The 52,735-nt window shown below is 63.1% G+C and carries 58 protein-coding genes (1 of these 58 only partly in view); 7 read left to right on the forward strand and 51 right to left on the reverse strand.

Annotated elements, in window-relative coordinates; genetic code table 11:
- From IWY39_RS23370 to IWY39_RS23465, 20 genes are all read right to left on the reverse strand, one after another.
- Window positions 1–205, reverse strand: partial view of an ABC-three component system protein gene (locus IWY39_RS23370; protein WP_021243504.1) — the 5' end (the start) only. 704 nt of this gene lie to the left of the window's left edge; only the first 205 of its 909 coding nucleotides appear in the window; its start codon is at window positions 203–205; its stop codon lies off the left edge, out of view.
- 155 nt (window positions 206–360) lie between these two features.
- Complete coding sequence (locus IWY39_RS23375) at window positions 361–1,191, reverse strand: type IV toxin-antitoxin system AbiEi family antitoxin domain-containing protein (RefSeq protein WP_021243505.1); 831 nt, start codon at window positions 1,189–1,191, stop codon at window positions 361–363.
- Between the two features lie 212 nt (window positions 1,192–1,403).
- Entirely contained in the window at window positions 1,404–2,366 is a 963-nt protein-coding gene (locus IWY39_RS23380; RefSeq protein WP_021243506.1) for an LPD7 domain-containing protein, read from the reverse strand.
- Window positions 2,353–4,311 (reverse strand): type IV secretory system conjugative DNA transfer family protein, encoded by a 1,959-nt coding sequence (locus IWY39_RS23385; protein ID WP_040602500.1) that lies wholly within the window; start codon window positions 4,309–4,311, stop codon window positions 2,353–2,355. Before IWY39_RS23385 ends, IWY39_RS23380 begins: the two co-directional genes overlap by 14 nt.
- Window positions 4,312–4,330: 19 nt before the next feature.
- On the reverse strand, window positions 4,331–5,335 hold the full coding sequence (virB11, locus tag IWY39_RS23390) for a P-type DNA transfer ATPase VirB11 (protein ID WP_021243508.1): 1,005 nt from the start codon (window positions 5,333–5,335) through the stop codon (window positions 4,331–4,333).
- 2 nt (window positions 5,336–5,337) lie between these two features.
- Window positions 5,338–6,567, reverse strand: a complete 1,230-nt coding sequence (virB10, locus tag IWY39_RS23395) for a type IV secretion system protein VirB10 (protein ID WP_021243509.1) — start codon at window positions 6,565–6,567, stop codon at window positions 5,338–5,340.
- Between the two features lie 5 nt (window positions 6,568–6,572).
- A complete protein-coding gene (gene virB9, locus IWY39_RS23400) occupies window positions 6,573–7,430 on the reverse strand; it encodes a P-type conjugative transfer protein VirB9 (RefSeq protein ID WP_021243510.1) in 858 nt (285 codons plus the stop codon).
- A complete protein-coding gene (locus IWY39_RS23405) occupies window positions 7,427–8,116 on the reverse strand; it encodes a virB8 family protein (RefSeq protein ID WP_196871741.1) in 690 nt (229 codons plus the stop codon). The genes virB9 and IWY39_RS23405 overlap by 4 nt, the downstream gene beginning before the upstream one ends.
- A gap of 328 nt (window positions 8,117–8,444) precedes the next feature.
- Complete coding sequence (locus IWY39_RS23410) at window positions 8,445–9,389, reverse strand: type IV secretion system protein (RefSeq protein WP_021243512.1); 945 nt, start codon at window positions 9,387–9,389, stop codon at window positions 8,445–8,447.
- Window positions 9,390–9,407: 18 nt separating this feature from the next.
- Window positions 9,408–9,635 carry an EexN family lipoprotein gene (locus tag IWY39_RS23415; RefSeq protein WP_021243513.1) on the reverse strand — a complete coding sequence of 76 codons (228 nt, stop codon included), beginning with the start codon at window positions 9,633–9,635 and terminating at the stop codon, window positions 9,408–9,410.
- Window positions 9,632–10,342, reverse strand: coding sequence for a type IV secretion system protein (locus IWY39_RS23420; RefSeq protein WP_021243514.1), 711 nt, complete (start codon window positions 10,340–10,342; stop codon window positions 9,632–9,634). Before IWY39_RS23420 ends, IWY39_RS23415 begins: the two co-directional genes overlap by 4 nt.
- Window positions 10,343–10,346: 4 nt before the next feature.
- Window positions 10,347–12,764, reverse strand: coding sequence for a VirB4 family type IV secretion/conjugal transfer ATPase (locus tag IWY39_RS23425; RefSeq protein ID WP_196871742.1), 2,418 nt, complete (start codon window positions 12,762–12,764; stop codon window positions 10,347–10,349).
- Entirely contained in the window at window positions 12,757–13,092 is a 336-nt protein-coding gene (locus IWY39_RS23430) for a type IV secretion system protein VirB3 (RefSeq protein WP_021243532.1), read from the reverse strand. Before IWY39_RS23430 ends, IWY39_RS23425 begins: the two co-directional genes overlap by 8 nt.
- 10 nt (window positions 13,093–13,102) lie before the next feature.
- Window positions 13,103–13,444 (reverse strand): TrbC/VirB2 family protein, encoded by a 342-nt coding sequence (locus IWY39_RS23435; RefSeq protein WP_021243531.1) that lies wholly within the window; start codon window positions 13,442–13,444, stop codon window positions 13,103–13,105.
- Window positions 13,441–14,124, reverse strand: coding sequence for a lytic transglycosylase domain-containing protein (locus IWY39_RS23440; RefSeq protein ID WP_021243530.1), 684 nt, complete (start codon window positions 14,122–14,124; stop codon window positions 13,441–13,443). The genes IWY39_RS23435 and IWY39_RS23440 overlap by 4 nt, the downstream gene beginning before the upstream one ends.
- On the reverse strand, window positions 14,121–14,483 hold the full coding sequence (locus IWY39_RS23445) for a hypothetical protein (RefSeq protein WP_021243529.1): 363 nt from the start codon (window positions 14,481–14,483) through the stop codon (window positions 14,121–14,123). Before IWY39_RS23445 ends, IWY39_RS23440 begins: the two co-directional genes overlap by 4 nt.
- 131 nt (window positions 14,484–14,614) lie before the next feature.
- Window positions 14,615–15,526 (reverse strand): phytanoyl-CoA dioxygenase family protein, encoded by a 912-nt coding sequence (locus tag IWY39_RS23450; protein ID WP_021243528.1) that lies wholly within the window; start codon window positions 15,524–15,526, stop codon window positions 14,615–14,617.
- 18 nt (window positions 15,527–15,544) lie between these two features.
- Window positions 15,545–16,159: an acyl-homoserine-lactone synthase gene (locus IWY39_RS23455; protein WP_031290506.1), complete on the reverse strand. Its 615-nt coding sequence runs from the start codon at window positions 16,157–16,159 to the stop codon at window positions 15,545–15,547.
- 73 nt (window positions 16,160–16,232) lie between these two features.
- Window positions 16,233–16,982, reverse strand: a complete 750-nt coding sequence (locus IWY39_RS23460) for a LuxR family transcriptional regulator (protein ID WP_031290504.1) — start codon at window positions 16,980–16,982, stop codon at window positions 16,233–16,235.
- Window positions 16,983–17,002: 20 nt separating this feature from the next.
- Window positions 17,003–17,758, reverse strand: coding sequence for a helix-turn-helix transcriptional regulator (locus tag IWY39_RS23465; protein WP_031290502.1), 756 nt, complete (start codon window positions 17,756–17,758; stop codon window positions 17,003–17,005).
- Window positions 17,759–18,022: 264 nt separating this feature from the next.
- Between IWY39_RS23465 and IWY39_RS23470 the strand changes: the two genes are divergently transcribed.
- Window positions 18,023–18,589 (forward strand): hypothetical protein, encoded by a 567-nt coding sequence (locus IWY39_RS23470; protein WP_021243524.1) that lies wholly within the window; start codon window positions 18,023–18,025, stop codon window positions 18,587–18,589.
- A gap of 189 nt (window positions 18,590–18,778) precedes the next feature.
- On the opposite strand, the gene IWY39_RS23475 is transcribed toward IWY39_RS23470, so the two are convergent.
- The 17 genes from IWY39_RS23475 to IWY39_RS23555 all read right to left on the reverse strand — a co-directional run bounded on the left by IWY39_RS23475 (window position 18,779) and on the right by IWY39_RS23555 (window position 35,019).
- Window positions 18,779–21,319, reverse strand: coding sequence for a heavy metal translocating P-type ATPase (locus IWY39_RS23475; protein WP_196871743.1), 2,541 nt, complete (start codon window positions 21,317–21,319; stop codon window positions 18,779–18,781).
- The gene (locus tag IWY39_RS23480) at window positions 21,319–21,924 is read right to left on the reverse strand and encodes a cation transporter (RefSeq protein ID WP_021243415.1); all 606 of its coding nucleotides are present in this window, start codon (window positions 21,922–21,924) and stop codon (window positions 21,319–21,321) included. The genes IWY39_RS23475 and IWY39_RS23480 overlap by 1 nt, the downstream gene beginning before the upstream one ends.
- Window positions 21,921–22,604 carry a ZIP family metal transporter gene (locus tag IWY39_RS23485; protein WP_021243416.1) on the reverse strand — a complete coding sequence of 228 codons (684 nt, stop codon included), beginning with the start codon at window positions 22,602–22,604 and terminating at the stop codon, window positions 21,921–21,923. The genes IWY39_RS23480 and IWY39_RS23485 overlap by 4 nt, the downstream gene beginning before the upstream one ends.
- A gap of 31 nt (window positions 22,605–22,635) precedes the next feature.
- Complete coding sequence (locus IWY39_RS23490; protein WP_021243417.1) at window positions 22,636–23,010, reverse strand: hypothetical protein; 375 nt, start codon at window positions 23,008–23,010, stop codon at window positions 22,636–22,638.
- A gap of 23 nt (window positions 23,011–23,033) precedes the next feature.
- The gene (locus tag IWY39_RS23495; protein ID WP_231377892.1) at window positions 23,034–23,393 is read right to left on the reverse strand and encodes a hypothetical protein; all 360 of its coding nucleotides are present in this window, start codon (window positions 23,391–23,393) and stop codon (window positions 23,034–23,036) included.
- A 122-nt stretch (window positions 23,394–23,515) separates the two neighbouring features.
- Window positions 23,516–23,971, reverse strand: coding sequence for an MgtC/SapB family protein (locus tag IWY39_RS23500; RefSeq protein WP_031290463.1), 456 nt, complete (start codon window positions 23,969–23,971; stop codon window positions 23,516–23,518).
- The gene (locus IWY39_RS23505; protein ID WP_021243420.1) at window positions 23,971–24,522 is read right to left on the reverse strand and encodes a hypothetical protein; all 552 of its coding nucleotides are present in this window, start codon (window positions 24,520–24,522) and stop codon (window positions 23,971–23,973) included. The genes IWY39_RS23500 and IWY39_RS23505 overlap by 1 nt, the downstream gene beginning before the upstream one ends.
- A 5-nt stretch (window positions 24,523–24,527) precedes the next feature.
- Complete coding sequence (locus IWY39_RS23510; protein ID WP_031290465.1) at window positions 24,528–24,770, reverse strand: TFIIB-type zinc ribbon-containing protein; 243 nt, start codon at window positions 24,768–24,770, stop codon at window positions 24,528–24,530.
- 91 nt (window positions 24,771–24,861) lie between these two features.
- Window positions 24,862–25,362: an SRPBCC family protein gene (locus tag IWY39_RS23515; protein WP_021243422.1), complete on the reverse strand. Its 501-nt coding sequence runs from the start codon at window positions 25,360–25,362 to the stop codon at window positions 24,862–24,864.
- Window positions 25,363–25,517: 155 nt separating this feature from the next.
- Window positions 25,518–25,856, reverse strand: a complete 339-nt coding sequence (locus IWY39_RS23520) for a DUF190 domain-containing protein (protein ID WP_021243423.1) — start codon at window positions 25,854–25,856, stop codon at window positions 25,518–25,520.
- Window positions 25,856–29,110 carry an efflux RND transporter permease subunit gene (locus tag IWY39_RS23525; protein WP_021243424.1) on the reverse strand — a complete coding sequence of 1,085 codons (3,255 nt, stop codon included), beginning with the start codon at window positions 29,108–29,110 and terminating at the stop codon, window positions 25,856–25,858. Before IWY39_RS23525 ends, IWY39_RS23520 begins: the two co-directional genes overlap by 1 nt.
- 3 nt (window positions 29,111–29,113) lie before the next feature.
- Complete coding sequence (locus IWY39_RS23530) at window positions 29,114–30,277, reverse strand: efflux RND transporter periplasmic adaptor subunit (protein ID WP_021243425.1); 1,164 nt, start codon at window positions 30,275–30,277, stop codon at window positions 29,114–29,116.
- Entirely contained in the window at window positions 30,277–31,635 is a 1,359-nt protein-coding gene (locus tag IWY39_RS23535; protein WP_031290466.1) for a TolC family protein, read from the reverse strand. Before IWY39_RS23535 ends, IWY39_RS23530 begins: the two co-directional genes overlap by 1 nt.
- A 65-nt stretch (window positions 31,636–31,700) precedes the next feature.
- Window positions 31,701–32,051 (reverse strand): hypothetical protein, encoded by a 351-nt coding sequence (locus IWY39_RS23540; protein ID WP_081659628.1) that lies wholly within the window; start codon window positions 32,049–32,051, stop codon window positions 31,701–31,703.
- 130 nt (window positions 32,052–32,181) lie between these two features.
- Entirely contained in the window at window positions 32,182–32,418 is a 237-nt protein-coding gene (locus tag IWY39_RS23545) for a hypothetical protein (protein ID WP_196871744.1), read from the reverse strand.
- An 81-nt stretch (window positions 32,419–32,499) separates the two neighbouring features.
- The gene (locus IWY39_RS23550; protein WP_021243430.1) at window positions 32,500–34,416 is read right to left on the reverse strand and encodes an FTR1 family protein; all 1,917 of its coding nucleotides are present in this window, start codon (window positions 34,414–34,416) and stop codon (window positions 32,500–32,502) included.
- A gap of 183 nt (window positions 34,417–34,599) precedes the next feature.
- Window positions 34,600–35,019 carry a MerR family transcriptional regulator gene (locus IWY39_RS23555; protein ID WP_021243431.1) on the reverse strand — a complete coding sequence of 140 codons (420 nt, stop codon included), beginning with the start codon at window positions 35,017–35,019 and terminating at the stop codon, window positions 34,600–34,602.
- A gap of 67 nt (window positions 35,020–35,086) precedes the next feature.
- Here IWY39_RS23555 and IWY39_RS23560 point away from each other — a divergent pair, with 67 nt between their 5' ends.
- Together IWY39_RS23560 and IWY39_RS23565 are read left to right on the forward strand one after the other, a co-directional pair.
- A complete protein-coding gene (locus IWY39_RS23560; protein WP_021243432.1) occupies window positions 35,087–37,609 on the forward strand; it encodes a heavy metal translocating P-type ATPase in 2,523 nt (840 codons plus the stop codon).
- Window positions 37,610–37,713: 104 nt separating this feature from the next.
- The gene (locus IWY39_RS23565) at window positions 37,714–38,541 is read left to right on the forward strand and encodes an undecaprenyl-diphosphate phosphatase (RefSeq protein WP_331274495.1); all 828 of its coding nucleotides are present in this window, start codon (window positions 37,714–37,716) and stop codon (window positions 38,539–38,541) included.
- 203 nt (window positions 38,542–38,744) lie between these two features.
- Here the strand turns inward: IWY39_RS23565 and IWY39_RS23570 are convergent, their stop codons facing one another.
- Window positions 38,745–39,632 carry an MBL fold metallo-hydrolase gene (locus IWY39_RS23570; protein ID WP_081659623.1) on the reverse strand — a complete coding sequence of 296 codons (888 nt, stop codon included), beginning with the start codon at window positions 39,630–39,632 and terminating at the stop codon, window positions 38,745–38,747.
- Window positions 39,633–39,699: 67 nt separating this feature from the next.
- Between IWY39_RS23570 and IWY39_RS23575 the strand changes: the two genes are divergently transcribed.
- The 4 genes from IWY39_RS23575 to IWY39_RS23590 all read left to right on the forward strand — a co-directional run bounded on the left by IWY39_RS23575 (window position 39,700) and on the right by IWY39_RS23590 (window position 41,847).
- Entirely contained in the window at window positions 39,700–40,032 is a 333-nt protein-coding gene (locus tag IWY39_RS23575; protein WP_021243435.1) for an ArsR/SmtB family transcription factor, read from the forward strand.
- On the forward strand, window positions 40,029–40,565 hold the full coding sequence (locus tag IWY39_RS23580; protein WP_021243436.1) for a rhodanese family protein: 537 nt from the start codon (window positions 40,029–40,031) through the stop codon (window positions 40,563–40,565). The genes IWY39_RS23575 and IWY39_RS23580 overlap by 4 nt, the downstream gene beginning before the upstream one ends.
- A 4-nt stretch (window positions 40,566–40,569) precedes the next feature.
- Window positions 40,570–41,328: a sulfite exporter TauE/SafE family protein gene (locus IWY39_RS23585; RefSeq protein WP_021243437.1), complete on the forward strand. Its 759-nt coding sequence runs from the start codon at window positions 40,570–40,572 to the stop codon at window positions 41,326–41,328.
- Window positions 41,329–41,490: 162 nt separating this feature from the next.
- Window positions 41,491–41,847 carry a DUF302 domain-containing protein gene (locus tag IWY39_RS23590; protein WP_081659629.1) on the forward strand — a complete coding sequence of 119 codons (357 nt, stop codon included), beginning with the start codon at window positions 41,491–41,493 and terminating at the stop codon, window positions 41,845–41,847.
- Between the two features lie 19 nt (window positions 41,848–41,866).
- Here IWY39_RS23590 and IWY39_RS23595 read toward each other — a convergent pair whose 3' ends face one another.
- From IWY39_RS23595 to IWY39_RS23655, 13 genes are all read right to left on the reverse strand, one after another.
- Window positions 41,867–42,061, reverse strand: coding sequence for an SHOCT domain-containing protein (locus IWY39_RS23595; protein ID WP_021243439.1), 195 nt, complete (start codon window positions 42,059–42,061; stop codon window positions 41,867–41,869).
- A gap of 58 nt (window positions 42,062–42,119) precedes the next feature.
- Window positions 42,120–42,563 (reverse strand): hypothetical protein, encoded by a 444-nt coding sequence (locus IWY39_RS23600; RefSeq protein ID WP_021243440.1) that lies wholly within the window; start codon window positions 42,561–42,563, stop codon window positions 42,120–42,122.
- A gap of 247 nt (window positions 42,564–42,810) precedes the next feature.
- Window positions 42,811–43,203, reverse strand: coding sequence for a copper-binding protein (locus tag IWY39_RS23605; RefSeq protein ID WP_021243441.1), 393 nt, complete (start codon window positions 43,201–43,203; stop codon window positions 42,811–42,813).
- Window positions 43,204–43,214: 11 nt separating this feature from the next.
- Window positions 43,215–46,358, reverse strand: a complete 3,144-nt coding sequence (locus IWY39_RS23610; RefSeq protein ID WP_021243442.1) for an efflux RND transporter permease subunit — start codon at window positions 46,356–46,358, stop codon at window positions 43,215–43,217.
- On the reverse strand, window positions 46,355–47,848 hold the full coding sequence (locus IWY39_RS23615; protein WP_021243443.1) for an efflux RND transporter periplasmic adaptor subunit: 1,494 nt from the start codon (window positions 47,846–47,848) through the stop codon (window positions 46,355–46,357). The genes IWY39_RS23610 and IWY39_RS23615 overlap by 4 nt, the downstream gene beginning before the upstream one ends.
- Window positions 47,845–49,074: a TolC family protein gene (locus tag IWY39_RS23620; RefSeq protein WP_017502287.1), complete on the reverse strand. Its 1,230-nt coding sequence runs from the start codon at window positions 49,072–49,074 to the stop codon at window positions 47,845–47,847. The genes IWY39_RS23615 and IWY39_RS23620 overlap by 4 nt, the downstream gene beginning before the upstream one ends.
- A gap of 135 nt (window positions 49,075–49,209) precedes the next feature.
- Window positions 49,210–49,494, reverse strand: a complete 285-nt coding sequence (locus IWY39_RS23625; RefSeq protein WP_021243444.1) for a hypothetical protein — start codon at window positions 49,492–49,494, stop codon at window positions 49,210–49,212.
- 103 nt (window positions 49,495–49,597) lie between these two features.
- Window positions 49,598–49,774 carry a hypothetical protein gene (locus IWY39_RS24245; protein WP_231377893.1) on the reverse strand — a complete coding sequence of 59 codons (177 nt, stop codon included), beginning with the start codon at window positions 49,772–49,774 and terminating at the stop codon, window positions 49,598–49,600.
- 244 nt (window positions 49,775–50,018) lie between these two features.
- On the reverse strand, window positions 50,019–50,462 hold the full coding sequence (locus IWY39_RS23635) for a DUF411 domain-containing protein (protein WP_021243446.1): 444 nt from the start codon (window positions 50,460–50,462) through the stop codon (window positions 50,019–50,021).
- Between the two features lie 46 nt (window positions 50,463–50,508).
- Window positions 50,509–50,904, reverse strand: a complete 396-nt coding sequence (locus IWY39_RS23640) for a DUF305 domain-containing protein (RefSeq protein ID WP_017502282.1) — start codon at window positions 50,902–50,904, stop codon at window positions 50,509–50,511.
- A 71-nt stretch (window positions 50,905–50,975) separates the two neighbouring features.
- Window positions 50,976–51,422 carry a DUF305 domain-containing protein gene (locus IWY39_RS23645; protein WP_017502281.1) on the reverse strand — a complete coding sequence of 149 codons (447 nt, stop codon included), beginning with the start codon at window positions 51,420–51,422 and terminating at the stop codon, window positions 50,976–50,978.
- 42 nt (window positions 51,423–51,464) lie between these two features.
- Window positions 51,465–52,190 carry a PepSY domain-containing protein gene (locus IWY39_RS23650; protein WP_031290469.1) on the reverse strand — a complete coding sequence of 242 codons (726 nt, stop codon included), beginning with the start codon at window positions 52,188–52,190 and terminating at the stop codon, window positions 51,465–51,467.
- The coding region (locus tag IWY39_RS23655; protein WP_196871745.1) for a copper resistance protein B at window positions 52,181–52,735 on the reverse strand (555 nt) is incomplete at its 5' end. The genes IWY39_RS23650 and IWY39_RS23655, both read right to left, overlap by 10 nt.

Genomic DNA, 52,735 nt, shown 5'->3' on the forward strand with positions numbered 1-52,735 from the left:
AGCATTGGAACACGGTGCCATCGCTGGCCCGGAAGCCATCGCATTTCAGGTCGCCTTTCGGACCGTAAGGACGGACGGGTTGGAAATCGCCTGGAAAGGCATGCGCCATGATACGGGCGAACAGGGTCTCGAACGCCTTGCCGCGCTCGCGCAGAAAGGCGTTCTCGAACTTGAGCCCATAGGCAAAGCGTTGCGTGTCGTCCAACTCATCCCCCGAACTTGACCACCATAACCTTTGGCAGAATCGGCAAGCAAATCTATTAATTTACGCCCATCGTCGGGCGATGAACGGCGCACTCAACTCCGGCAGGTCGGCTTCGCGCAAAACGCGCATACGGGAGAGATCGCGCTGGGGAATCATCAACGGCTCCGGATTATATCGAGTTCATCGGGCTCGACGTTGAGTCGGATGCGCCATCGGGCCAGCATCCTGCCCTCATTGGGAAACAGGGCATCAAGACGCTGATAGGTCGGCGTCAGCCGCGCGCGCAGCCGCTCCAATGCGGCTGCGTCGGCCAGTCCGTAAAATTCCAGAAGATAGCCCAGGCGGCGGATCACCGCGCCAACGCCGAGGCGAAGCGCGTATTCGATCATCAGTTCGACCCGCAGTGTATCGCGCCTCATCCAGAGGCCCTTGGCGACCTCCGTGACACCACCGACATATTGCGGATGGTAGAGACCATCGATGATGGTACGCTCGGGATCGCTGACCCTGACCTGCTCCTCGGATGTGATCCAGATCTCGGTCAGACCGAAGAAATTCTGCGGTTTGACGTCGACGAAGCGGAACTCATATCCGTGGATGTGCTGCGGGCGCAGCCGTTTGGTGCAGGAGACGATGATGGCCAACTGCGGTTGGGTGACCATGCGGTGCAGCTCGAGGGCGCTGCCGTGGGAGATGAAGTAGTCCGCATCGCCAACCAGTGTTCTTGCAATGAGGTAAGGATCGCTCACATGCTCGGTGTCACGGCCCCGCTCGAATGGCACCAGATTGTAGAGGCCAGGCTTGAGACGCGTGACGATGCCGCGCGCTTCCGTGTTTGCGACGAGGCTGCGTGCCGATGACGGGCTCAGACCTGTGATCTCGGTGACGTCCGCGAGCGAAAAGATCGGCCGACGGCGCTCGTTCAATTCGACGATCAGCTGGGCGGCACGAGGTCCAAGCGTCTTGAGATTATATCCTTCGCGCAATTTGAGCCTCTAAGTGCGATGTATGGCGCATTCGATATAACGACAATTATATTCTCTGGCAAGATTGTTGTGCCTTGCAGGACGCTGCGCGCAAACAGTATACATCCGGCAGGCTTGGGGTTAGGCCGCTCGCGGTTTATCAATCATGATAAATTCTCGGCCCACGCGAACAAACGTGGCGGTTCTTAGAGCAGTAGCCGATCGCTTCTCGGTCACCGAGACCGGCTGCGTTCTTGGGGCTTGGGCTCGCGCCCTGGACGAGGGATGGGGGGCGTGGCTGGGTCACGGCCGCGGACGACATCCTGCCTGACGATCGGGGAGGCGTCCTTGACCATTGCCGGGCGGATGTTCCGTCCCGCCGCGATATGCGCATCGAGCTGCGTGCGGGCGACGGTCATCACACGCGCAACCGCCTCGGGGTTGTCGAACAACGTCCGTCGGATCACCGCTTCCATCACGCGCATCTGACTATCGGCCGCACGATCATTCGGCGTGGTGCCACGATCGCCGCGCCGGGCATCCGACCGTTCCAAACCATTGCCATCGCTCCGCCGACTCATTCCGGATGACCCGCGGACAGCATCGAGATCACGGACTGCTGCCATGGGCGCAATCGTATTACGGCTCGTCTCTCCGCGGAGCCGGTCGAGCTCCTGGAGATCGCGATCATTGGGCTTGTAGCCACGTACCTCCAGCCCCTTCTGACTGGCCTCGATCCAGATCGATCGCCGAAATTCTTCCGATCCCGTGACGTGAATCCGATCCCAATTGCGGTGTTGGGCAATCGCCACCAGATCCTTGACGACCTCCTGGCTCTCCGTCGCCGTGACCAGACGCCGGCCCTGATCGCGAAATGCCGGATCCTTCGCTTGTGCCGTCGTGAAAAAGGCGGGTTCGCCCGACCATTTCGCCTTGTCCGCATAATAGCGCTTCCGCACGCTGTCGGGCACATCGCCCGCCTCGAGGGAATGCACCTTGGGCGCGTTTTGCGGCGTACCAACAGCGCTAGCATGATCAGGCGCTTCAGTGGGACCGTCTTTCAGTCCCCTAGGCGAGGACTTTTCAGGCGCAGCCGGCCCAGGCGCCTGCGCCTTGCGCCGTTCGGCGTCATCGATGCCAACGCTGTTGGTAATCGTCCGCGCCGCGCCCGATTGCTTGCGATCATTCTCTGCCATGGTCATGCCTCTCGGTCACAAATGCTGGAGATTGGGCGCCGGCACCCACCGGCTCGAGAACGGCCCGGGCCGTCATCGCCGTGACAAATGCAATAGCGGCCTGTTCGTCGCCGGGCGGTGGTAGATCCACCATGTTGCCGAGCACCAACATGTCATCCGTGATTTCGGCAAAGCCTGACAGTTCGTCATCGGTCAACGCGCGCGAGCTGGGTTGTGCCTGCTCCGCTACCGCAATCGCTGGACGGTCGTTCAACAGAACAGCCCGCTTCGCGCTCAGGGCCAGCGCTAACGGATCACTGCTGATCGCCTCGCCGGCCAATTTGGCGGCGGACGATACGGCATTGATCGCGATCGGACGGGACGCGACCTTGGGCGGGTCACTGATCCGGCTCGTGAAGCGCTTCGAGCGGAAATACTCGATCTTGCGGCCCCTGACGGGGGGAATGCCGCCGCGCATCAACAGAAGGTCGCCTTTGGGCATCTGCATCAGTTCCTGAGGCATCATCAGCGCGCGGCGCTGGTCTGATTCCGATATGCTGCGGTTGGCGAGCAGGCCATGAATTGTCCGGCTTTTCGATTTGACGTTCATCGTGAAAAAGCCGAGCCGCTCGGACAGTTCGTTGGCGACCTTCAGCTCCTTGGGTGTGAATACGATCTCGAGACCGCAGTTGGCGATGATCTCGTCTGTGACGTCCACGCCATAGATACCGCGCGGCTGGGATCGGCTCTGGATGACTGGCAACAGGCGAAGCCCGTAGCCTGCAACATAGGAAAAAGCCGACGCGATGACCGGTGCCTTGCCGAGGCGGGCGAACTCATCGAGCAAAATGAGCACCGGCACGCGGCCACCATTTTCAGGCAGTTCCCGCGTATTCAGGTCGATCAGCTGCTGGAGGAAGAGGTTATAGACGGGCGCGATCCGGTCTATATTGTCGGGCGACACGCCAAGATAGATCGATATCCGCTCGCGGCGGATCTGGCGCAGATCGAAATCGGTCTCCGACGTCGCGGCATCCACATAGGGATTGAGCCAGAGATTGAGCTTCGAGGTGATCGTCTGCTTGATGCCTGAAAAGGTGTTGTCGGACGCGGAGGTGAAGTCGCTTAGCGCCGAGACACAGGCCTGGCTCAGCCGTTGGCCGCGGCGCTGGGCCTCTTCGACGACCTTCGGCAGTTCGATTTTCGGATCGCCCGTCGTCAGTCGCCGATAGATTTCGCCGATCGTGAAGGGGAGGGCGGGATTGGCCGCGACAAGGGCGCCGACGCCGACAAAGGCGGCGCGCGCCGCTTCCGCCCAGAACGGATCGGCCTTTTCCGGGGCCGGAAACAACATGCCGCCGATCTTCTGGAGTTCATTGATCACATCGGTGTCGTCGAGCCGGTCGATGAAGCTCAAGGGATTGTAGCGGGCGCTTCGCCCTTCGGGATCGAGCGGATCGAACAGATAGACGGCTTGGCCATGCCGTGCGCGAAAACCAGCGGTGATGTCCCAGTTCTCGCGCTTCACGTCGAGCACCACCACCGAGTCTGGCCAACTCAGGAGATTGGGGATCACCACGCCGACGCCCTTGCCGGCGCGCGTCGGTGCCTCGAGCAAGACATGTTCGGTGCCGCCGAAAACGAGATAACGGCCGCCTTTCTGCCCGACGATGATCCCACTGTTGCTGCGCAGATGTTCGCGCCGGATCTCGCTTTCACGCGCGAACCGCGCCTCGCCATGGAGCGTGCGCCCCCGCTTCAGGATGATAAGCAGGATGACGAAAGCGATGGCGCCGGCAACCAACGCACCGCGCTCCAGCCACAGATGCAGAAGCGGATCGCCGCGGTAATACCAGAGCCATGCGGGTATCGCCGAGATCTGCATGTGCGGGCCGATCTGGTTGAGGCCGACCAGTGCGACCAGCACCGCGCACAAGGCACATGCCAAAAAGGTTGCCGCGAGCATCCCCGCGACGATCGCGACCTTAGTGAGCGGTCGCGCGTCCGACAGGCGGGTCAAAATACACCTCCTCGACTTCGAATTTTCCGGCGCGCTTGCGGGTCTGGACGACGACGTCGACGAGCATGTGCAACAGCCCACGGATATCGTCGCGGGCCAGATCGCGTCCGCCCTCGGACTCCTTCACCAGCAGGGTAAGCTGCTCGAACGCACCCATGGCCGAGCCGGCATGGACGGTCGTAATCGAACCAGGATGGCCCGAGTTCACATTGCGCAGATAGAAAAAGGCCGTCCCGTCGCGCAGCTCCTGCAGGAGGATGCGATCGGGCCGCATGCGCAGCGCACTTTCGAGCAGCTGCTTGGGGCCGACCTTCGCCAGGCCCTGTCGCTCGCTCGAATAGACCATATGCACGACATTGCGATGCTCGACGACGAGCTCGCGCGTATCCTCGATCGTGAGCAGCCGCTCGTCGGGCGGGATCAGCTGGATCAGCGCCTTGGCGAAGGTGGTTTTGCCGGAGCCGGTCGCGCCGCTCACCAGGATGTTCTTGCGGGCCGCGACGGCGGTCCTGAAGAAAGCCGGCCAGTCGCCGGCGTCGCGCTGCGCGACCAATTGGGCATCGACCTCGCCGAGGCCGCGGGCGGCCGAGCGTGTCGCGGTGAACAAACCTGTCTGGGCGAGTTGATCGATCGCGAGATTGACGCGCGAGGGCTTACGCACCGTGAAGGATGGTGCGCCAGTCGGCGTCACCGACGGAATGACGATCTGGCAGCGCTCCCCGCCCGGCAAAATAGTCGAGCAAATCGGGGTCTCGGCATTGACGTCCTGTCGCGTAAAACTTGCGGCCGCGACGGCCAGCGTCGCCAGCCAGTCGCTGTCGAGTTCGGCGACGCTATGCCAATGCCAACCGCGATGATCCTCGATACCGACTTCGCCGGGCTTGTTGATCACCAGTTCGGTGACCTCGACCGGTTCCAGCAGCGGCAGGATCGGCGCGAGATAATGGCGCAGGACGGCGGTATCGCTCATCCTCAGCGCCGCAACTCGAGATTGTAGACGTCGGCGAAGTTGAAGTCCTTGGCCACGAAGATCCCGACCTCCTCACCCTGGTTCTTCTTCAGCACCGGTCGGATGTTGATGCTGTTCTGGAGCGCGATGCTCGCCCCCTCGCTTGGGGTCCGGGTCGTGTTATTGAAGTTATTGCTGCCACCGGAGACGGATTGCCCCGCGATATAGGCGGCGTCATCGACAAGCGAGAGCAGCAACGCGCTGCCGAAGCGCGCCCAGAAGAAGGTGTCCACGGACCCGGCGATGCCGGCGCGGCCAAGGGCGTCCGACCCCGGCGAAGCCAGGTCGATGCGCACGCCCTGCGGCGTGACGGCGCGCGTCCACAACACGAACAGGCGGTTCTGCCCTTGCTGGATGCCGCCATGATATTCGCCGAGGACTTTGGTGCCCTTCTCCATCAGCACGACGCGGCCATTCTCCGAATAGACATCGCGCGGTATCAGGCACGAGGTGTAGCCTGGCTGCGCCGAATTCATCGCTGTCTGGAGGATGCAAGGTATCAGCGTGCCGGCAGTGACGAGATAGTTGCGGTTGGGCAGCATCGAGGCCCGTGCCTCGCCGACAGCCGAACTCTGTCGAAGCGCGTCGAGCGCGTTGGGTGCGCCTCGAGCGGTCGTATCGCTTGTACCGTCGGCGGCGCCGTCCGGACTGGTGGAAGTGCCACCTGGGCCACTTCCACCCGGCGACGGCTGTAGCGCATCGCGCCCTCCATAGGCGATCAATGTCGATCGCCGTGCCTGATCGGCCAGGTTCTGGCGCGTATTCTGCGGTGCGCCCGCCGGCGCTGCACCCGGTTGCATGGCAGGAACGATCTGTCCGTCAGGGCCAACGCCCTGCGCGCCAGGTGGAGGATTGATGACCGGCGCGTTGGGATCGGCGGTGATCGCGCCGAGCGGCTTGGGTTTCGCCGCGACGGCATCATACGCGATGGTCTCGCGCGCTGCCAGATCGGGACGTTTGGCCATCGACTCCGGTTTGCCCATCAGGCTGCCGGCATTATTAGCGCTTGGCCCCGAGTTGACCCACAAGATGCCGAGGACCATCGCCGTTCCCGCGAAAATCAGTGCGGTATTCCGCTTTGCCGGTGTCATCCCACCGATCGGATCGATGCCGCGCTCGCGGATGATTTCGTCTCGTTCAGGTGTTGGATCGCCCTGCGGGCGACGAGGGGCCTCGGCCGCAGTCTCGTCCATCGCGCTCACTCCTTCGGGTCTTGTATGGTGCGTTCGACATGCGGCGACGCTGTGTTGGTGCCGTGATCGACGCCGTAGGGTGTCGGCGCGAGATTATAGATGCACAGCACCTCCCGGTTCCGGCGCAGGCGCAGTTGAGCCGCCACGGCGTGGACGACGACGAACTCGTCCCGGACATCGAATGGGACCAAAGTCTCCGAACCGTCCGGGCGAACGAGATAAATCGCCGGGATTTCGTGGTTGCCGGGAAAGCGCAGGACCGTGAACTGGCCGTTGTCGGAGATCTCCGACGGCTGAAGATCGCTCGCACCCTGGACCTTGTAGTTCAGATTGCGTGGTCCATCGATGACGCCGTGGTCAAGGGCTCCCCGAACGGCGCTCGCCTGCAATGCGGCGACGCGCTGTGCTTCTTGCGTCGCGCGCATGCGGGCGGCACGATCAGCATCATCGCGCGGGTAGCGAAACCGAACCTGGAAGAATGTATCGCGGCTACCGCTGCCGATCGGTCCCCGGCGTGCTGTCAGTTCGAAGGCATAGTTGCGCAGCTCACCCCCGCGATTGGTCGTGACGATGAGGTTGGTCGGTCCCGCCCGCTCACGGGGCTTCAGGAACAGAATGTGACCGGCAACCGCCACTTCCCAGGAGACGGTGTCGCCGAGCGCGACATGTTCGATCGTCTCGTCGGCGCCGAGCACCACCTGGGTCGCCGTCCGGAATGTGCCGACGATCCGGTAGACCTGGGTCTCCTGATATTCGACGAACTTCACGCGTGGATCCGCCGGCCCACCGCGCGGAGTGTCCTCCGCGATCGCTGGTGTCGCGATAATGGCGAGAAGGCTCGCTAGCGGAAGGAGGCGGTTCATCGAACCACCTCGGGGTCCGCGCGGTAATTCTCGACCTGGAACCCCAATGGGTTGCGATAGCGGTCGCCCTCCGCCATCGGCGCGTTCGTGTACCGGAAGGTGACCGTCGCGATCCAGTCGCTGCTTTGCGTATCGGTGTCGGTCTGCACTGTTCGCGTGAAGCGGACGTTGGCGACACGATCGTTGATGAACGCAATATTCCGCACGCGGGCCTGGACGACCGCACCCTTGCCCCACACGACCTGTGGACTCGCGGCGTTGTTCGAGCTGAAAAACCGGCCCCAGCGTTGCTGCTCGCCTGGTTCGGACAGGATAGTGACAGCCCGGAAATTCTCTTCGGCCGCCGCCGGCAACCAGCTCTCCCGGGTTCGAACATATTGCGCGAGGAAAAATTTCGTGACTGCCTCGTCGTAGCGCATCGGCTTCTGGGTGACGGTGGTTTGCACGTCGACCGCGCCCGTCGTTTGGTTGACCCGAATGATGTACGGCATGACCGTTTTCAACGGGGCAAGGCCCGCGAGTGCGAAGCCCTCCGCGGTCGCGGCAAGCAGGTCCAGGCCGGCCACGACCCAAGCGATGCGTTCGGACCGTAACGATTTGCGCTGACGGTCCTGATCCCAGGATCGGGCATGGCCGAAATAGAGTTCGGCGTCCTTGGTCGGCACGCCTTTGGTCTGCTTCCGCATGATCAGCAACTTCCATAGGTGCTGGGAGCCGCTCGCGCCGATGTCTTCTCGGACAGGGGAACGGGCGGGGGCGGTGTGCCGCGATCAGCGGGTTGCTTGATCTGCGGCACGGGTGGTGGGGCAGGGGGCGCCACCACGGCGGGGATCGGCGAGCCCGGCAGAACGCTCCCGTAGATGTTCACGTCGCGCAGGTGCTTGCCATTGCAGACGGGCAGCTTCTTCGGCCCGGAGGCACCTTGGGCGAGCGCTGGGAGAAGGGCGATGACGACGGCCGATCGTCGGAGCGCACGGATTGTCGTGGATGGCCTCGTCATTGGGTGTTCCTTCCTCATGCGCGGCTCACCGCACCGCCGCGCTGAGCGGCCCGTTCGAGATTGCGACTGTTGCGAGCGATGCGGCGTTGCTGGAACGGTGCCGCCATGGACCCCCACGCAGAGCCGGCGAAAGCGCCGATGCCGGCGGACGCGCCCCCGGCAATGCCGGTCGCGATAGAGGGGGCCTGAAAGAAGAAAATCGTTCCCAAGAAAATATAAACGGCGAACAGCACCGCACCCAAGGCGGCGTCTCCAACACCTTCGGATGCGGTAATCGCGGTAGCACCAAGGTCAGTGATCAAGGCCGTGATCGCGATGATCACTGCCATCAGCACAATGAAGTTGAAGGCCTGCCCGAGCCAGCCGTGGAATAGCCTTTGAGTGGTCTCGAAGAGCGAAAGGGCGATGAAGATCGGTCCGAGCGCGATGATGATGGCCAGCGCCACCTTCGCGAAAACGGTGATGGAAAAGCCGATCGCCGCAGATAGTCCGGCAAGCGCTTTAAGACCCAGGCTCAAGACGTACAAAACGAGCTTGTATGGGTTGATATCGCTGTAGGTTGCCGCCTCGGTCTCGATCCTCGCGATAATAACGTCACACTGGCTGAAATAGTCGTCGAACACGTTGCCAACACTTGTGACGGTGTGCCCCGCCAACGCCTGCGAGATCGCATCAGGCATGCCGTGAAACAGGGGATTAGTTACCCACTCCGTGTATGCGACCGTTGTGGCCGCAACGTAGAGCAAACACAGTTTCACCATTCGGTAGACAAGCTCGCCCCAAGGCTCGCTGACGATGCCGCGCATCACCATGTAGCCGAACAGCGCGATATAGATGACCAAACCAAGCGCGAGTGGGCCGCGCATAACCTCGATGACATTGTTCAAGCGCTCGTTGAGGAACATGTCGAGCTTGCCGTCGATGTTGGTGTAGAGAGTGGTGAAGAGCCCGTCGGCCATCTCATCTTTCCATCACGGTCAATGGGCCGGCGACAGCGAGCGCAGCTTTTGATCAAGCGTCTTCACACTCTCTGCGTTTGAGCATTCCTGTGCGTCGCGATGCGTGCCATCGGCGCACGCCTTCAGGACTTCCGCGAGCTCTTGGGGGTGGGCTTTGAGGTAATCCTTTCCGCGCGCGGGGGGTTGGCACGCGACCAGAAATGCCGGGACCAAAAGCGCGAATGTCTTGAAGATGGTTGCCTTCATTGATGGAGGCTCCCAAGCTTTCTTGCTAAGATTTGCTCGCTCTCCTGCTGCGATCGAATCCGCTGCTCCGCTTGCTGCCTCATTGTGAGAGCCTGAAGTTGCACTGCGTCGTTCTGGATATGAGCATTTTCCACGCCGACACGGGCTTGGATATCCATCACGTCCTTCGCGTCTGACGCGGTGTCGAGCGACGAGCGCAGTTCCTCGAGACCCGTCGTCCGCTGGGCGGTGACGCCATACGCTGCCTCGGCAATGGCCGCGTCGCGCGCCGCCATGTCACCATTTCGGGAGATGGAATCGCGGTTCGAGCGCTCGAAAGCCGTCGCATCCGGGCGCAGCTCGGGAAGCTCGACACGGTTGCTTCTACGGATCCGATCTGCGGCGGTCCCAAGGCTACCGAGGCCTGTGGTGTCGGATGACATGAGGCGCTGAATATCCCGTGCTTCGCTCGGCAAGAGGTGGCGAACAGCATCGGTGTTCAGGGACGAGGCAATCTGATTGACGTTCGTCAGCTTGTTGACGCTGTTGTAGAGCTCGGTTGCCTGCGAAATCTGCTGTTTGCCCTGCTCGATCATCGACAGCGTGTTCTTCACCGTCGAGAGCGTCTGCAGGAAGGTACTGGAGTCATAGACCGGAATGCCTTGCGCGAACGCCGGCATGGACATTGCCAGTCCGCCGACAATCGCGAGCGCTCGAATTGCTATCATGACCTTATCCTTTCCTTCTGGTGGTGACCCGACGGCGCTCGTGAAAGACGGGCAGCCAGTCGCTGGGATCGTCGCCATGTTCGCGGCGAACCTGATCGAGGATTCCAACGGTTTCGGTGGTGCCCGAGAGGACGGCCAGTTCGTCGGACAGGCCGCCGAGATCGAGTTCCACGACTATGGAATCGTGCCCCTGCTTGACCAGAAACCGCCGGCTTTTGGGGATCAGATCGTTTCTGATGAGTTTGAACTCGGCGCGGGTGAGGCCAAGCCCATCGATATAGTCGACCTCCCGGCCGTGGGGGTTGGGCAAGAGGATCTTGGTGGCGACCTGCTCCATGATGCTATGCGAGATGTCCGAGCGCAGCGCGTCGGCCGGGCTTTGCGTGCCGAAGACCAGAAAGGCATTTTGCTTCCGGTAGGTCTTGAGGCCATCCTGCGCGAAGGCGCGGAACGCGTCGTCGCCCAGCGCCTTCCAGAACTCGTCGATGTCGATTACGAGGCGACGGCCATCGAGCAGCGCATCGACCCGGTGGAACATGTACATCATCAGCGGGGTGCGGATCTCGGGATTGTCGAGGAAATCCGTCATGTCGAAACCGATGAACCGGGCTTCGAGCGTCAACTCATCGCGGTCATTATCGAACACCCAGCCAAGCGCTCCGCCGCGCGACCATTTCTCAAGCCGCGCGCCGATACCTTCCGGATCGCGCTGCCCGAGCAACTGTCGCAGCGCGAGGATGGACCGCTCCTCCGGGGGAAGGCGTCCGATCGAGAGGATGCCCTCGTCAATCATCCGCTCCTGCGTGACGCCGAGCTGGGTGCCCGAGGGGGTCACCAGATGCCGGATCAGCCTGCCGAGGAAGACGATGTTGCCCGGGTTCTGCTCGAGCGCGCGGAGCGGCGCGAAGCCGGTCGGCACGCCGTTGCGCAGCGCCAGATACGTACCACCGGATGACCGCACATAGATCTCGGCGCCTCGGTCCTTGTCGATGAAGATCTGCTGCGCGCCCGTTTTCTCGAGTTGCGCCATCAGAAAATTCTGGACGACAGTCTTGCCGCCTCCCGACGGACCGATGATCAGCGTGTGGCCAAGATCGTTCACATGAAAATTGAAGTAGAAGGGCGACTGAGCCGCGGTCTTCATCAACGCGATGGCAGCACCCCAATGGTTGCCCTCCGCCTTGCCGGCAGGAAAGGTGTGAAAGGGGGAGAGTGCGGCGAAATTGCGTGACGTGATCGCCGCCGGCCGCGCACGCCACGCAAAGTTGCCCGGCAGCTGCGACCAGAAAGCGGCTTCCAGCGCCGGGCCTTCCCGCGCCGAGACCAGACCGGCATCGGCGAGCGCGGCCCGTGCCGTCGAAAGATTCTCGGCCAGGCGTTTCTGATTTTCACCGAAGACCGCGAGCGAGAAATGATGCTCGCCCAGGACAAAGCGATTGCTCTGCAGATCGTCGGCCGCGTCGGCCAGCTCAAGCGCCTGGCTTGCAGCGGCATCCTCGGTCGATGCCATCTGGTTCTGACGCCGCCGCAAGCGCTCGGAGGCCCGCGCCTTGCCCATGAACGCAAAGGACTGCGTGACGACGAACGCGAAATCCTGGCTGAGGAGCGCGTTCATCTGGCCGGGTCGCGTCATGGCCGGATATTCGCGGATACCGAACAGGCCGACGAAGCGGCTCGTATCATGCGCGCGCACCTCGACCGTCTCGCGGCCGAAGATAACGCGTTCCCCATAGATGGCGGAACCAAGATGGCCGCGGACCAGCGGCACCCTGCCGGCGCGGCCCATCATCACCAACTCGAGAACCTCGAGCGGTTGGGAAAACATCAGGCCATTATGCTCGTAGAGGTGCAGACGTTGGGGTCGGCAGCGTGCGAGGAGCTTCTCGATATCGCGCGCCTTGTCCTCGAAGCGTGCGAGCTCGTCTTCGTCGACTTCGGTCCCTTCCTTGCGCGCCGACGCCAGACGGCGAAGCAGCACGCCGGTGCGGTCGGCCGATCCCACGGACGGGCGCATGATCAGGGTGAGGTACAGTTCGTTGACGAACATCCGTTTGGCAGTGACCCGTGCACGATATTTTGCATCGAGATCGGCCGCAAAGGCCGAGCGGAACTCGCCTTCGGGATAGTCCGTGATCGGCCGGCGAACGATATGGGTCCAGATCGCGAGGCGGTCGTCGGCAATATTGCGCAGCGTACCGTTGAGCTTCTCATGCCAGTCGTTGAGATGGACAGGGTCGGCGGTTTCGAACGCCATTCCTTCGAGCTTGAACATCATCATGAGGTCCCGCCCGTCGAGCGCAATGACGTTCTCGTCGATATGGCGCGCATAGGGCAGGTAACGCGCCGGATCGGCCTCTTGTTTGAGGATCCGCCAGGGCGTGCGGGCTGTCGCTCCGCTCAATGAGCTGGCCCGGCTAGCCACGCGCGAAGCCCGGGCGCTTCGCGCCCTCGATCGGCAGGGGGGAGTAAGAGCTGCCGCCCCACCAGCCGCGGTTGCGGCAGCGCGCCTTGGTCGTGGTCCACAGCCACAACAGGCGAAAGGCGTTGGCGTCGTGCCGGACAATCAGTCGAGCAATGGCCAGAAACGCACCGGCCAATGCGAAAGCGTAGAGCGGGTTGCCGGTGATGATGAGGGTCAGGCACGCTGCCAGCGCGATCGGCAGTGACGCCTCGATCGGAACGCCCAACCACATCGTTGGTCGGGTCACGGCCAGGAAGAGCGTTTCTTCCCTGAGCTTTTCGTCGTCCATCGCGGCGCACTCACGCGCCGCCGGTGATGGTATCGACGATCCACTGCGCGCTGAACACGATGAAGATGCCGACGATGACCGTCACGAGCAGACCGAGGCTTGCACGGCCCGTGAAGAACATGAAGCCGACGATGACGACCGCGATCACCGCGATCGTCTTGGCAAATGTCCCGGTCAGCCAGGTCTTGATATTCTCGGCCATCGACGTGACGCCGTCGGCGGCCTGGGCATGCGCGGGGTCGCTCAGCAGCATCGAAACCAGCATCGCGGCGACGATGAGCGCCAGCGTCTGGACGAAAGCGCGGCGACGTGGCGGCAGCCAGGTGGATAAGGTCGAAGCGGAAATTGTCATTCGGTCGGTCCTTCTCTCGATGGCGGTGTCCCGTCGCCAAACACCATCGTCGAGGCGGTTTGGGCGCGCGCGGTGATGTCCCAGGACCGCGGTGCTCTCGCCGGCCCCTGCGCAATGCGAGGCTCCTGGATTGGCGTCTCGGATGCGGGTCTAGGAGGGGGTGGAGGGACCGAGCCTGCGCCAGTTGGCGCTAATCCCCTGATCGCGGGAATGATGACCGCAGAGCTCGCATAGACTCTCGCCACATAACCGTTGCCAAAGCCACGGGCCTGGCTTCCGGTATTGTACATCGAAAGAGCAACGGCGATCGCGCGATCGGACGAACCCTGGGTGCGCGCCGCGTCAAGAAAATTGCTCGACAGAACCCGCGCTGCGGCGGCGAGATTGCGACAGGGATCGAATGTGTCCTCGACCGAAAGGCCCAGCCATCGAAGATTGGCGCTGTTGATCTGCCCGAGGCCGAGGTCAATATTATATCCCTTTGCGATCAACGATCGGGCGATTCGGGCGGCCGCCGCAGGCGTCGCGGGTATTTCGGGTCGGACGCCGCGGGCGTTTACGCCGATGGCCAATGTGTCGAACTTGCTTTCGGCATGCACGACGGAAAGCAGTGTTTCCGGTGCGACCGAAGGCGCGCACTGCTGCGCGAGGGCGACGACGCTGGCCAGTTGCAGGATCATTGTGAACCCATTCCGGCTGGATCCGGGACCGGCGTCAGGCGCTCGATATTGGCCAGCGAATAGGTTTGTTGCCGACCATCTGCAAACGTCATCACGACACGGCGGCGGGTGGCTGAGTCGCGGTCGTAAACCCTGGTCCTCGCGACACCGCCACCGCTACAGCCGGGAAAAGAGCCGCCGGTCGCCAGCTTTTGCAAAAGCTTGGTCACCGGGGGGATGCACGCGCCATATTGCGTCGCACCGCCCGGATTTGAGATGCAGAGCAGAACCTGGCAACCAAGATCATTGGCTCGCGCCGGAACCGTATGGGCGGACATCACCACGAACGGCACAGCAAGGGCAATGCGCAGGCGCTGCATCTGATTTCTCCGCTTTTCAGCGCCGCTGCATTAAAAATGCGCCGACCACTCTCCGTTGAAAATCACCTCTCTTTTGAACCCGCCCCGGCATTTTCGAGCAATCCCCCCACAAGGGGGGGAGCGCGCTGGAATCAGCTTTTCCTCGATGCTGGACGTAACCGGCGCTGACCTTCCAGGAACTCCTCAAGCGCTGCCGCTTGATCTGGACGGAGGGCATCGATCGCGCCGAGATGGTCGAGGCGCTCATCCCCAAGCAGAATAGAGGGGCATCGCCCTTCGTAATTCCCAAGATTGGGTCTGTGCTGCTGATAGCCGATCAGTGCGGCCAGGCTGGGTGCGAACGTGCGCGCCACTTCAGGCGGATACACCAGCCATTGATTTTCGTACGGCTTCAGCCACCCCAGGCAGTAGCTTACGATCATGCCGCGACGCACATCGCATGACTGGTTGCCGCCAGCGCCGTGAAGCGTCGAACCGAGAAAGACAATCGCAGATCCCGGGCTGCATTCCACGGCAACCGGCTTCTCGGGAGGCTCCGGATTCAGCGCATTTACGGCGTGACTGTTCGGCCAGATCAGGGTCGTCCCATTGTCAGCCCGATAGTCGGTGAACGGCCACATCACGTTGATCAGATATTCGATTTCTCCGGTCTGGCCGCCCCACATATCCTGATCCCGGTGTGGAAATTGCGGCAGGGCACCCGGGTGCAGTTCAAGTGCCTGGGCGAGATTGAGCTGGATCGTGTCACACCACGTGCCGAGCACGGCCTGTGCCATCTCAATGATCTGCGGGTGCTGGATGAATGCCGGCGCATGTCGGGATCGTTTGAGCAGACTCCCGAACCGCTTGGTGCGGGCACCATAAAATCCGCCTTCACAGAACGGCGTTGCATCAAAGTGAGGCGCAAGATCTGCCGCCAGCAGGGCGACGTCGCTCACTGGCATCAGGTTCGGCACGACGCAAAAACCCTCCGCCAACAATGTCTCGCAGAGCGAACGATGCGGCTCAGACCCGAGCGTCGCGGATGCTATTTTCGTTGCCATATCATGATCTCCCAATTCTCAGGCGGCAGCGCGGTCGAGATCCATCAGCTGGATCGGCGTGAAGATGCCGGATTGGCGCAGCAGGCCCGGTGTGGCCGGCGAAATCTCTATCCGCATCGCAGACAGGCCGCAGCCGGCGCTGCTCGGCATACCGAGCGGGAGACATTGCCAACCAAATGCGAGGATCTGCTGAAACCATGCCCACTCAGCAACGCCGGTATATGTCGTGATGCCATTGCAAAGGGCATGTTCGACCAGAGCGGACACAAGACGATTGCGGGTCGCAAGTCGCTCGCGAGCCTTGAGCCTTCGCGCCAAACAAAAGCGCGTAATCTCGCGGACCCTCGGTCCTGCTGGCGGAATATCGTCGCACAGGTAGGGGAAAATTGTGTCGAGGATGTGCGGTCGGTCCGTCCGAAGCAGGCGGGCAGATCCGCAATGCTCGCCTGTCCCGTCGGTCACGACAATATAGGTCGCTTCGTCGTCATCGAACTGGTCGATCTCATATCGACCGGCGAGAACCGGAATGTCCCAGCCAAGCAGATCAACAAAGACCCGCTTGCGCTCCTCAAACATCGAGCGAAACACGCGGTCGCTCAATGCCTGCTCAATACCATTACGAACAACAACCATAACGCACCTCCTCGTGAGAGGTGGTCAATCGAGCAGTTTGCAATGAGCTGCGTTATCCCCAGAACTGGGGAGATCAGCGCCGGAGAATGTCGGTGAAGCTGATGGCTCCGTCGAACAGCGCCCGAATGGCGAGCATCGTTCGCTTTGTCACTCCGTAACGGTCGCGGGCGTCTTTCAAATGCTGGGTTACCGTTTCAACCCCGACACCAAGGATCCTGGCGATCTCCCAATCGGTCTTTCCCCGCGCGACAAGCGCCACGCATTCTGTCTGCCGATCGGTGAGTTGCGGGGCAGGCGGGATGGGCGCGATGCCCGATCGGGCTATCTTGCGGGCGGCCTCAAATGCAAAACTGCCCACGAGCTGGACCAGCGGCAATTGCGCATCCTCCAGTTCCTCCCCGGTGCGCATGGCAAAAGAGCAGGATCCGTTCGCCTCGCCTGGGATATGGGCGGGGATTGTAAATCCGTCGCCGAGGCCGGCTGTGCGAGCGGCAGCGAGTACGGCGTGATCGCGCGGGTTCAAGGTGATCAGCGTTGCTACCTTCGACCAGGCGAAGCCTACGGTCGTGGTGTGGCTGGCGCGATGTATCGGGTCGGCCGCATACAGCCGACCCTCTTCGAACGCGTCGACCCAATCTCGAGGATAGCTGACGAGGCGAACGATGGTGCTGCCAGGGGTCAGTAAATCGACGTGATGCACCAGCGCAAAATATCGAAAGCCCATCGCTGCCGTGATTTCTTCAACAGCCTGCATGAGAGCATGAGGGGTGGTAGCGGCACGAGCCACGGTGCAGAATGCCTGCACTTCGGCAAGGGTGATCATGAACCGCCGATCTGCTTGTGCTACACGAGAGCCTCAATATTGAGATGGCCATCGCGAACGGCGCGAAGCACGAGCTGCGTTCGACGGCGGACGCCATAACGTCGGCGCGCGCCTTCGACATATTCGTGGACCGTGTCGCGGCTCAGCCCCAGAATCTGGCCAATTTCCCAGTCGCTTTTTCCTTGTGCCACGAGATCGAGGCAGTCGATCTGGCGAGGACTGAGCGCTATCGGTACGTTGGCCAGCTCGGGACCCAGGAGGGTACGAGCCCGGTCGAAGGCAACCGTGCCAACCAAACGGGCCGAAAGAAGGTCCGGGCTTGAAATCATCTCGTCGCCTTGACGCGCCACCGTGAATATCGCGTCGGGCTCGTCGCGCATCCTGATCGGCATGGTGAACCCAGCTGCCAGTCCGTGCGCGCGACCCCGCTCCAGGATTGATAGCTGGCGCGCATTGGGCGCGATGAAGTCCCCGATCTGATCCCAGGTGAGCCCGGAGACAGTCTTGGCACAGGCGGCGTGGACCGGATCCTCCATATAGAGGCGTGCATCCATCACCTCCTCGATCCAGCGCACCGGATAGGTGGTTATCAGGAGAGCTTTGCGGGTGGTCCGTTTCAGATCGACGTTATGCACCAATGCGAACCAGCGGAACCCGAACTGACGCACGATCGCATCGAGCTTGGATTTGAGTTGTTCTAGGGTCGTCGCCTGCCGGCATTCTGCTTCGAACGCAGTGATGTCACCCAAGCGACCGGCATCTTTCAAACTTCCCATAATGAGAACGGTTCGCATTTCGATTACGGCGTCGTCTAGCCACCACTCGGCGAAGCCATTGAAAAACAAGACCGGCTGCCTCTAACGTCCGACTCCCCCTAAGAAATGCACAGGTCGTCTTTAGTTGGCGTCGCCTGGCATGATGGTGAAAGGGCGCGCGTGACACTTTACCCTCGGGCAAAGTGTCACAGCCGACAAAATGATGAAATCTGCTGCAAAGGGGGATTCACTTCACCCCCTATATGTGCTTGATTCAATCCCGTTATGTTGCACGCTCCGATCATTGGCGACGGCCGCCCGCAACTCGATATGCCCTGCTTGCTGGAGATGCTTGCGCGGTCCTCGTCTCGACCGCGCTACGCTTTCATGGTGCTCAACCTGATTGCACAGGTTTCCCGATCCGACGGCAGCGCGGGGCCGTTGGTGGCCAAGGACGGCGGCCTCATTCCCCTGCGTGACTGGCTTTGTGATGCGCTTACCCCGATGGGGCAGCGTGACCCCAGGCGCGTTGCCTTGGAAGAGCGGATACGCAGCGATCTGGCAATGTCAGGCGCATTGCCCGCCAACGTCGATCAGGCCACGGCAATCATCGACGACGCCATACGTGAGCAAGTGCGAGCGTCGGGAAAAACGAATGTAAGCCGGGCGGTATCCGAACTTGTGCGGGCTGGCTTGCTCAAGCGGCACTATCAGGGCTATTGTGTCGATCATCATAATCGCGGTGCGCAGCGCCAAGCCGTCTATATTTTATCAGGGTGCGCGCGCGGTCTGATCGGCGGTCGCCAGGAGCAGCCGAGAGCGGTGCCAAGGCAGACGGAACTGGCGTTCTAATCGCCCCGGAGTTGGCCAAATTTAACATAACCATTATTATCGGTCTAAATATTTTGGTCTTTGTAAGACCGTGGCCAACCGCGTGACACAGCAACATGCCTTGCAAATTAGGGAGCCCTTTGGGAGCATCATCACTGCCGTCAGCCGCCGGTTCGCCGCTGACAATCCAAGCGTAGTAGCAACTCGGCGCTATGCCGCTTGCTTCGCTGAATCGCGGTAGGCAAGCAGCCGCAGCGCATTGAACACGACGAGCAGCGTCGAGCCTTCATGCATCGCCACCGCCGGGCCGATGCCCAGGCCGAGGATCGTCGCGGGCACGAGGAACGCGACGACGCCGAGGCTGACGAACACATTCTGCCGGATGATGCCGCGGGTGTGGCGGCTCAGCCCCACGGCGAACGGCAGATGCGCGAGATCGTCAGCCATCAGCGCGACATCGGCCGTTTCCAGCGCCACGTCCGAGCCTGCAGCACCCATCGCGATGCCAACGGTCGCCGACGCCATCGCCGGCGCATCGTTGACGCCATCGCCGACCATCGCAACCTTGTCTTCGCCGGCGAGCTTCTTGATCGAGGCCACCTTGTCCTCCGGCATCAGGTCGCCCCATGCCTCGTCGAGACCGACATCCTTGGCGATGGCGTCGGCCACCTTCTGGTGGTCGCCCGAGATCATAATCATCCGGGTGATGCCCATCTCGCGCAGCCGCTTGAGCGCAACCTTGGCTGCTTCGCGCGGCGTATCCATCAGCCCGATCGCGCCGACGTCCTTGTCGCCCTTGCGCACCACCATCGTCGTGCGCCCGCCCTCGCGCAGGGTGGCGATGGCGTCGGTCGCGGCCGCGTTCAGCGTCGGGATACCCTCCTTGCCGAACATCTCGGCTTTGCCGATCCATACCGTCTCGCCGTCGACGGTCGCGGTGACGCCGCGTCCGGTCAGACTCTTGAGGTCGGTCGCGGTCGGCAGCTCGCGGTCACCCAAGCGCTCGCGTCCATCCTTCACGATCGCCTGCGCCAGCGGGTGATCGCTCAATCCCTCGACCGCGATAGCGAGCGCCAACAAATCCTCTTCGCTCGCGCCATCGACGGGCACGACATCGGTGATGCGCGGACGGCCCTCTGTCAGCGTCCCCGTCTTGTCGAACGCGATCGCCTTCAGCGAGCCAAGGTTTTCGAGCGGCGCGCCTCCCTTCACCAGTACGCCGCCGCGTGCGGCCCGCGCGACGCCGGACAGCACCGCGCTGGGGGTAGCGATCGCCAGCGCGCAGGGGCTGGCCGCAACCAGCACCGCCATCGCGCGATAGAAGCTGTCGCGGAACGGCTCGTCGACGACGACCCACGCGAACAGTAAGATGAACGACAAGGCCAACACCGTCGGCACGAAGACACGCTCAAACCGATCGGTGAAGCGCTGCGTCGGCGACTTCTGCGTCTCCGCTTCGCTCACCATCTTCACGACCTTGGCGAGCGCGCTTTCGTTGGAACGCCGCGTCACCTCGATCTCGATCGCGGCGCCACCGTTGATAGTGCCGGCGAACACCCGCGACGTTGTCTCGACCGCATCGGGCTTCGCGCGCGCCGCCTCAACATCGGCGACCGGTTCCTTGTCGACCGGAATACTCTCGCCGGTGACGGGGGCCTGGTTGATCGCGCTTGACCCCTTGATGACAAAGCCATCGGCGGGCAGGCGTTCGTTCGGGCGCACGATCACGACATCGCCGACCACCAGCTGTTCGACCGGAATTTCCGTCGTCTGACCGTCGCGGCGCACCGTCGCCTTGTCGGGCGCGAGTTCGGCCAACGCCTCGATCGCCCGCTTTGCGCGCCCCATCGCATAATGCTCGAGCGCATGGCCGAGGCTGAACAGGAAAAGCAGCAGCGCGCCTTCCGCCCAGGCACCGAGCGCCGCGGCGCCGGCGGCCGCGACGAGCATCAGCGTATCGATCTCGAATTTCTTGAGCTTTAGATTGTCGATCGCCTCGCGCAGCGTGAAGAAGCCGCCGAACACATAGGCGCCGACATAGAAGGCGGTCGGCAGCCAGTCGGGGGCACCCGCAACCAGCTTCTCGATCGCGAAGCCGATCGCCAGCAGCGCGCCGCAGGCGAGCGCGAAGATCAGCTCGGTATTGGGGCCGAGGAAATTGGCGTGGGCGTGATCGTGGCCATCGCCCGGTCCGTGCTTTTCTGCGCCATCGGCATGACCGCCAGGCCCGTGATCGTGCCCGGCATGGTCGCCCGCGCCGTGATCGTGTCCAGCAAGATCGCCGGCATGATCCGAGCCAGTCCGCTTGCCCGGCTTGACCTTGAGCTTGCCCAGCGCCGCGACGATCGTCGCCTCGTCGACACGCTCCTTGTCATATTCGACCCGCACGCTGCCCGAGGCGCTGGCGTCCGCCTGCAGCACGCCGGGCACTTGGCACAGGGTCTCGCCGACGGTGCGGGCGCGGCGCTCGTGCCCGATCCCCTCGACCTGCCATGTCGCATGGCCGTATCGCCCGCTGATATCGGCGCCCGCCGCCCGCACCATCTCGCGCACACGCGGCAGCGGCAGCGCCGCCCCGTCGAAATGGATGCACAGCTTCGCCGGCGTCTCTCCATCGGCAGGCAGGACATGCGCGCGCTCGACGCCGGGCTTGGCGCTGAGCGTCGACACGAGACGCCCGACACAGGCATCGGCCGCATCGGGAACCTCCGGCAGCAGGACGGGGATATCGAGTTCGAGCTTTTCGGTCATCACGCCGTCTCCGCGTTGGTCTTGGTTTCTGCCCGCGCATCACGCAGGATTTCGATGCCGCCCTTGATCGCGATAAGAGCGGTAGCCAGGCCCACCAGCAGATCGGGCCAATTCGTCCCCAGCCAAAGCACCAGCGCGCCCGCGATCAGGATGCCGCCATTGGAGATGAAGTCGTTGAAACTGAACGTGGTTGCGGCACGCAGGTTCACATCGGGCTGCTTGAGCTTCTGGAGCAGGCGCAGGCAGACATAGTTCACGACGCCGGCGATGGCCGACATCACCATCATCGTCGGGCCGATCGGATCGCTGCCCTGGACATAGCGGCGGCCGACGTCGATCAGGATGCCGACGGCGAAGATCAGCAGCATGACGCCCGACACGGTTGCGGCCCGCGTCTTCCACGTCGGCCCGTGGCTGAGCGCAATAAGGCTCAGCGCATAGACCGCGGTGTCCGACAGGTTGTCGACGCCGTTGGCGATGAGCGCGCTGGAATCGCCGATCAGGCCCGTCACGAAGAAGCCGGCGGCGATCGCCGCGTTAAGCAGAAACACGATCCAGAGTGTGCGCCGCTCGGCCGAGACCTTTGTGTCCGGTGTAGCCGTCATGCCATGATTTCCTCGATCAGCAGGAGGATGAGGAAGCCGACGAAGAACATCGCGCTGATAAGCGGCGAGTCCGGCTTCTCGTGCGCCTCGACCAGCAGCTCTTCGGTGACGAGATAAAGCAGCGCCATCAGGCCGAAGCTCAGGAAGCCGGTGATCCATATCGGCGACAGCAGCGCTACCGGCTGCGCGACCAGCGCGCCGATCGGCACCAGCACTGCCAGCGCGCAGGTCAGTCCGATCGCCTTTGCCTTGCGATACCGCCCCGCCAGATCGTTGGTGAGGGTCAAGGCCAGGAACAACACTTCGAGGGTCAGCGCGACGGCCAGCAGCGTTCCTGCCTTCTCGCCGGCGATGAAGGCAAGGCCGAGGACCAGGCCGTCTATCGCCAGATCGAGCCCGATCGCGGCGAGAAGTGCCACCGGCCCTTCACAACGGCTTTCCGCCGCCTTGAGCCCGAGCATTACGGCGACGCCCAGCGCCCCACCGATCAGCGTCGCGGTCGGAGAACCGCCGTGCATCACCAGCGGCAGGATCTCCGTCGCAGCAGCGGCGAACACCACGCCGGCCGCGAGATGCTGCATGGCCGCCACCAGCTTCTCGCCGGGGGTGCGCCATCCGGCGATCAGCGCGCCGATCATGATCGCGATCATCGGGATCAGGGAGAATTTGAGCGCCGCCATCGTCAGCGCCCTTCTCTGCCGGGTGGGTTGGTCACAAGCTCGTATCCTTCCTGCACAAGACGGGGGGCTTGTCCCCTTCCTCGATCTTGAGTTCGTTGCCCGAAAACATCGCGCTCATCGTGTCGCCGACATATTGAAGCCCGGCCGCAGGCGCGGTCAGGACAACCGGCGCAGCGTTCCCGTCGCGGCGCAGCTCGAGCGTCAGGCCCTCATTCTTGAAGTCGACGAGGAGCGGGCGATCGTCGTCGCACCGATAGGGGTGGCGACCGGGGATGCCGCTGGCATCCCCGCTGTCCCCGGCGTGGATTTCCTGTTCGGTGGGTTTCGCCTTGCGAGGCTGTTCCGAACAGCCCGACGATGCCAGCACAAGGGCTATGCCGGCGAACCCAAACCGAACCGGCGTCATAGTCGCTCCCGGGAAGAGCCGGTTCATCCAAGCCATTGGGCAGCTCCCACGACACTGGCGATCATGACCATGACGCCGACCAGGATCAGTCTTTCAGGGCGCGGATCTGCCACGTTGCGTATGCGCGCCGCGACCTGCCAGGCAGGCCGCACCCGGACGCGCCAGGACCCCGCCGCGATCCGGTCCAGCTCGGCATCCGAAAGCTGGAAAAACGCTTTCACGTCGCCCCGAGAGCGTCGCGCAAGACCCGTCACGCGAAACACCGGATCGGCCCAGGCCAGATCGACGGCACTTGGACTCGCCGCCATCGGCGCGATGTCTTCCCCCGCTGCCCATGACGGACACAGCAGCGCGACAAGCTGGTGCGGATCGCGTTCGAGCAAAGAAGCCCAGCGCTCCAAACGCGAGCGACGGTCGTCGCTTGGAGGCGGCGATACCGGCCCGAATTGCCCGCCACTCTTGGGCACCCGCCGCGTCGCGCGAGTTTCGGAGGGACGATTGTGCCTCATTGTCGATCAGCCGGCTCGGCGTGATCCTGGGAGGCGCGCTTCAACGGATGAGAGAAGTGCAACGTCAGGAAGGTGGTCAGGCTGAGGATCACCGCGATGTCGTAAAGACCATAGCCGACCGCGGCGCCCAGCGCTCCGGTCGCCCAAAGGCTCGCAGCGGTTGCGGTCCCGGATGCTTTGCCGGCGTGCTTCAATATGGCGCCGCCGCCGATGAAGCCGACGCCGGTAATCAATCCTTCGAGCAGGCGCGCTTGGGCAGGCGATGTGCGTCCGAGAATGGCGATACCGACCAGCACGAAACCGCAACTGGCGATGGCGACCAGCGGAAAGGTCCGGATGCCGGCGCTGCGTTCATCCTTCTCCCGGTTCCAGCCAACCGGAAGTGCCAACGCATAGGCCAGCGCGAGACTGACGATATGGGAAAGCGACTCCCCCCATGACGAGATCGTCATCATGCGGCCGAACCTTCGGCCCGGCCGCTCGCTACCCCGTCCGGTGCATCCTGATAGGCCAGCACCCTGTTGCAGGCCAAGGCAGGCGCGCCGGGGCGCTTGAGCGTGATCCGGTCGCCGCCTGAGATCGACACGTTGAGGTTCCGGCCGGCATAGGTCCGCCCGCTTGCCGGCGCTGTCACCCGTTCCGGAGCGGCGTTCGGTCGGGTCTTTATGTCGAGGGTCAGGCCATCGCCGAGGAAGTCGACATCGAGGCGCGACCCATCAGGACAGGCGTAGAAATGCTCGCCGATGAAGTTGGGCAGCTCGCGATCACGCGACGCTTCGGCCTCGCTCTTGTTGGTGGCTGGCGAGCAGCCAAGCAGGCCCGGCGCCAGAGCAAGCCCGGTCGCGAGGATGATCCCCCGAACCGGGCCGCTCCGCAGGCGCCGAGCCGCTATTTCCCCGTCTTTCCACGATCTATCGCCATGGGCGCTACAGGGGGCACGCCCATGGCGCGGGCCGTTCTCACACGGACACCCGAAGGACTCGTTGTGCGGCGGCCGATCCATAGCAGTCAGTCGAACAATTCGCTGAGAAAGCCCTTGCGGCGGCCCTTATGACCCCGCTCGTACCCGTGCTTTCCGCCATGATCGCCCTGGCCGCGATCGTCGGATATTCCGAGACGAACGCCGCTCAACGGCCGCGCGCTGTCATCGCCGGCGCTGCGCTCGATGATCTTGTCGAGTTCGCCGCGATCGAGCCAGACTCCACGGCATTGCGGGCAATAGTCGATCTCGATTCCCTGCCGCTCGCTCATGACGAGATCGACGCGGCACGTTGGGCACAGCAGCCCCTGGGAAGCACGACTATCTACCATGATGGGTTCCTTTCTTGGGAATGTTGGGGCGTCAGTCATTCGCCGCGCCGCGAGGAGGCGGTGGTTTGATGGGGCGGCGATGTTGCCGCGTAGATCGCCCTGGCAACCGGGATTGCCGGCGCAGGAGATTGAGAAACGCCGCGTCCTGTTGTCGCATGGTCCGCCGCAGACCCTTGCGCATCATGCGGCCGAACAGGCCGCCGATGATGCCTCGACATTCGACCGAATGGTGAATGCAGACGCCGTTCGCGATCGGTTCGATCTCGTAGCGTTCGTCGAAGGTGAGGAAGCCCTTTACGCCCATCTGCCACCCGATGAGCTGGGGCTTGGTCAGGCGGTTGATGACCATTTGCGTCGTCATCTTCCGGTCGCCTTTGAACAGCAGCCAGGTGACGTCCATTTCGGCACCGCGTTCGGCATCGCCCGCGATGCGATAGATGGGGTGCCATCGTGCGTAGCCCCTCAGATCGGAGATCAGTGACCAGACCCGCAGCGCTGACATATTGAAATCGAAAGTGGTCTCTTCCTTCATGGTTGCCTGTCCTGTCCGGCCAAGGCGCGGTGAAAGCGGAGGCCGCGCAAAGGTGGCCCCCTCCCCGATTGGACGGGGGATTGATGGGAGTTGGTGAGGCGCAGAGGGCTTGCATGGCGCAAGCCCTCTCCCTTGCCGGGCCGCGGGTCATCGTCTTAGGCTTCCAGCGTCTTGCTGGCCTTGCCACCGATGACCTCGACCGCCTCAAGCGTCATTAGCCCGATGTCGGGGATATCGCTCAGTGCAGACACGAACGCGCGCAAAGCGTCCTCGAAATCGACGATTTCGATCACCACCGCGCGGTCGCTCTCAAGCACATGGCGTCGATGGACGTGCGCGGACGCCCCGAACCCGATCAGCGCTTCCAGCACCGTCAGGCCCGCCATCTTTCGATCACGCGCCAGCGAGGCGACATATTCGAAGACTTTGCGATCGCCGATGTAAGCCGCTTCATCCGTGTAGATCCGCAGCAGTTTCCGGGCTGGTTCTCCCATCATGCTTCTCCTTTCAGGGGGGCGGGTCCTTCGCTATGCGGCGTGGTCGCCTCTTGCTCATTTTGCCGATCGTTCCGTCCCAAGATCACTTTCGCGATCGCCGGCAGCACCAGCAGTGTAAGGATGGTGGCGGCGACGAGACCGCCGATCACGGTAACGGCGAGCGGCTTCTGCACCTCGGCGCCGGTGCCATGGGCGAGCGCCATCGGCACGAAGCCGATCGCGGGGACGAACCCCGTCATGATGACGGCCCGCATCTTCTCGGCCATGCCGTGACGGATCGCTTCCACCACGGGCATCCCGGATTCGCTGCTCTCCCGGATCGCGGACATGACCACGAGTCCGTTCAGGACCGCCACGCCGGCAAGACAGATGAACCCGACCGCTGCCGACACCGAAAAGTTGATGCCGGTCAGCAGCAACGTGAACACACCGCCCGCCAGCCCCAGCGGCACCGCCAAAAACACTGACGCTGCTCTGCCGAACCCGCCGAGCGCCATGTATAGCAACCCGAATATGACCAGGAAGCACAGCGGCACAACGATCGACAGGCGCTTCGATGCCGCGGCCAAGTTCTCGAACTGACCGCCCCATTCGAGGTAGTAACCGGCAGGCAACTTGACCTGTGCGATCTTCGCTTGCGCTTCCTGGACGAATGAACCCGCATCGCGGCCACCGAGATTGACCTGGACGACCACACGACGCTTGCCGTTTTCCCGGCTGATCTGATTCAGGCCTTCCGTCAGCCGGATTTGCGCCACTTGCGCAAGCGGCACCTGGGCACGCGGCCGTCCCTCGACTTGTGGCAGCAGCACCGGCAGCGTCCGGATGTCGTCAAGGTTTGCGCGCGTCGCTTCAGGTACGCGCACGGTGACATCGAACCGCCGATCGCCCTCGTACACGAGCCCCGACTCACGGCCGCCGAGCCCTGCCGCAACCGTGTCCGCAACGTCGCGCACTGTAAGACCTAGCCGCGCTATGGCGGCGCGGTCGAGCCTTACATCCAGCGCTGGCGCACCACCAACCTGCTCGGCCTTGACGCTGGCCGCACCGGGTATGGTCTGAAGCACCCGCACCATTTCGTTGGCGGTCAGCGCCATCTTGTCGAGATCGTCACCGTAGAGCTTGATCGCGACATCGCCGCGGACACCGGCGATCAATTCGTTGAAGCGAAGCTGGATAGGCTGGCTGACCTCGTAAAGATTCCCGAGCAGCCCTCCGGTCGCTTTCTCAATCTTCGCGACCACGTCAGCTTTGCTTGTGCCGGCGGCCCACTCTTCCTTTTCCTTCAGAATCACAAAGCCGTCGGATACGTTCGGCGGCATTGGGTCGCTGGCCACTTCCGCTGTGCCGGTCTTGGAAAACATCAAGGCGACTTCCGGAACCTTTATCACCGCCTCCTCGACCTTGCGTTCCATCGCCAGCGACTGATCGAGGCTGACCGAGGGCACGCGCGTTGATGCGAAGGCGAGATTTTTCTCGTCGAGCTGGGGAATAAACTCGGAGCCCAGCAGGCCAAATGCGGGAATTGCCGCCAGGAAAAAGGCAAGCCCGCCGAGGATGAACGGCCACGGGCGCGCGATCGCTTTGTCCAGCAACGGCAGGTAGCGGTCCTTGGACTTCCGGATCAGCCAAACGTCCTTTTCCGCGACTTTGCCACGTATCATGATCGCCACCAGCGCCGGCACCAGCGTAATCGCCAGGACGAATGCCGCCACCAGAGCGAGCATGATCGTAATCGCCATCGGCGAGAACGTCTTGCCTTCGGTGCCGGTGAAGGTGAGCAGTGGCGCGAAGGCGAGCAGGATGATCGCCTGACCGAAGACGGTCGGCTTAATCATCTCCTGCGCGGCCCGCATCGTCTCCTCCAGCCGCTCTCGAACCGAAAGCAGCCGACCCTCATGTTCCTGCCGGTGCGCGAGGCGGGCGAGGCAGTTTTCGATGATGATGACGGCACCGTCGACGATCAGACCGAAGTCGAGTGCCCCCAGGCTCATCAGGTTGCCAGGCACGCTGAACGCATTCATCCCCATCGCCATCATCAGAAACGAGAACGGAATCACTAGCGTCGCGATCACCGCCGCGCGCCAGTTGCCGAGCAGCAGAAACAACGATGCTGCAACGAGGATTGCGCCTTCCGTCAGGTTGCGCTGAACCGTCGCCACCGTGGCCCCGACCAACGCGGCGCGGTTCAGCACCACCTTCACCTCGATACCCGGTGGCAGCGTCTTTGCTACCTGGTCGAGCTTGGCAGTCGCCGATTCAGCCACGACGCGGCTGTTCTGGCCGATCAACATCAGCACAGTGCCGATGACCGCCTCCCGGCCGTTCATGCTTCCGGCACCCGTCCGCAAATCGCCACCAACGCGAACGTTCGCGATCTGGCCGATGGTAATTGGCGTTCCGCCTCGCGTCGCCGCGACAGCATTGCGGATTTCATCAACAGTCCGCACGCGTGAGTCGACGCGCACGAGATAGGCTTCGCCCCCGCGATTATAGTAATTCGCGCCGACCGCGAGATTGGCGTTTTCGAGAGCCTGGCCAAGCTCGCTGTACGAGACACCGAAACTGGCGAGCTTCGTCGGATCCGGCTCGACCACGAAGGTCTTGGCATAACCGCCAATCGAATCGACCCCGGCAATGCCTTTAACCGATCGAAGTTGAGGGCCGATAATCCAATCCTGAACGGTGCGCAGGTAGCTTGCTTTGGCCACTGCATCAGTTAGCCGCTCGCCCTCGGGTGTCAGATAGCTGCCATCAGGCTGCCAGCCGGGTTGGCCGGCGACTTTTTTTGCGCCCTTGCCGTCCGGGTTGGCATAGCCAACCGTGTACATGACAATCTCGCCAAGTCCGGTCGACACCGGTCCGACCTGCGGCTGCACGCCGTCCGGCAGGTTTTCTGTCGCCTGGCGCAGCCGTTCACCGACCTGCTGACGCGCGAAATAGAGGTCGGTATCGTCGGTGAAGATCGCACTCACCTGGCTGAAGCCGTTTCGCGAGATCGAGCGCGTCGTCTCGAGTCCGGGAATGCCGGCGAGCGCGATTTCAACCGGGTAGGTTACGAGTTTCTCGATCTCGACCGGCGAGAGCCGCGGGTCGACCGTGTTGATCTGAACCTGCTTCGTGGTGATGTCGGGCACCGCGTCAATCGGCAGCTTGGAGAGCTGCCACACGCCGAGCCCGGCGATGACGAGGAACAAGGCAAGGACCGTCCAGCGGGCGCGGACGGAGAGCGCCATAAGGTTGGCTATCATGGTCTATTCTTCCTCGCCCGCGCCCTTGCCGAGTTCGGCCTTGAGCAGAAATGCGTTCTTGGTCGCGACTTGGGCGCCGCCAACGAGGCCCTTCAAGATCTCGACGCGACCATTGCTGCGCTGACCGATCGTGACGGTCTGCGCGCGGAAGCCCTTCGCGGTCCGCACGAACACGATGTCGCGCCCTTCGAGCGTCTGCACCGCATCCTCCGGCACCACGATCGCGTTGGACGTGCTGCCACGGCTCGGCAGCAGCCTCACCCGCACCGCGAGGCCGGGCTGAAGACTGCCCGACACGTCGAGAACGGCGGTCGCCGAGCGCGTGTCGTTGGCGAGTCCCGGCGTGACGGCGCGTACTCGCGCCTCCGCCGTTCGCCCGTCGGGCAGCTCGATGATAGCCCGATCGCCTGGAGTGAGCCGCTGTGCGTCCGTAGGACCGACCGCCGCCTCGATCTGAATCTTCGACGCATCAGCGACGCGCATCAGCTCGGTTTCAGGCTGGACGAACGCGCCTAGACTGACATTCTCCGAGGTGACACGGCCTGAAATCGGGCTCGAGACCGCCACACCGCGACCATCCGAGGTCACGCGCGCCGCGCCTGCCGCGACACTCGCGCGGCGCGCTTCGGCCGCGGCCGAAGCGGCTTCCGCCTCCGCCTGTTCCAGCTCGACTCGTGCCGAGACCTTCTGGCGGTATAGGTACTGCTCTCGGGCGAGCGCCTTTTGCGCCAAGGTCGATTTGGCAGCGGCAGCAGTGCGATCGGCGGCAAACTGTGCCGCGTCCCGGCTCTCGACGATAGCCAACGTCTCACCGGCGCGCACCGGATCACCGAGGCGCTTCATCAGCCGCGTCACCGCGCCGGCTGCGCGGGCGGTCACGATCGCCTCGCCTTGCAGCGATGCGCTGACCATCGCCTGCGCGACGATTTCCGCGCCGAGCCCGCCGGGATTGATTGTCTCTGTGGCGATGCCGGCCTGCTGGACCGCCTGCTCGGTCATCGCCACCGTGTCGGGGGTCTTTTCCTCTTCTGCCGGGGCAGCGGCGTTGCTGCTTGCCGCTTCGGTCGCGGCAGGTTCGCTCGCGGTCCAGCGTGCGATCCCGAAGCCGCCAAGTGCGGCAACGATCGCGACAGCCGCCGCACCGCCCAGGAGGCGCTTATCGTTCATCATCGATCTTCTCCGGAAATCATGGGGGCCGGCGTCGTGAGCCGGTCAAGCCGAGCCTGCGCGTCGTGGTACGCGGCGAGCGCATCGACGTAGGTCTGGCGGGTCTGTGAGAGCGTGCGCTCGGCATCGAGGAGCGCGATCTGGTCGAACTTGCCCTGCGTCCAGCCGATCCGCGCGATGCGGGCGGCTTCCTGTGCCGCCGCCAGCCCCGGTCCACCTGCCGCCCGCGCGGTCGCAGCGGCGTTCGCCACTTCGGTTTGCGCGCTGGCGATTTGCTGGCGGGTATCGATCACAGCAAGGTTGCGCAGCGCGATCGCCTGCGTCTGCTCCGATCGCGACTGCGCCACGAACGCGCTGCCGTTGTTGAACACTGGGATCGGGAAAGAGATACCCACCATCGCGGCGGTGTCGTTGCTCGCCTCCAATCGGCGGGCGAAGGTGCTGACGGTCAGGTCGGGCACGCGCAGCGACCTCGCGACGCGCACTTGAGCATCGGCGGTACGCACGTCGGCCTCCGCCGCCGCCAGGGCCAACGTCCCTTCGACCTCGATCGGCCGTGGCGGTCCGTAGCCATCGATCCTCTCGAACCACGCGCGATCGAGCGGCCCCGTCACCGGTGCCGACAACAATGTCTCAAGGTTGGCCCGCGCCGCCTGTGCCTGGCGGGCGGCGCTGTCGGCCGCGACCTGCGCATTGATGCGAAGCACGTCGGCACGCTGTTGTTCGATCGGGCCGACGTCGCCAGCCTTCACACGCTCGCTTGAGACCCGAAAAGCATTGTTGGCAATCCCGGCCTGTTCGCTCAGCACTTCGGCGCGGCGCTCCGCGGCGGCGGCCTCGATATAGAGCTGCGTAATCCGCAGCCGGAGATCCGCTCGCGCGATTTCAGCCTGAACTTGAGCACGGGTGAGCCGCGCCGTTGCGAGCGCGACACGCGCCGGCCGCTTGCCGCCCAACTCCAGCGGGAGCGCCACACCCACTGTCGTTTCGGAACTTCGCAGGCCTTTATAAACGCCAGTGCCGGCCACGTTCTCGACCTGAGCCTGAAACTCGGGGTTGGGGCGTAGCCCGGCAACGCGCCGGGCTGCGGTCGCGGCATCGACGCCGGCCGTAGCCGCCGCGACCGATGGCAGGGGCGCAGGACCGTTACCCCCCGCCCCCGATGCCAAACCGTTGCTGACGACGGCCGATGGGACTGATGGCATACCGCCCGCAGCCAGAGCGTTCTCGAGCGAGAACGCATCTGCCGCTTGTGATGAAGAGGGCGTCGCTGGAATGCCGAGCGACGGTGCTGTCTGCGCCCCGGCCGTACTGGCCAAGGTCGCCGCGACCATGAAGGCCGCGATTGTACGATACATAGATGATGACTCCTGACGAACCAAGTTCGCCCCGCGCAGCAATGGCCGGCGAGGTCAGCGGATCGTCAGGCTTGGGGCGGCCTTAGCGCCGGATCGGCAGTCGAGAGCGGCCGCATGGAGTGGCTTGCGAAAATGGGGGCAAGCCGAAGGTCGTGCGTGAGCGCGGTATTCGAGATCTTGACCGGCGCTGCGACGTGATCGCCGTGACAGCCGCCGTGATGGTGAGGATACCCTTTGTCACCATCGGAGGGTACCTGATCAGCGTCGCCGGGCGCATGGCCCATGGCAACTTCGTCCACACCTATCTCTTGCGATGAAACGCTTACGTCCGGCCGTTCCAGCACATGCGCGGTCGCCGTCGTCCCCAACGAGAGGGCGATCGTCAAATAAGCAAGGATGTTGAGCAGGCGTCGCACGGACAACGAACTAACAGGAAAGCCGACAACGGGATAGCCCCGACATCGCATGAAGGCCTAAGATGTCATCGCATAATCTCGGGCGAGACCAGGCACATCGTGCGCGAAGGCATATGGCGATGGAAAGCATCTATTTGCGCTCCAGCAACTGCAAGCGGCCAGAGGTCATCGAATGTTGAGCCGACGTACCATCCAGCGGTTTTGCGTCCGCCTGCAGCGAACGCGACCCCGAGGCGATACCCGCGACGATCTCGCCGGCGAACATCGTCAGATTGATCGCGAGAGCGATCCACAGCAAGCGGCGCCAGCGCGGATCGGGCGCCGCCGGCGCATCCGACTGGCAGCTGCTACAGACCATGATTATCAACGCGTGCAAGCATCATGAGCAGCCTTATGCACCCTCTAGCTACTAGAGGGTCAAGACGAATATCGCGTCCTGCTCCGATCTTCATCCCGTGGTTGCCACGACGGCACGGCGCCGGTTGAGCATGAACCCGCCGGCCACCGCGACAAGCATCAGCAACTGGGCGCCCATCGACTGCACGGTCGGGAAGATGCCGAGCACCGAGACGCGAATTCCGCCGTCCAGCGGCGCAATATCGATGATGCCCGCTTCCTGCAGCGCCGACACACCCTTGCCGGTGAGTACGATGGTGAGGAGCGCCATCAGCCACGCGCTATAAGCGAAGAACTTCGCAATCGGCAGGTCACGACTGTAGCGCAGCATCGCCCAGGCAATAACGCCGAGCAGCAGGACAGCCGAGCCGGCGCCCGCCAGCATGACCCCGCCATTGCCTTGGGTCCAGAGCGCAGCATAAAACAGGATGGTCTCGAACACCTCGCGATAGACGACGATGAAGGCCAGGCCAAACAGGAACCAGGCCGATTGCCGGGACAGTGCGTGCGACATCTTTTCGCGGATGTAGCGCTGCCATTGGCCCGCCTGCGCCTTGCCATGCATCCAGATCCCCACGGAGAGCAGAACGACGGCCGCGAACAGCGATCCAAACCCTTCGGTGAGCTCCCGGCTCGCGCCGCTGATCCCAATCGCATAGGTTGCAACCGCCCAGGTCAGGCCGCCCGCCGCCAGCGCGCCGATCCAACCGCCATGGACATAGGGCAACACCTCGGGTCGCTCGGCCTTGCGCAGGAAGGCGATCATCGCAACGACGATCAGCAGGGCTTCGAGGCCCTCGCGCAGCAAGATGGTGAACGCGCCCAGGAAGGTAGAAGCGCTGCTCGCCGCGTCCGGAGACAAGGCCGCGTCGGCGTCGTCGAACAAGCCGTTGAGCACCTGGATACGCGTCGCTATCTCGTCGGCGGGCCGACCTTGCTGGAGCGAGGCCCGAAATTCGCCCATGGCGCTTTCGATATGACCCATGAGCGTAGCGTCACGCGCGGTCAGCATCGGCTCGAGCGGTTCGAACCCGTCGAGATAGGCGGAGAGCGCGAGCTCTCGGGCGGCGTGGCTGTCGCCCGCGCGATAGGCCGCGAGGCTCAGTCGCAGCTTCGCGCGCGCAACATCAAGTGAGCCGGGGGCCTGCCGAACCACCGCTTCCGGGTGGCGGCGCAGATAGGCGATGACCGCATCGGCCTTGTCGACTCCCACATCCTTGGCGAGGGCTTCCGGCGTCAGGCCGGCCAGCGCTGTTAGATCGGGAATCTGCTGGCGAAGGCCGGGATCGGCTTTCCAGAGTCGCTCACCTTCCTTGGCAGCAACATCGGAAAAGGCAAAATGCCCCGCATAGAAGGCGACAGCCCAGCGATCATCGGTCGGCAGCGACGAAAAGCTCTGCATCGCGGTGCCGTCGATGCCCTGATCGATCACCTGATACAGCGCGAAGGGGCTGCGCTGGCGGGCGCGGGCGGCATCGGTGAACGCGATTGGCGGCGTGGCGAGCTTGGCGGCGTTCGGGCCATGGCCATCGCCGGCAGGGCCGTGGCAGCTCGCACAGTTCTGCGCGAAGAGCGTCGCGCCACGGGCGAAATCGGGTGCCTTGGCCGGTGCAAGCGGGACCGGATAGGCTTTGAGCAGATCAGCGGCGAGACCATGGGCAAGATCGGCAACCTGGTTCGGTGAGCCTTTCACTGCCACGACCGCCTGAAGCCGTGCCGCACGATCGATAAGCTTGCTGCGCTCGGGTGTTGGCGGCAGCGTCGCGAGGCGCGCAGAGACCGACGCTGCAAACTCGGTCATTTCGCTATACTCGGACGCGCTCTTGATCTTGCCGCCGGAGACCGCGCCGCCATAGTCTACCGCCATGTAGTCGAGAAGCCGCCACGCGGTCTGAACGTCAGACGTTTCGGCTTGAGCGATTGCGCTTGCGCCCAGTGTACAGGCGGCAGCACCAAGCACCGCCAACATGCGGAGTGCCCATCGGTGGAGTGAGGGTGCTCGCCCGCGAATCGACCAAAGGCGGAGACTGCTCGAGGACGTAAACATCCGCTTTCTTTAGACCCTCTAGCAGCTAGAGGGTCAAGCAGTTTTTTGCGACTAGTTTGCATTAGCGCAGATAGCCGCAAAAGCAATCCTGAGTCTGTCGCCCTCCTAGCCACCCGCCGCGGAATCCGGCGCCAGGGTTTCGATGATGCGGCATTCCGAAATGGTGCCGTGCCCACACTGGACGATCACGCTGCTTAATTCAGACCGTAGAGTATTCAGGTCCCGAAGCTTTCGGTCGATCTCGGCAAGATGTTCGCGAGCGATCGTATCCACGGCCTTGCACGAGATGTCCTTCTGGTCAGCGAGTTTGAGAAGCTCCTGGACCTGGCCGATCGAGAAACCCAGCGCGCGTGCGCGGCGGATGAAGCTGAGCCGGGCGAGATGCTGCGCAGAGTAGGCCCGATAATTGCCCTTCGTCCGCCCGGGCGGGGCAAGCAAGCCCACGCTCTCATAGTAGCGAATTGTCTCTACCTTCGTTCCGGTCGCGGTGGCGAGCTTTCCGATGCTGAGTAGCTCGACGGACATATCGTTTGACCCTCTAGTGACTTCAGGCTTTATAGAGGATGTCATGTCGAAGAGTCGAGGTGACGATATGGTCGAGCAAACCGACGCGCGCGCTATAGCGATGGGCCGCTGGTGGCGCTTCAAGGTCCGCGGGCTCGACTGCCAGAATGAGGTTCGGCTTCTCAAGGAGGTCCTCGTCCCCCTTGTCGGAGACGAGCAACGTCTGTCGTTCCAGCCGAAGCACGGTTTCCTTGATATCGATGTCGAGGCCGGCATCGGAGTGGAGGCGGTAATCGCGGCCGTATCGACCACCGGGATGACAGCCGAATTGCTAACCGCGAATGCGTTCACCGAGGATAAAGCAGAGGCCGGCGGTTGCAGCAGCTGCTCGGGCGAACCGACGCCTGTCGAACAGATGCTTCCGGACCGTCCGGACAGCGTCATCTTCAAGATCCAAGGCATGGACTGCGGTGACGAAGTCGCGGTTCTCAAGCGCGAAGTCGGGCCGATCGTCGGGTTGGGGAACCTGTCGTTCGATCTCATCAATGGCCGCATGTCGATCGCGGGTGCTTCCGACGCCTTACATCACACCGAAATATTGAAGGCGGTCGAGCGCACCGGCATGCGCGCCGAACTCTGGAAAGAAGGCGTGAACAGTGCCGGCGCGCAAGCCGAGCAGCGTCGGCGCCGCATCCAGGCCGCGCTGACGATCGCGAGCGGCGTGTTGGTGGTGGCGGGCTTTGCGATCCATGCCCGCGCGAGCGGCCTCGCCGCGGTGCTGCACGAGAGTCTGGCGCGGGAGGCTCATCCTCCCCTCCTCGCCATGCTCGCCTATTCCCTGGCGATCCTCTCGGCGGTTCGGTACGTCGCCCCCAAGGCGGTCCTCGCGGCGCGGCGGCTCCGGCCGGACATGAACCTGCTCATGATCGTCGCGGTGGCGGGCGCCCTCGGCATTGGGCAATGGTTCGAAGCGGCGACCGTGGCGTTCTTTTTCGCGCTTGCGCTCGCGCTCGAGGCATGGAGCCTTGGACGTGCCCGCCGCGCCGTCGCGGCGCTCATGGACATCGCGCCTGACTCTGCCCGGATACGGGATGCCGCAGGCGTCGAGAAGGATGTGCCGGTCGCTGATGTTGCGGTCGGCACGCAGGTGATCGTTCCGCCCGGCGGAAAGATTCCGCTCGATGGGCGCGTCGTTGCGGGGACGAGCGCGGTCGATCAGGCGCCGATTACAGGTGAAAGCGTCCCCGTCACCGTCGCGCAAGGCGCAACGGTCTTTGCCGGGACCATCAACGGCATGGGCGCGATCGAGATCGTAACGACCCGGCCGGCCTCCGACACGACACTCGCCCGTATCGTGCGCATGGTCGGCGAGGCGCAGAGCAAGCGTGCGCCGACCGAACAGTGGGTGGAGCGCTTCGCGCGGATCTACACGCCGGTCGTGATGGCGCTTGCGCTGGCGGTGTTCCTGGTGCCGCCGCTTCTGCTCGGGGGAAGCTCGGCCGCCTGGTTCTATCAGGCGCTGGTGTTGCTTGTCATCGCCTGCCCCTGCGCACTCGTCATCTCGACCCCCGTCAGCATCGTCGCGGGGCTGACCGGCGCAGCCCGGCAGGGCGTGCTGGTCAAAGGCGGCGTCCATCTCGAAACGCCTGCCCGCATCACCGCGATCGCCATGGATAAGACGGGCACGCTCACGCTTGGACGTCCCAAGGTGATCGAACTGATCCCGCTTGGCGGCCGGGACGAACTTGAACTGCTGGCGGTTGCGGCTGCTATCGAAGCGCGAAGCGAGCACCCGATTGCGCGTGCGATCCTCGATGCCGCAGCGGAACGCGGCGTTGACGTGGTCCCCGCAAAGGCCGTGACGGCGTTGCCCGGCAAAGGCGTCGTTGGCGCGATCGATGGTCGCGAGGCCTGGGTCGGATCTCCCGGCTATCTTGGAGAGCGACTTGGGGACGCCGGCGATGATGCGCTTGCCGTCCAATTGCATCGCATAGCCGCCGCGGGACTGACCGGGATTATTGTCGGTGAGGCAAAGTCGGTCATCGGATTGATTGCGGTCGGTGACGCGATGCGTCCCGAGGCCCGACAGATCGTCGCGCAACTGCATGAACTTGGCATCGCGCAGATCGTCATGCTGACCGGAGACAGTCGCGCGCCTGCCGAGGCCATCGCGCGCGAGACCGGCGTGGATGAGGTTCACGCCGAGCTGCTTCCCGAACAGAAGGTCGAGGCGATAGAAAGGCTGGTAGCGCAGCACAACCTTGTCGCCATGGTCGGTGACGGCGTCAATGATGCGCCGGCGATGGCGCGCTCGGGCCTCGGCATCGCCATGGGTGCGATTGGCAGCGATGCGGCGATCGAGACGGCGGATATCGCGCTGATGCAGGACGATCTCTCCCGCCTGCCGTGGCTCATTCGGCATTCCAGGGCGACGCTCGCCGTCATCCGGCAGAACATCGGCTTCTCACTGACGGTAAAGCTCGTTTTCGCAGGTCTGACTCTGCTTGGCATGGCCTCGCTCTGGGGCGCGATCGCGGCGGATGTCGGCGCTTCGCTCCTGGTCGTGCTCAATGGTATGCGTCTTGTCGGTCGCGACCAGCGAGTTCGATAATCCGGTTACCCAGGCAGCGAAGCAACGATCTACGCTCACCCACCACCCAATAGGACCGCACTGCTATGACCGGACAATGTGCCGCGGGCGTCGACACGGGCTTCGTGACACTGGGCTATGCCAAGGTCGCCTTCTTGGGCGTGGTGCAAGGTATCACCGAACTCCTGCCGATTTCGTCAACAGCCCATATGCGGGTCGTCCCGGCTCTGTTGGGATGGCGGGATCCCGGCTCGGCTTTTTCAGCCGCGATGCAGCTCGCCGCGCTCGCCGCGGTCATCAGCTATTTCTGGCAGGATGTCCGCCGCCTAGCGGTCGGTTCAGTATCGGCAATCGGTCGTCGGCAGTTCGCTGATCCTGATCTTCGTCTGGCAATCTGGATCGCTCTCGCGACGGTCCCGATCGTGCTAGCGGGCGCTCTGCTGTCGAACAGCCTCAACACATGCAACTCGCCCTTTCGCGCCTTGCCGGTGATCGGTTGGGCTTGCATCGCGATGGCAGTGCTGATGGGTCTCGCCGAGATTTTGGCACGCCATCGCCGTGGCATCGAGGCTTCATCGCTGGCCGATGCGCTGCTCGTCGGTCTCGCGCAGGTTGGCGCACTCATCCCCGGCGTATCGCGCTCCGGATCGACCCTCACCGCCGCGCTCGCGCTCGGATTCAAGCGCGAAGAAGCGGCCCGGTTCTCATTCCTGCTTGGCATCCCGGCGATCGCGCTCGCCGGGTTCAAGGAGCTGTGGGAACTTCATCGGGTGGGACTCGACCTGCATGGCTGGTCTGTGCTGGCACTCGGCCTCTTTACCGCCTCGATCTCGGCCTTTGTGGCTATCTGGGCGCTGATGCGATTCCTCGAGCGCTTTTCTGCATGGCCATTCGTCGTCTATCGCGGGATGCTCGGCGTCCTTCTGCTCCTTACGACCGCCAACATCTTATAGTGTCGGAACTTCAATTGCCCTGAAGATCGAGACCGTGTGAAGTGCGCTGAGACCAACCGTATTTAACTGGCCTTGCGGAAGCGAAGTCAGGTCCGCATGCCCTCCTTCCCCCCCGCGCGCCGAGCCGGGGGGATGGCGCGCTTGACGTCGTAGGCGCGACGAAAGGCAAAGCGCTCGCGAATTCATCACCAGCTCGTGAAGCCTCAAATCGCGTTGACCGGCAAGCGTAGGTAAACATGTCCCGAAGGCGAAGCCGGCGGCATTTCACCGGCGCGAATGTTTACCTGCAGGGAGGGCAGAATGAGCAGCGGCGCTTCGAGCCCGGCGTCGCGAGCTTTGCGCATTGCCACGAATTCGGCCTCTCCAACACCATCACGAACATGAAGGTTGTTGCTTCGGTGCTCGGCGACGCTCGCCTCCCAAGCAGGTTTGGCGCGGGATGCCGGGGGATAGTCATGCCCGGTGAAAACGCGCGTCGCGGCGGGCAGGTCGAGTATTTTGCGGATCGAGCGATAAAGCGTTGCGGCATCGCCGCCGGGGAAATCCGCCCGGGCAGTGCCGTAGTCCGGCATGAACACTGTGTCGCCGACGAACGCGGCATCACCGATCAGATAGCTGACGCAGGCGGGCGTATGTCCCGGCGTGTCCATGACATGCAAGTTCTGCTCACCGAGCGGCAGCACATCGCCTTCGCGCACGAGCCGATCGAAAGCGCTGCCGTCGCGTGCGACGTCATTCGCCTCGAACAGATCGCCGAAGATCGCCTGAACCTCGGTGATGCGCGCGCCGATGACGACCGGGGCGCCGGTCTGCGCCCGCAGATAATGCGCGGCGGAAAGATGGTCCGCATGGGCATGGGTTTCCAGCAAATAGCGCAGATCCAGTCCCTGCTCGCGGACCGCCGCCAGCAGCGCGTCCGCACTGGCAGTGCTGGTACGCCCATTGCGCGCTGTGAAATCCAGCACCGGATCGATGATCGCGGCCGCCTTGGTCGCAGGATCATGGACGATGTAACTGACGGTATTGGTCGCGGGATCGAAGAACCCTTGCACGGCGGGCCTGGCTGCGGAGACGGGGAGAGCATGAGACACGAGGTTACCTCCTAATATCCTTCATATTAACACTTGCTAAATTAGAATCAATGAATATAATTGGAGCATGCTCGATCTCGCCAAATTCGACCTGACAACCTTCGAGGCCAACGCTGCTCGCGCCGCCACGCTCCTGCGCGTGCTCGCCAACGAGCGGCGACTGATGATCCTGTGTCAGCTTGCCGATGGGGAACTCTCCGTAGGTCAGATCCAGCCGCGCGTCGGGCTTAGCCAGTCCGCGCTGTCGCAGCATCTGGCGTTGCTGCGTGAAGAGGGCATCGTTGCTACCCGGCGCGCTGCGCAAACCATTTATTACCGAATTGTCGATCCGGCCGCGCTGCGCGTCATCGCCACGCTCGCCGAACTGTTCTGCCCAACCGATGAGGAGCCAACGCCATGACTGCGGGTCTGATCCCACTCTCGCCCGACGACACCCGCCGTCGGCTCGCAAATGGCAGCGCCATTTTGGTCGATATCAGGGAACCGGACGAATTTTCCCGACGCCATATTCCCGGCGCGGTTTCCCAGCCGCTATCGGGTTGGGAGGCGGCCCGCCTGACTGTCGAGCCCGATCGTGAGGTCATTTTCACCTGCCGGTCAGGCATGCGCACGGCTGGAGCCTGTGATCGCCTCGCCGCGCGCGTCTCCGGCCAGGCCTATGTGCTTCAGGGCGGCATCGACGCGTGGAGCAAGGCGGGCCTGCCGGTCGCCGTGGACGCCAAGGCACCGCTGGAAATCATGCGGCAGGTCCAGATTGCGGCGGGCCTGCTCGTCCTCATCGGAGTCATCCTTGGCTTCGTCGTGGCACCCGGCTGGTTCGGCCTGTCCGCCTTTGTCGGCGCGGGCCTGACCTTTGCCGGGGCCACCGGCTTTTGCGGTATGGCGCGGCTTCTGATGCTGGCCCCCTGGAACCGCCGCGCTCGCGCTGCCTGACATCGTGACGGAAACGCTCCTCCTTGCGGCCCTCGGCGGCGTCCTCATCGGCCTGCTGCTCACCGTCTTTGGCGGCGGGGGCTCGGTATTGGCGACGCCCTGGCTGATCTATGTGGTGGGCGTCGCGGATACGCATGTGGCCATCGGCACCTCTGCCGCGGCCGTCGCGGTCAACGCCGCCACCGGCCTTGCCGCCCAGGCGCGTGCGGGCACCGTCAAATGGCCCTGTGCCAGCGTTTTTGCTGCGGCCGGACTCGTCGGCGCACTGACCGGAGCGCAGGTCGGAAAGATGATCGACGGTGCGGCCCTGCTGCACTGGTTCGCATTGGCGATGATCGCGATCGCCATCTCGATGCTGATGCCGCGCAAGAGTGAGGGTGACCCCGGCGTCCGTTTGACCCCGCCGATGGTGTGGAAGCTGGCTCCTGTGGGCTTGGCAGCCGGCTTCGCGGCCGGATTCTTCGGCATCGGCGGCGGCTTCCTGATTGCGCCCGGCCTCATGGCCTCGACCGGCATGACGCTTGCCAACGCATCGGCGTCCAGCCTCGTGTCCGTCACCCTGTTCGGCGGGGCAACGAGTATCAGCTACTCCGTCTCGGGATTGGTCGACTGGGCACTGTTCACCCCGTTGGTGGCGGGCGGTGTCGCGGGTGCGACGCTGGGCTTGCCGGTTTCGCGCTGGCTCGCCACGCGCGTGACGGTCGCGCGAAGCGGCTTTGCTGCCATGGTGGTCGCGGTCGGTCTTTACATCTTGCTTAAATGAAGGAGAGGCAACTTAACCGGCGACCGCCTTCGACTAACAGTGCCTTACTGCAATGGCCCGTAAGGGGGTGATCAGCATGCGCGCCGCATTCGGTCATTGCCTGTCATCTCAACCGCACATCGGAGACAAACATTGAGCTATTATTTTGCCAAGACGCTGTCGATGGGCTTCACCGAAGCAGTCCAGCGTGCGACCGAGGCCCTGAAGCAAGAGGGTTTCGGGATCATAACCGACATCGACATCAGCGCGACTTTCAAAAAGAAGATCAACGTTGATTTCCGCGAATATCGCATTCTTGGCGCCTGCAATCCATCGCTGGCCCATGAGGCGCTTCGGATCGAGGACAAGGTTGGGACCATGCTCCCGTGCAATGTGATTGTGCAGGATGTCGGCAACGGACAGGTCGAGGTGGCCGCGATCGATCCCGTTGCCTCAATGCAGGCGATCGATAATACAGAACTGAAATCGGCAGCTCAGCAGGTCAGGGACAAGTTGCAGCGCGCGATCGCCTCCCTCTGACGAGAGGGGCGGCGCGGACCTACGGCCCAACCTCCAGGTCCTTGCGTTTCTGCAGATATTCCTCGCGATCGAGGTCGCCCCGCGCGTAGCGTTCGTCAAGGATCTCCAGCCCGCTGCGTTTCTCGAGCGGCGCGTCGGAGCGGCCTTTGCGGACCAGCAGGATTACGCCGAAAACCAGGAATGCAAGCAAGGTCAAGGGGATGATCGCGTGCATCACCCCCCAACCGGCGGTCCAATATGCTGAGCCACAGGCTCGGTCCCACCACATCATCTTAGCGGGCCGGGCGATAGAAGCCCGAATGACGATCGACCGTGTAGCGCTCGACCAGCGAATTGCCTTCCGCCGTCACGATGTCGGCGGTGATCGTGTTGGCGTCGGTTTCCACGACCCGGCCAACCTTGAGGCGGGTGTTCTGATTCCATTGAAGCCATTGCTCGAGATTGGCGCGGACATCGGCGATCGAAAGGTTCAGATTGGCCTGCCGCTGATTCCACATCATCCCGCAGTGGGGGCACCCATTGGGACCCATCATGCCCGGACCCATCATCCCGGGGCCCATCATCCCCGGACCCATCATGCCCGGACCCATCATTCCCGGACCCATCATCGTGCCGGGGCCGCCGTTCGACTGCGCGCCGGCCGGAACGGCCAGCACAAGGGAAGAAGCGGTCAAAGCCAATATGGTCGTAATCTTGCGCATCGAAACCATGATCATGCCCTCCAGTGATCTGCAATTCGGGGCCGAAGATCATGGAACAACGAATTTGGCTCTATCCGTAAATGTCCCAAGCCAACTCGCTTTGGTCGACGGCCTCACGGGATAGAATCGGTCCCTTTGGCCGGTGCGTCATTGCGCGATATCAAACGTGCATTTTTTCAGCATCGGCCGGCGAAGCTGCCTCCGCAGGCCGATGCTGCATCATAATGGTGAGGCGGTGGCGAACGGCACCACGATCAACTGGTCAGGGCTGCGTGTGGATCGCAGTCACTTCACCCGCATTACCTGTCAGCGTGAGGTCGAAATCGACCTTGTCGCCGACCTTGGCCGCATCGGTGATCGCAGGCGCCGCCTTGAACGCCATCGCCATCGCCGGCCAATTGGCTTCGGGGATCGGGCCATGGTTAAGCGTGATCGTGCCCGCCGTCTTGTCGATCGCGGTGACGGTGCCGTGGCCCTTGGCCTTGATCGCGGTGCGCGCCGCTGGCGCCATCGCCATGTTGCCCATGTCGCCGCTCATGGTCGCGGCGGGCGCCGCCTGGTTGGTCTCGGCCGCAACGGGCGTCTCCGCCTTCTTGCCGCAGGCGGCGGTCAGGGCGGCGAGGCCGAGGGCAATGGTCAGTCGTGCACGGTTCATGGTCTTCTCCTTCATGAAATGAGAGGTTGAGGTAAGGGCTTGCTCTTCGGCCGCCGGAGCAAAAGATAGGCGGCAGGAAGGACGAACATCGACAGCAGCGGCGCGGTCAGCATGCCTCCGATCATCGGCGCAGCGATCCGGCTCATCACTTCGGAGCCAGCGCCCGAGCCGAGCAGGATCGGCAGCAAGCCTGCGAGGATCACCGCGACGGTCATTGCCTTCGGCCGGACACGCAGCAGCGCGCCTTCACGCACCGCCGCCTCGACCTCGGCAGCATCCGAATGGTTCTCGCGCTCCTCCAATGCGTTCTTGAGATAGATCAGCATCACCACGCCGAACTCGGCGGAGACGCCAGCGAGCGCGATGAACCCGACTCCGGTCGCGACCGACTGGTTGAAACCGAGCAGGTAGAGCGTCCAGATCCCGCCGGTCAGCGCGAACGGCAGGGTCCCCATGATCAGCGCGGCTTCATCGAACCGTCCGAAAATCAGGTAAAGCAGTACGAAGATGATCAACAGCGTTGCCGGTACGACCAATTTTAGCTTGTCGACTGCCCTCTCGAGGTATTCGAACTGGCCAGAATAAGCGAGGCTGACGCCGGGCGAAAGCCTGACCTGTTTCGCCACCGCGCGTTGCAGGTCGCCGACTACCGAGGCGAGGTCGCGCCCGCGCACGTCGACATAGACCCAGGTCGAGGGCCGTGCGTTCTCGGTCTTGAGCATCGGCGGCCCCTCTGCGATCGATATATTTGCCACCGTGCCAAGCGTGATCTGTTGTCCCGACGGGGTCAGAACCGGCAAGGTGCGCAGCCCTTCAAGGCTGTCGCGCAGCTCACGCGGATAGCGCACGCTGATCGGATAACGCGCAAGCCCCTCCACTGTCTCGCCGATCGTCTCCCCGCCGATCGCGCCCGAGACGATCGCCTGAACGTCGGCGACGTTCAACCCGAGCCGAGCGGCGGCCGCCCGGTTGATGTCGACGTCGACATAACGTCCACCAGTCAGCCGTTCGGCGAGCGCCGAGCTGACGCCGGGTACGGTCTTGGCCACCGCCTCGACGTCATGCGCGACGCGATCAAGCTGGGCGAGATCGGCACCCGACACCTTGACCCCGATCGGGCTCTTGATGCCGGTGGCGAGCATATCGATGCGATTCCTGATCGGCGGCACCCAAACATTGGCGAGGCCGGGGAGCTTCACCGTGCGATCAAGCTCCTCGACCAGCTTGTCGGGCGTCATCCCCGGCCGCCACTGATCGCGTGGCTTGAACTGGATCGTGGCCTCGAACATCTCCAGCGGCGCCGGATCGGTTGCAGTCTCCGCGCGCCCGGCCTTGCCGAACACGCTCTCGACCTCAGGCACGGTCTTGATCAGCCGATCGGTCTGCTGGAGCAGTTGCGACGCCTTCGCCGCCGAAAGGCCGGGAAGCGCTGACGGCATGTAGAGCAGGTCGCCCTCGTCCATATTCGGCATGAACTCACCGCCAAGGCGTGTGAGCGGCCAGGCCGTGGTCGCAAAGGCGAGTGCCGCGATCAGCAGCACTGTCTTCGGTCGCTGCATCGTCCAGTCGAGCGCGGGTCGATAGATATTGGTCAGCCAGCGATTGACCGGGTTCGACTGCTCGGGCGGGATTTTTCCCCGGATCAGCAAACCCATCAGCACCGGCACCAGGGTCACCGACAGGATCGCCGCTGACGCCATCGCATAGGTTTTGGTGAAGGCGAGCGGTGCGAACAGCCTGCCCTCCTGTCCTTCGAGCGTGAACACGGGAATGAAGGACAGCGTGATGATCAGCAGGCTGAAGAACAGCGCCGGTCCGACCTCGGCAGCAGCTTCGGTGATGACGATCCAGCGCATTTCGCCTTCGAGATGCTTGTCCGGGTGATCCTGCTCCCAGCGCTCGATCTTCTTGTGGGCATTCTCGATCATGACCACGGCCGCATCGACCATCGCACCGATGGCAATGGCGATGCCGCCGAGCGACATGATGTTGGCGTTCACCCCCTGGAACCGCATCACGGTAAATGCCGCGAGGACGCCCAGCGGCAAGGTCAGGATCGCGACCAGCGCCGAGCGAACATGCCAGAGGAACAGGCCGCAGACGATCGCGACGACGATGAACTCCTCGATCAGCTTGTGGGTGAGATTCGCGACGGCGCGGTCGATCAACTGTGAACGGTCATAGACCGTCACCACATCGACGCCGGGCGGCAGACTCTTCTTGAGGTCCGCCAGCTTGTCCTTGACCGCCGCGATCGTTTCCCGGGCGTTCTTGCCCGAGCGCAATATCACCACGCCGCCGGCGACCTCGCCTTCGCCGTTCAATTCGGCGATGCCGCGCCGCATTTCGGGGCCGATCTGGATCGTGGCGACATCGCCTAGCCGCACGGGCACGCCGCCCGCAGCGGTTCTGAGCGGGATCGCGCGGAAATCGTCGAGCGTCTTCAGATAGCCCGAGGCGCGGACCATATATTCGGCCTCGGCCATCTCCAGCACCGAGCCGCCCGCTTCCTGATTGGCCTGCTGGATCGCCTGGACCGCTTGGCTGTGGGTAATCCCATAGGCGGCGAGCTTCACCGGATCGAGCAGCACCTGGTACTGCTTCACCATCCCACCGATGCTGGCAACCTCGGCGACGCCCGGGACGGTCTTCAACTCGTAGCGCAGGAACCAGTCCTGAAACCCGCGAAGCTGGGCAAGATCGTGCCGGCCGGTTTTGTCAACCAGCGCATATTCATAGACCCAGCCGACCCCGGTCGCGTCTGGACCGAGCGCACTACGCGCGCTCGCCGGCAATCGTCCCTGCACCTGGTTGAGATATTCGAGTACGCGGCTGCGCGCCCAATAGAGATCGGTGCCGTCCTCGAAGATCACATAGACGAAGCTGTCGCCGAAGAAGGAATAGCCGCGCACCGTCTTGGCGCCGGGGACCGAGAGCATGGTGGTGGTGAGCGGATAGGTGACCTGATTCTCGACGATCTGCGGCGCCTGTCCCGGATAGCTGGTGCGGATGATGACCTGGGTGTCGGAGAGATCGGGCAGCGCGTCGATCGCGGTCGATCGCACCGCCCAGACGCCTACACCGATGAGGGCCAGCACGCCGATCAGGACGAAGAAGCGGTTCTTGACCGACCAGCGGATGAGATGGGCGATCATTGGTCGGCAACCTTCGCCAAACGCCGGATCGTCGGTCCGGCCGGTGGCTGGTCGAAGCCGAAGCGGACGCGATCGCCAGTCTTCAGGCCCCGCGCGATCTTCGGGTCTGGAAGTTGGAAGGTCATCGTCATTGCCGGCCAGCCGATGGCGGGCACCGGCTCATGGCTGAGCGTCACCGAAGTGGTGGTGATCTGTTCGATCTTGCCGACGGTCTCGTACAGCGCGGCTACAGCTGTGGGTTTGGCAATTGCCGGCGGCGCGCTGCCACCGATCGGCCGCGCTTCGACGCCGGACAAACTCGCCTCGGAGTCGATCAGGAACTGGCCCGAGGCGACGATCTTTTCACCTTCGCTTAGGCCAGCCAATATCTCGGTATCGTCACCGGATTCGCGCCCGGTTTGTACCTCGGCGGGGCGGTAACGCCCCTTGTCGAGCGCGAGCATCACCAACGTCCGCTTGCCGGTGCGGATCAGCGCCTCGGACGGCACCAGCAATGCCGGCTGCGTACTGCCGCCGAACGACACGGTCGCGAACATGCCGGGCCGCAAGCGCCCGCCGCGGTTGGGCAGCTCGATCCGCACCGTGAGCGTCCGGCTGTCGACCTGAGTCGTGGGCAGGATCGCCGAGACACGCCCGGAGATGGTTTCGCCGGGGAAGGCTGCAAGCGCGGCTCGCACCGCTTGTCCAGGCTTCAAGGGACCGGCGACCGCTTCGGGCACGGCGGCATTCAACCAGACCGTGCCGAGCCCGTTGACCTCGGCAAGCGTCTGGCCTGCCATCAAGGTCATGCCGCCCCGCACGTTCAACGTCTTGATCACGCCGCCCGTGGGCGTGGAGATGGTGATCACATTATGCGGTCGTCCGGTTTGCTCGACCGATGCGATCGTGCCGGAGGGCATGCCGAGCAGCATGAGCCGTTGACGCGCGGCCTGGATCAGAGCGGCGTTGCCGGTGCGGCGGACCGCCAGAAACTCGGTCTGTGCGCCGCCCCATTCCGGCACCAGAACATCGGCAAGCGGCGCGCCTGCACCGATCACATCACCAGGTGCGCGGCCATAGACACGGGAAACGAAGCCGCCTGCACGCGCCTGAACGATCGCAACGTCGCGCTGGTTGAAGTCGATCGTGCCGGTGGCGGTGAGACTGCTCGCCAATTCGCCGCGCCGCACAGCCACCGTTCGCATCCCGAGCGCCTGGGAGGCGGACGGGTCGATCGATATTCCCGGCTGTGCCGCGCTTGCCCCCACCTCATCCGCATAGCGCGGGATTGTTTGCATTCCCATCGACGACAGGCCTGGACCGTCATGATGCTCAGCGGGGATCATCGGGTCATACCAATAGAGGATCTTGCGTGCCGGCGGTTTGGCGGCCGTAGCGTCGGGTGATCCTCCTCTCCATTCAGAGATGGTGAAACCGACCCCGCCAGCGGCGACCGCGAGCAGCGCCGCGGCACCGAAAAGGCCGCCCCGAGGGATTGTGAAATGGCTCATTGCGATTCGCTCCGATACGTAAGGTTCAGTCGAACACCGTCAGCAGCGACAAGGGCTTCACGGTCGAGAGTGTTGAGGGTGACGTCGGCAAGGGCCGCATAGGCATCCGCGATATCGACAAGATTGGCGCGACCTGCCCCGTAGCTTGCCGTCTCCAACGTCACCCGCTGCTCGGCGAGTGGCAGCAATGTGTCCCGCGCGCGCAGCCACTGTTCATGATGCATGATATGGTCCGCAAGATCGGTTTCGAGATCAGCGGCCAGCGCCCGCAGGGCCGCGTCGCGTTCGGCCAGGATGCGTCCGGCATTCTCCTGGGCCGCCGCAATGCCCGCATTCTGTCGACTGCGGGTGAAGAAGGGCAGACTGACCGTCACACCGGCTGACACATAATCTCCAAAACGAGGGTCGCGGCGTTGATAGGCAAGGTTCACCCCGAAGTCGGAACGGCGGTTGGCATCGGCCATACGCACATCGGCCATTGCCTGACCGGACTGGGCGTCGATCATTGCCATGGTGGGAAGGCGATCCAGGCCAGCGCGCAGTTCGGCCCCATCGACAGGGAAGTCGGGAATAGATCCGGCAATTTCAGGCGCCGGGTCACCCGTCCATCGCGTCAGAGCAGCCCGTGCCCGCGCTATGTTTGAGACCAGTTCGCTGCGACGATCTTCTAATGAGGCGATAGCCTGTCGGCCGGCAAGAGTCTGCGCAGGCCGGGCATTGCCCGACGCGACGGCACTGGGCGTTGTCCGCACCACGCGCTCCAGACGGGCTAGAAGATCATCAAGCGCGGTCAGCCGGCGCTCGGCATAGGCAAGGTTGATCCAGGCAAGCGCAGTGCCGACCTCAACCGAACGCGCCTCAAATGCGGTGTCGGCATCTGCAGCCTTGATATCGCTGTCAGCGCGGGCGCGTTGCGCACGGCGCTTGGCGAGGTTGGGAATATCCTGGGACACGCCCACCCGCGCCATCGTGAAATTGTCCTGCCCGGGAGCAAACGCCAATGGCCCCGAGATCGGGAAACTGTCGAGCCCAACGGCCAGAGTCGGATCAGGTAGCGATCCGGCGCCGCCACGAGCGGAACGAGCGGCCTCGGCGGCGAGCGCCTTGGCCTTGATCGACGGCGCTTCCTGCCGCGCGCGCTGGAGCGCAGCGTCGAAAGTGAGGGGACCAGCGAATGCAACGCCGGGGATCGCCGCGAGCAGCGGCAGACAAACAAACAATCGCATGGAAAACTCCTGATCGGAGGATCAGGCCGGCGTCGCGCACTCTGGCAGGCATGTCAGTGGCGGCGGGATGGGGGCAATCCCGCCGCCACTGCTGGCCTGGCCGTCTATGCGACCTTACACGGCCAGAGGCTGTGCCTAGCCGGCCGAGGGAGCCGACGAAGGCGATGCCATGCTATGCATCTCCTTCATGCAGTCCGCCGCGCTCATCTTCATCATGTCGCAGTTGCAGTTCGCCATCTGCGGAGCATCGGGCACCCAGACGCGACGGGGGCTCATAGATGGCGCACGCGGGCCATAGTTTGGCGATTGACGCCATTCATAATGGCCAGACTGCGAGTTTGTGTTGGGTTCGCCGGCGAAAGCGGCAACGGGAGCGGCAAGCGCAATGCCCAGCAGGGCATAGAAAACACGGTTCTTCATGACTGTAATCCTTGGGCAAAATATCGTGGTAGCCGCGGGTCAGACAGGATTTTCAGATGCGCGATAGACGCAAGAATCCTGTCAGCCTGGCAGCCGGTGTCGATCAGCCAAGGAGAGTCGGTGGTTCCGGTTCGGGAGTGAGGTCACTGCCGTGCAGGACAGTGATGGTTGCCCAGAAGGGCAGAGCTGGACTGGCTTCGCGTGCTTCCAGCATAGGCGCGTCATTACGAACGGCCAGCGGAACGACGCAGCCCATGGCCGCGATGCATTCCAGGGTCATGCCCTTGCAAGGCTTCTGAGCAGGTTGTTGCTGCTGTGCCATTATCTTCATGCAGTCTTCCGACATCCCAGCCACGGCCTGCACAGACGTGGCCATTGGGGCGGACATCGCAGGCGGAGCGGACGCAAAGGCCGCCGCTTGGCCAATCAAGCCAACCATGGCTCCCAGAAGGAGAAGAAGTTGCAAAACGCGTTTCACAGCCGTTATTTATTACGCCTCGTAGCATCAAAGATCAACGAGATGGTCACCCGCCGTGTCGGGCAAATACCGTCTGACCCGCCGATCCGAAGGCGATGACAGAGTAGGGTTGTGGTTTTTGGCCGGGGACTTCCATCCCCGGAGAACCCAGCGGCATGCCCGCTACGGCCAATCCCTTTACGCCCTTCGGGCGCTTCGCGATCGCGCGCTTCATGTCGGCAATGGGAACGTGGCCCTCGAAAACTATGCCATCGACAATTGCAGTATGGCATGATGCCAGCGCAGCGGGCACGCCTTGAGCGCGTTGAAAGCGGCCGCGTTGCTGGTCGTCGACGATATTGACGCTTTGTCCAAATTGTCTGCGCACCTGGGCCGCCCACTGTTCGCAGCAACCGCAACCAGGGTCACGATGCATGATGATCGGGGCAGCTTCGGCGCTGGCGACGGAGAAGGCTGCTATGAACGCAGCGAGGGCAAATTTGAGTGTCATACGATCCCTTATTGGTTCCCCCGCCCCTGGGCGGGGGAGGAAAGGTCTATTGGGCGCGCTTGTTGTGGGCTCTCAGCCAGCCTTGAAGCTCGCCCACTTCTCGCGTTTGCTCGGTGATTGACTTGTTCGCCATCATTCGGACCTGCGCGTCCTTGGTGTCGCGCAAAACGATGCGTGACATCGCAATCGCACCGCGATGATGCTCGATCATCTTGCGCACCCAGGTCTCCGTTGCATCGCTGCCCGTGGCGGACATCATCTTCTGATGCATCTCCATTTCTGCAGGCGGGTAAGGATTGGCTGGCGTGGGGTTCATGGTCTGGCGCATGTCCATCTTGCTATGGTCCATGCCCTGCATTTGGGCGATCGCCGGCGCGGCCACCAATCCAGCGATGATGATGGGGACTATTTTCTTCACAATTCTCTCCTCAGCGCCCCGCATTGATAATACGCATGGGCGCGCCATTTCCCTCGTGAGGCGGCACAAAATTTACGGGAACGGGAGCGCGAAGCCTACTTGCGGGCTAGAATAGCCTTCATTTCATCGATTTCGCGGCGCTGAGATTCCTCGATGCCGCTGCACAGACGAACGATTTCCGGATCCTTCAAGGAGGCCTCGCGGCACATCAGGATCGCGCCCGAATGATGCGGGATCATCGATCGGAGGAATGCTGTATCGCCGATCGTTGTTTGCGTGCGGATGAGGGCAAATGATCCGGCGAATATCGCAACTGACCCTAATATAAGGGCCGCGTTTGCCTTTTTCGACGGGAACATATGGCCCATCGCGAGGACCATCAGCACCACCATGGGCGCCACCATCATTAGCGTCATGTAGAGCATATTCAGGTTGTTGTAGAAGCTCCCCAAGCTGTCGATCATGACGAACATCACCAGATACATGATGACGCCGCCAACCAAGGTCTGCAGGGCGAGGCTCGCATAGGCATTTTTCATCATTGGTCGTCTCCTTTGGCCCCCGCCCCGATCCTGCTTGACTATTCAACCCGTGCGGCGTCGCTTTCGCGGCCACCGAAGATACAAAAGTGCCGAACCCGCGATCGCCAATGCGAGACCACCTGCGGCAAACGCCATCAACCACGGCGTGTTGAAATTTTCGTGGTTTTTCCAATCCATGATGTGGAGCGCCCAGAAGAAATCGTACAGGCGCCACGTTCCATTTCTCACAGCGACGATCCGACCACTATTCTGGGCAACATAGACGCGGGTCGCTTCGCGGTCAGGGAAGTCCACCCGCCAGGCCGGCAGGACGCCCTTGAATTCTGGGGTCGACGCCACAACCAGGCGCACGCTCGGCGGCTCCGACGTACCACGGTAGGCCTGTATCGCCACCGCGCGAGCCATCGCAGCGTTCACGGGACCAAGTCGACGACCTGTTTCTGCATCGTGGAGTGAGATCGTCCCATCGATAGACTCGACCTCCGCAATCTCGCGGCCGAGCAGCGCGCGATATCGGACTTCACGCACGGGTCTGGTCGCCGCGCGCAACACTAGGTCCAACGGCGCGCGCGATCTCGACTGTTCCAATATCGCCGGCGACGATCGCTCGACGAGATGTTCACCGCGGACTCGCTCGATCGGCAACAGGCTCATGACAAGACCGCTCGCAAACCAAAGCAGCAGCTGGACGCCGATAACCAGGGCTAACCAGCGATGAACGCGGCTAGCCCCGATGTGGAAGCGGAGTTTGGCGCTTCTCAGAACCAGGTCCGAACACCGATTACAAAGCTGGCCGCCTTCACGTCCCCTCCGTCTGAGCGTGCATAGTCCGCCGTCCGCCCGAACTTTCGGTCGTAAGAAACGCCGATGTAGGGGGCAAATTCGCGGCGCAGTTCGTAACGCAAACGCAGTCCCAATTCGGCGTTCGTGATGCCCGCTCCAATCCGCGTCTCCGGGACATTTTGTGCTGAAAGGTTCACTTCCAGGCGCGGCTGGAGAATGAGGCGTTGCGTGATACGCTGATCATAATAGCCCTCGATCCGCCCCAACACCTCGCCTTTGTTCGACAGAAACAGGGCAGCCTCGGTCTCAAACCAGTAAGGCGCCACCCCCTCAATACCGATCGTCGCATAAGTACGGGATGGGTTGGGTTTGAAATCGTAACGGACACCCGCCTGGAGGTTCCAATAAGGGTCGAGTGCACGACTGTAGAGCGCCTGAACTTCTGCGGTCTCCATGTAGGTGCCGCTTCTGCCAGCAAGAACGCCCTCACCCTCTGTCTTGACCACCAGCCGATCGAGATCCTTGCCGAA

The organism is Sphingobium sp. JAI105, from assembly GCF_015752145.1.
Taxonomy (GTDB): Bacteria; Pseudomonadota; Alphaproteobacteria; order Sphingomonadales; family Sphingomonadaceae; genus Sphingobium; species Sphingobium xenophagum.

Coding starts and splice junctions, on each gene's coding strand:
- IWY39_RS23380 (WP_021243506.1), bottom strand. CDS start 2,366: ATGGCAGAGAATGATCGCAAGCAATCGGGCGCGGCGCGGACGATTACC.
- IWY39_RS23385 (WP_040602500.1), bottom strand. CDS start 4,311: ATGCTCGCGGCAACCTTTTTGGCATGTGCCTTGTGCGCGGTGCTGGTC.
- virB11 (WP_021243508.1), bottom strand. CDS start 5,335: ATGAGCGATACCGCCGTCCTGCGCCATTATCTCGCGCCGATCCTGCCG.
- virB10 (WP_021243509.1), bottom strand. CDS start 6,567: ATGGACGAGACTGCGGCCGAGGCCCCTCGTCGCCCGCAGGGCGATCCA.
- virB9 (WP_021243510.1), bottom strand. CDS start 7,430: ATGAACCGCCTCCTTCCGCTAGCGAGCCTTCTCGCCATTATCGCGACA.
- IWY39_RS23405 (WP_196871741.1), bottom strand. CDS start 8,116: ATGCGGAAGCAGACCAAAGGCGTGCCGACCAAGGACGCCGAACTCTAT.
- IWY39_RS23410 (WP_021243512.1), bottom strand. CDS start 9,389: ATGGCCGACGGGCTCTTCACCACTCTCTACACCAACATCGACGGCAAG.
- IWY39_RS23415 (WP_021243513.1), bottom strand. CDS start 9,635: ATGAAGGCAACCATCTTCAAGACATTCGCGCTTTTGGTCCCGGCATTT.
- IWY39_RS23420 (WP_021243514.1), bottom strand. CDS start 10,342: ATGATAGCAATTCGAGCGCTCGCGATTGTCGGCGGACTGGCAATGTCC.
- IWY39_RS23430 (WP_021243532.1), bottom strand. CDS start 13,092: ATGGACGACGAAAAGCTCAGGGAAGAAACGCTCTTCCTGGCCGTGACC.
- IWY39_RS23435 (WP_021243531.1), bottom strand. CDS start 13,444: ATGACAATTTCCGCTTCGACCTTATCCACCTGGCTGCCGCCACGTCGC.
- IWY39_RS23440 (WP_021243530.1), bottom strand. CDS start 14,124: ATGATCCTGCAACTGGCCAGCGTCGTCGCCCTCGCGCAGCAGTGCGCG.
- IWY39_RS23445 (WP_021243529.1), bottom strand. CDS start 14,483: ATGCAGCGCCTGCGCATTGCCCTTGCTGTGCCGTTCGTGGTGATGTCC.
- IWY39_RS23450 (WP_021243528.1), bottom strand. CDS start 15,526: ATGGCAACGAAAATAGCATCCGCGACGCTCGGGTCTGAGCCGCATCGT.
- IWY39_RS23455 (WP_031290506.1), bottom strand. CDS start 16,159: ATGGTTGTTGTTCGTAATGGTATTGAGCAGGCATTGAGCGACCGCGTG.
- IWY39_RS23460 (WP_031290504.1), bottom strand. CDS start 16,982: ATGATCACCCTTGCCGAAGTGCAGGCATTCTGCACCGTGGCTCGTGCC.
- IWY39_RS23465 (WP_031290502.1), bottom strand. CDS start 17,758: ATGGGAAGTTTGAAAGATGCCGGTCGCTTGGGTGACATCACTGCGTTC.
- IWY39_RS23470 (WP_021243524.1), top strand. CDS start 18,023: ATGTTGCACGCTCCGATCATTGGCGACGGCCGCCCGCAACTCGATATG.
- IWY39_RS23475 (WP_196871743.1), bottom strand. CDS start 21,319: ATGACCGAAAAGCTCGAACTCGATATCCCCGTCCTGCTGCCGGAGGTT.
- IWY39_RS23480 (WP_021243415.1), bottom strand. CDS start 21,924: ATGACGGCTACACCGGACACAAAGGTCTCGGCCGAGCGGCGCACACTC.
- IWY39_RS23485 (WP_021243416.1), bottom strand. CDS start 22,604: ATGGCGGCGCTCAAATTCTCCCTGATCCCGATGATCGCGATCATGATC.
- IWY39_RS23490 (WP_021243417.1), bottom strand. CDS start 23,010: ATGACGCCGGTTCGGTTTGGGTTCGCCGGCATAGCCCTTGTGCTGGCA.
- IWY39_RS23500 (WP_031290463.1), bottom strand. CDS start 23,971: ATGACGATCTCGTCATGGGGGGAGTCGCTTTCCCATATCGTCAGTCTC.
- IWY39_RS23505 (WP_021243420.1), bottom strand. CDS start 24,522: ATGGATCGGCCGCCGCACAACGAGTCCTTCGGGTGTCCGTGTGAGAAC.
- IWY39_RS23510 (WP_031290465.1), bottom strand. CDS start 24,770: ATGAGCGAGCGGCAGGGAATCGAGATCGACTATTGCCCGCAATGCCGT.
- IWY39_RS23515 (WP_021243422.1), bottom strand. CDS start 25,362: ATGAAGGAAGAGACCACTTTCGATTTCAATATGTCAGCGCTGCGGGTC.
- IWY39_RS23520 (WP_021243423.1), bottom strand. CDS start 25,856: ATGGGAGAACCAGCCCGGAAACTGCTGCGGATCTACACGGATGAAGCG.
- IWY39_RS23525 (WP_021243424.1), bottom strand. CDS start 29,110: ATGATAGCCAACCTTATGGCGCTCTCCGTCCGCGCCCGCTGGACGGTC.
- IWY39_RS23530 (WP_021243425.1), bottom strand. CDS start 30,277: ATGAACGATAAGCGCCTCCTGGGCGGTGCGGCGGCTGTCGCGATCGTT.
- IWY39_RS23535 (WP_031290466.1), bottom strand. CDS start 31,635: ATGTATCGTACAATCGCGGCCTTCATGGTCGCGGCGACCTTGGCCAGT.
- IWY39_RS23550 (WP_021243430.1), bottom strand. CDS start 34,416: ATGTTGGCGGTGCTTGGTGCTGCCGCCTGTACACTGGGCGCAAGCGCA.
- IWY39_RS23555 (WP_021243431.1), bottom strand. CDS start 35,019: ATGTCCGTCGAGCTACTCAGCATCGGAAAGCTCGCCACCGCGACCGGA.
- IWY39_RS23560 (WP_021243432.1), top strand. CDS start 35,087: ATGGTCGAGCAAACCGACGCGCGCGCTATAGCGATGGGCCGCTGGTGG.
- IWY39_RS23575 (WP_021243435.1), top strand. CDS start 39,700: ATGCTCGATCTCGCCAAATTCGACCTGACAACCTTCGAGGCCAACGCT.
- IWY39_RS23580 (WP_021243436.1), top strand. CDS start 40,029: ATGACTGCGGGTCTGATCCCACTCTCGCCCGACGACACCCGCCGTCGG.
- IWY39_RS23590 (WP_081659629.1), top strand. CDS start 41,491: ATGGGCTTCACCGAAGCAGTCCAGCGTGCGACCGAGGCCCTGAAGCAA.
- IWY39_RS23595 (WP_021243439.1), bottom strand. CDS start 42,061: ATGCACGCGATCATCCCCTTGACCTTGCTTGCATTCCTGGTTTTCGGC.
- IWY39_RS23600 (WP_021243440.1), bottom strand. CDS start 42,563: ATGATCATGGTTTCGATGCGCAAGATTACGACCATATTGGCTTTGACC.
- IWY39_RS23605 (WP_021243441.1), bottom strand. CDS start 43,203: ATGAACCGTGCACGACTGACCATTGCCCTCGGCCTCGCCGCCCTGACC.
- IWY39_RS23610 (WP_021243442.1), bottom strand. CDS start 46,358: ATGATCGCCCATCTCATCCGCTGGTCGGTCAAGAACCGCTTCTTCGTC.
- IWY39_RS23615 (WP_021243443.1), bottom strand. CDS start 47,848: ATGAGCCATTTCACAATCCCTCGGGGCGGCCTTTTCGGTGCCGCGGCG.
- IWY39_RS23620 (WP_017502287.1), bottom strand. CDS start 49,074: ATGCGATTGTTTGTTTGTCTGCCGCTGCTCGCGGCGATCCCCGGCGTT.
- IWY39_RS23625 (WP_021243444.1), bottom strand. CDS start 49,494: ATGAAGAACCGTGTTTTCTATGCCCTGCTGGGCATTGCGCTTGCCGCT.
- IWY39_RS24245 (WP_231377893.1), bottom strand. CDS start 49,774: ATGACCCTGGAATGCATCGCGGCCATGGGCTGCGTCGTTCCGCTGGCC.
- IWY39_RS23635 (WP_021243446.1), bottom strand. CDS start 50,462: ATGACACTCAAATTTGCCCTCGCTGCGTTCATAGCAGCCTTCTCCGTC.
- IWY39_RS23640 (WP_017502282.1), bottom strand. CDS start 50,904: ATGCGGGGCGCTGAGGAGAGAATTGTGAAGAAAATAGTCCCCATCATC.
- IWY39_RS23645 (WP_017502281.1), bottom strand. CDS start 51,422: ATGATGAAAAATGCCTATGCGAGCCTCGCCCTGCAGACCTTGGTTGGC.